This window comes from Micromonospora sp. CPCC 206060 (assembly GCF_036906895.1).
Classification (GTDB): domain Bacteria; phylum Actinomycetota; class Actinomycetes; order Mycobacteriales; family Micromonosporaceae; genus Micromonospora.
Genome location: NZ_JBAKHU010000042.1, coordinates 1 through 57,303, shown reverse-complemented (window position 1 = coordinate 57,303; position 57,303 = coordinate 1). Strand labels below are relative to the sequence as shown.

General features: G+C 71.5%; 54 protein-coding genes and 3 pseudogenes (1 of these 57 only partly in view). 23 read left to right on the top strand and 34 right to left on the bottom strand.

Annotation, left to right across the window (positions count from 1 at the left end):
• From V6U90_RS22940 to V6U90_RS22930, 3 genes are all read left to right on the top strand, one after another.
• Positions 1-1,351: the 3' portion of an asparagine synthase-related protein gene (locus V6U90_RS22940; RefSeq protein WP_334440249.1), read on the top strand. The gene continues 482 nt to the left of window position 1, outside the view; 1,351 of the gene's 1,833 nt are visible here — the last part of the coding sequence; the start codon falls outside the window, past its left edge; its stop codon occupies positions 1,349-1,351.
• A complete protein-coding gene (locus tag V6U90_RS22935; RefSeq protein ID WP_334440246.1) occupies positions 1,348-2,403 on the top strand; it encodes an NAD-dependent epimerase/dehydratase family protein in 1,056 nt (351 codons plus the stop codon). Before V6U90_RS22940 ends, V6U90_RS22935 begins: the two co-directional genes overlap by 4 nt.
• Positions 2,404-2,582: 179 nt before the next feature.
• Positions 2,583-2,966 carry a hypothetical protein gene (locus tag V6U90_RS22930; RefSeq protein ID WP_334440244.1) on the top strand — a complete coding sequence of 128 codons (384 nt, stop codon included), beginning with the start codon at positions 2,583-2,585 and terminating at the stop codon, positions 2,964-2,966.
• Between the two features lie 47 nt (positions 2,967-3,013).
• Here the strand turns inward: V6U90_RS22930 and V6U90_RS22925 are convergent, their stop codons facing one another.
• From V6U90_RS22925 to V6U90_RS22895, 7 genes are all read right to left on the bottom strand, one after another.
• A complete protein-coding gene (locus tag V6U90_RS22925; RefSeq protein ID WP_334440241.1) occupies positions 3,014-4,372 on the bottom strand; it encodes a helix-turn-helix domain-containing protein in 1,359 nt (452 codons plus the stop codon).
• A gap of 209 nt (positions 4,373-4,581) precedes the next feature.
• Positions 4,582-4,764 carry a hypothetical protein gene (locus V6U90_RS22920; protein WP_334440238.1) on the bottom strand — a complete coding sequence of 61 codons (183 nt, stop codon included), beginning with the start codon at positions 4,762-4,764 and terminating at the stop codon, positions 4,582-4,584.
• On the bottom strand, positions 4,752-5,771 hold the full coding sequence (locus V6U90_RS22915) for a hypothetical protein (RefSeq protein ID WP_334440235.1): 1,020 nt from the start codon (positions 5,769-5,771) through the stop codon (positions 4,752-4,754). Before V6U90_RS22915 ends, V6U90_RS22920 begins: the two co-directional genes overlap by 13 nt.
• Positions 5,752-7,506, bottom strand: a complete 1,755-nt coding sequence (locus V6U90_RS22910; RefSeq protein ID WP_334440233.1) for a carbamoyltransferase family protein — start codon at positions 7,504-7,506, stop codon at positions 5,752-5,754. Before V6U90_RS22910 ends, V6U90_RS22915 begins: the two co-directional genes overlap by 20 nt.
• Before the next feature lie 52 nt (positions 7,507-7,558).
• Entirely contained in the window at positions 7,559-7,735 is a 177-nt protein-coding gene (locus tag V6U90_RS22905; RefSeq protein WP_208816037.1) for a hypothetical protein, read from the bottom strand.
• Between the two features lie 45 nt (positions 7,736-7,780).
• On the bottom strand, positions 7,781-9,370 hold the full coding sequence (locus V6U90_RS22900; protein WP_334440231.1) for a peptide ABC transporter substrate-binding protein: 1,590 nt from the start codon (positions 9,368-9,370) through the stop codon (positions 7,781-7,783).
• Positions 9,371-9,384: 14 nt separating this feature from the next.
• Complete coding sequence (locus tag V6U90_RS22895; protein ID WP_334440229.1) at positions 9,385-10,257, bottom strand: alpha/beta hydrolase; 873 nt, start codon at positions 10,255-10,257, stop codon at positions 9,385-9,387.
• Between the two features lie 98 nt (positions 10,258-10,355).
• Between V6U90_RS22895 and V6U90_RS22890 the strand changes: the two genes are divergently transcribed.
• Positions 10,356-11,066, top strand: a complete 711-nt coding sequence (locus V6U90_RS22890; RefSeq protein ID WP_334440226.1) for a class I SAM-dependent methyltransferase — start codon at positions 10,356-10,358, stop codon at positions 11,064-11,066.
• Between the two features lie 36 nt (positions 11,067-11,102).
• Here the strand turns inward: V6U90_RS22890 and V6U90_RS22885 are convergent, their stop codons facing one another.
• Genes V6U90_RS22885 through V6U90_RS22845 form a run of 9 tightly spaced genes read right to left on the bottom strand, consistent with a single transcriptional unit; the run spans position 11,103 to position 22,829 of the window.
• Positions 11,103-12,521 (bottom strand): FAD-binding oxidoreductase, encoded by a 1,419-nt coding sequence (locus V6U90_RS22885; RefSeq protein ID WP_334440223.1) that lies wholly within the window; start codon positions 12,519-12,521, stop codon positions 11,103-11,105.
• Between the two features lie 21 nt (positions 12,522-12,542).
• Positions 12,543-13,463 (bottom strand): hypothetical protein, encoded by a 921-nt coding sequence (locus V6U90_RS22880; protein ID WP_334440220.1) that lies wholly within the window; start codon positions 13,461-13,463, stop codon positions 12,543-12,545.
• A 51-nt stretch (positions 13,464-13,514) separates the two neighbouring features.
• Positions 13,515-14,012, bottom strand: a complete 498-nt coding sequence (locus V6U90_RS22875) for a hypothetical protein (RefSeq protein WP_334440217.1) — start codon at positions 14,010-14,012, stop codon at positions 13,515-13,517.
• Positions 14,003-16,570 (bottom strand): amino acid--tRNA ligase-related protein, encoded by a 2,568-nt coding sequence (locus V6U90_RS22870; RefSeq protein WP_334440214.1) that lies wholly within the window; start codon positions 16,568-16,570, stop codon positions 14,003-14,005. The genes V6U90_RS22875 and V6U90_RS22870 overlap by 10 nt, the downstream gene beginning before the upstream one ends.
• Before the next feature lie 11 nt (positions 16,571-16,581).
• Positions 16,582-17,766 (bottom strand): hypothetical protein, encoded by a 1,185-nt coding sequence (locus tag V6U90_RS22865; protein WP_334440211.1) that lies wholly within the window; start codon positions 17,764-17,766, stop codon positions 16,582-16,584.
• A complete protein-coding gene (locus V6U90_RS22860; RefSeq protein WP_334440209.1) occupies positions 17,763-19,115 on the bottom strand; it encodes an alkaline phosphatase family protein in 1,353 nt (450 codons plus the stop codon). Before V6U90_RS22860 ends, V6U90_RS22865 begins: the two co-directional genes overlap by 4 nt.
• Before the next feature lie 29 nt (positions 19,116-19,144).
• The gene (locus tag V6U90_RS22855; RefSeq protein ID WP_334440207.1) at positions 19,145-20,245 is read right to left on the bottom strand and encodes a class I SAM-dependent methyltransferase; all 1,101 of its coding nucleotides are present in this window, start codon (positions 20,243-20,245) and stop codon (positions 19,145-19,147) included.
• Positions 20,242-22,170 carry an alkaline phosphatase family protein gene (locus tag V6U90_RS22850; RefSeq protein WP_334440205.1) on the bottom strand — a complete coding sequence of 643 codons (1,929 nt, stop codon included), beginning with the start codon at positions 22,168-22,170 and terminating at the stop codon, positions 20,242-20,244. The genes V6U90_RS22855 and V6U90_RS22850 overlap by 4 nt, the downstream gene beginning before the upstream one ends.
• An 8-nt stretch (positions 22,171-22,178) precedes the next feature.
• Complete coding sequence (locus tag V6U90_RS22845; protein WP_334440203.1) at positions 22,179-22,829, bottom strand: gamma carbonic anhydrase family protein; 651 nt, start codon at positions 22,827-22,829, stop codon at positions 22,179-22,181.
• A gap of 167 nt (positions 22,830-22,996) precedes the next feature.
• On the opposite strand from V6U90_RS22845, the gene V6U90_RS22840 reads away from it, so the two are divergent.
• Positions 22,997-24,190: an RNA-guided endonuclease InsQ/TnpB family protein gene (locus V6U90_RS22840; protein WP_334440201.1), complete on the top strand. Its 1,194-nt coding sequence runs from the start codon at positions 22,997-22,999 to the stop codon at positions 24,188-24,190.
• Between the two features lie 160 nt (positions 24,191-24,350).
• Here the strand turns inward: V6U90_RS22840 and V6U90_RS22835 are convergent, their stop codons facing one another.
• Together V6U90_RS22835 and V6U90_RS22830 are read right to left on the bottom strand one after the other, a co-directional pair.
• Positions 24,351-25,595, bottom strand: a complete 1,245-nt coding sequence (locus V6U90_RS22835; RefSeq protein WP_334440199.1) for an MFS transporter — start codon at positions 25,593-25,595, stop codon at positions 24,351-24,353.
• Positions 25,592-26,302 (bottom strand): siderophore-interacting protein, encoded by a 711-nt coding sequence (locus V6U90_RS22830; RefSeq protein WP_334440197.1) that lies wholly within the window; start codon positions 26,300-26,302, stop codon positions 25,592-25,594. The genes V6U90_RS22835 and V6U90_RS22830 overlap by 4 nt, the downstream gene beginning before the upstream one ends.
• A gap of 76 nt (positions 26,303-26,378) precedes the next feature.
• On the opposite strand from V6U90_RS22830, the pseudogene V6U90_RS22825 reads away from it, so the two are divergent.
• Together V6U90_RS22825 and V6U90_RS22820 are read left to right on the top strand one after the other, a co-directional pair.
• Positions 26,379-28,439, top strand: a pseudogene (locus tag V6U90_RS22825) (penicillin acylase family protein); the annotation flags it as partial.
• A gap of 21 nt (positions 28,440-28,460) precedes the next feature.
• A complete protein-coding gene (locus tag V6U90_RS22820) occupies positions 28,461-29,021 on the top strand; it encodes a GNAT family N-acetyltransferase (protein ID WP_334440261.1) in 561 nt (186 codons plus the stop codon).
• Positions 29,022-29,144: 123 nt separating this feature from the next.
• Here V6U90_RS22820 and V6U90_RS22815 read toward each other — a convergent pair whose 3' ends face one another.
• The 7 genes and pseudogenes from V6U90_RS22815 to V6U90_RS22785 all read right to left on the bottom strand — a co-directional run bounded on the left by V6U90_RS22815 (position 29,145) and on the right by V6U90_RS22785 (position 38,338).
• Entirely contained in the window at positions 29,145-30,377 is a 1,233-nt protein-coding gene (locus V6U90_RS22815; protein ID WP_334440195.1) for a S8 family peptidase, read from the bottom strand.
• 264 nt (positions 30,378-30,641) lie between these two features.
• Entirely contained in the window at positions 30,642-33,269 is a 2,628-nt protein-coding gene (locus V6U90_RS22810) for a DUF6493 family protein (protein WP_334440193.1), read from the bottom strand.
• A complete protein-coding gene (locus V6U90_RS22805; RefSeq protein ID WP_334440190.1) occupies positions 33,266-34,600 on the bottom strand; it encodes an SWIM zinc finger family protein in 1,335 nt (444 codons plus the stop codon). The genes V6U90_RS22810 and V6U90_RS22805 overlap by 4 nt, the downstream gene beginning before the upstream one ends.
• A pseudogene (locus V6U90_RS22800) lies at positions 34,597-34,776 on the bottom strand (bile acid:sodium symporter); the annotation flags it as partial. The gene V6U90_RS22805 and the pseudogene V6U90_RS22800, both read right to left, overlap by 4 nt.
• A gap of 33 nt (positions 34,777-34,809) precedes the next feature.
• Positions 34,810-34,998, bottom strand: a complete 189-nt coding sequence (locus V6U90_RS22795) for a hypothetical protein (protein ID WP_334440189.1) — start codon at positions 34,996-34,998, stop codon at positions 34,810-34,812.
• Between the two features lie 158 nt (positions 34,999-35,156).
• Complete coding sequence (locus tag V6U90_RS22790; protein WP_334440187.1) at positions 35,157-35,735, bottom strand: VOC family protein; 579 nt, start codon at positions 35,733-35,735, stop codon at positions 35,157-35,159.
• Positions 35,736-35,917: 182 nt separating this feature from the next.
• On the bottom strand, positions 35,918-38,338 hold the full coding sequence (locus V6U90_RS22785; protein WP_334440185.1) for a M14 family metallopeptidase: 2,421 nt from the start codon (positions 38,336-38,338) through the stop codon (positions 35,918-35,920).
• A gap of 365 nt (positions 38,339-38,703) precedes the next feature.
• On the opposite strand from V6U90_RS22785, the gene V6U90_RS22780 reads away from it, so the two are divergent.
• From V6U90_RS22780 to V6U90_RS22770, 3 genes are read left to right on the top strand one after another with little or no spacing between them, the layout of a single operon-like run.
• Positions 38,704-38,970, top strand: a complete 267-nt coding sequence (locus tag V6U90_RS22780; RefSeq protein WP_334440182.1) for a hypothetical protein — start codon at positions 38,704-38,706, stop codon at positions 38,968-38,970.
• The gene (locus V6U90_RS22775; RefSeq protein WP_334440179.1) at positions 38,937-40,532 is read left to right on the top strand and encodes an FAD-dependent monooxygenase; all 1,596 of its coding nucleotides are present in this window, start codon (positions 38,937-38,939) and stop codon (positions 40,530-40,532) included. The genes V6U90_RS22780 and V6U90_RS22775 overlap by 34 nt, the downstream gene beginning before the upstream one ends.
• A 3-nt stretch (positions 40,533-40,535) precedes the next feature.
• The gene (locus V6U90_RS22770; RefSeq protein WP_334440176.1) at positions 40,536-41,099 is read left to right on the top strand and encodes a sigma-70 family RNA polymerase sigma factor; all 564 of its coding nucleotides are present in this window, start codon (positions 40,536-40,538) and stop codon (positions 41,097-41,099) included.
• Between the two features lie 214 nt (positions 41,100-41,313).
• Here the strand turns inward: V6U90_RS22770 and V6U90_RS33975 are convergent, their stop codons facing one another.
• Positions 41,314-41,508, bottom strand: coding sequence for a DUF5954 family protein (locus V6U90_RS33975; RefSeq protein WP_442933651.1), 195 nt, complete (start codon positions 41,506-41,508; stop codon positions 41,314-41,316).
• A gap of 283 nt (positions 41,509-41,791) precedes the next feature.
• On the opposite strand from V6U90_RS33975, the gene V6U90_RS22765 reads away from it, so the two are divergent.
• The 4 genes from V6U90_RS22765 (at position 41,792) to V6U90_RS22750 (ending at position 44,619) form a co-directional block, all read left to right on the top strand.
• Complete coding sequence (locus V6U90_RS22765; RefSeq protein ID WP_334440174.1) at positions 41,792-43,174, top strand: PhoX family protein; 1,383 nt, start codon at positions 41,792-41,794, stop codon at positions 43,172-43,174.
• 110 nt (positions 43,175-43,284) lie between these two features.
• The gene (locus V6U90_RS22760) at positions 43,285-43,527 is read left to right on the top strand and encodes a hypothetical protein (RefSeq protein ID WP_334440172.1); all 243 of its coding nucleotides are present in this window, start codon (positions 43,285-43,287) and stop codon (positions 43,525-43,527) included.
• Positions 43,528-43,670: 143 nt separating this feature from the next.
• The gene (locus tag V6U90_RS22755; RefSeq protein ID WP_334440170.1) at positions 43,671-43,793 is read left to right on the top strand and encodes a hypothetical protein; all 123 of its coding nucleotides are present in this window, start codon (positions 43,671-43,673) and stop codon (positions 43,791-43,793) included.
• A 70-nt stretch (positions 43,794-43,863) separates the two neighbouring features.
• The gene (locus V6U90_RS22750) at positions 43,864-44,619 is read left to right on the top strand and encodes a zf-HC2 domain-containing protein (protein ID WP_334440168.1); all 756 of its coding nucleotides are present in this window, start codon (positions 43,864-43,866) and stop codon (positions 44,617-44,619) included.
• Between the two features lie 69 nt (positions 44,620-44,688).
• Here V6U90_RS22750 and V6U90_RS22745 read toward each other — a convergent pair whose 3' ends face one another.
• The gene (locus V6U90_RS22745) at positions 44,689-44,844 is read right to left on the bottom strand and encodes a hypothetical protein (protein WP_334440166.1); all 156 of its coding nucleotides are present in this window, start codon (positions 44,842-44,844) and stop codon (positions 44,689-44,691) included.
• Positions 44,845-44,981: 137 nt separating this feature from the next.
• On the opposite strand from V6U90_RS22745, the gene V6U90_RS22740 reads away from it, so the two are divergent.
• The gene (locus V6U90_RS22740; protein WP_334440163.1) at positions 44,982-45,473 is read left to right on the top strand and encodes a hypothetical protein; all 492 of its coding nucleotides are present in this window, start codon (positions 44,982-44,984) and stop codon (positions 45,471-45,473) included.
• Between the two features lie 27 nt (positions 45,474-45,500).
• Here V6U90_RS22740 and V6U90_RS22735 read toward each other — a convergent pair whose 3' ends face one another.
• On the bottom strand, positions 45,501-46,106 hold the full coding sequence (locus V6U90_RS22735; RefSeq protein ID WP_334440160.1) for a TetR/AcrR family transcriptional regulator: 606 nt from the start codon (positions 46,104-46,106) through the stop codon (positions 45,501-45,503).
• 97 nt (positions 46,107-46,203) lie between these two features.
• On the opposite strand from V6U90_RS22735, the gene V6U90_RS22730 reads away from it, so the two are divergent.
• Complete coding sequence (locus V6U90_RS22730; RefSeq protein WP_334440156.1) at positions 46,204-46,635, top strand: tautomerase family protein; 432 nt, start codon at positions 46,204-46,206, stop codon at positions 46,633-46,635.
• 288 nt (positions 46,636-46,923) lie between these two features.
• Here the strand turns inward: V6U90_RS22730 and V6U90_RS22725 are convergent, their stop codons facing one another.
• From V6U90_RS22725 to V6U90_RS22700, 6 genes are all read right to left on the bottom strand, one after another.
• Complete coding sequence (locus V6U90_RS22725) at positions 46,924-48,219, bottom strand: adenylosuccinate synthetase (RefSeq protein WP_334440154.1); 1,296 nt, start codon at positions 48,217-48,219, stop codon at positions 46,924-46,926.
• Positions 48,216-49,175: a hypothetical protein gene (locus V6U90_RS22720; protein WP_334440152.1), complete on the bottom strand. Its 960-nt coding sequence runs from the start codon at positions 49,173-49,175 to the stop codon at positions 48,216-48,218. The genes V6U90_RS22725 and V6U90_RS22720 overlap by 4 nt, the downstream gene beginning before the upstream one ends.
• 20 nt (positions 49,176-49,195) lie before the next feature.
• Complete coding sequence (locus tag V6U90_RS22715) at positions 49,196-50,167, bottom strand: serine/threonine protein kinase (RefSeq protein WP_334440149.1); 972 nt, start codon at positions 50,165-50,167, stop codon at positions 49,196-49,198.
• A complete protein-coding gene (locus V6U90_RS22710; RefSeq protein WP_334440147.1) occupies positions 50,164-50,916 on the bottom strand; it encodes an NUDIX hydrolase in 753 nt (250 codons plus the stop codon). The genes V6U90_RS22715 and V6U90_RS22710 overlap by 4 nt, the downstream gene beginning before the upstream one ends.
• Positions 50,917-50,946: 30 nt before the next feature.
• A complete protein-coding gene (locus tag V6U90_RS22705; protein WP_334440144.1) occupies positions 50,947-51,570 on the bottom strand; it encodes a hypothetical protein in 624 nt (207 codons plus the stop codon).
• A 197-nt stretch (positions 51,571-51,767) separates the two neighbouring features.
• Positions 51,768-52,343: a serine hydrolase gene (locus V6U90_RS22700; RefSeq protein WP_334440142.1), complete on the bottom strand. Its 576-nt coding sequence runs from the start codon at positions 52,341-52,343 to the stop codon at positions 51,768-51,770.
• A 285-nt stretch (positions 52,344-52,628) separates the two neighbouring features.
• On the opposite strand from V6U90_RS22700, the gene V6U90_RS22695 reads away from it, so the two are divergent.
• From V6U90_RS22695 to V6U90_RS22665, 7 genes and pseudogenes are all read left to right on the top strand, one after another.
• Complete coding sequence (locus V6U90_RS22695) at positions 52,629-53,756, top strand: AI-2E family transporter (protein WP_334440140.1); 1,128 nt, start codon at positions 52,629-52,631, stop codon at positions 53,754-53,756.
• A 105-nt stretch (positions 53,757-53,861) separates the two neighbouring features.
• Positions 53,862-54,161 carry a hypothetical protein gene (locus V6U90_RS22690; protein ID WP_334440138.1) on the top strand — a complete coding sequence of 100 codons (300 nt, stop codon included), beginning with the start codon at positions 53,862-53,864 and terminating at the stop codon, positions 54,159-54,161.
• Positions 54,162-54,402: 241 nt separating this feature from the next.
• The gene (locus V6U90_RS22685; protein WP_334440136.1) at positions 54,403-54,558 is read left to right on the top strand and encodes a hypothetical protein; all 156 of its coding nucleotides are present in this window, start codon (positions 54,403-54,405) and stop codon (positions 54,556-54,558) included.
• Positions 54,558-55,523 (top strand): golvesin C-terminal-like domain-containing protein, encoded by a 966-nt coding sequence (locus V6U90_RS22680; RefSeq protein WP_334440133.1) that lies wholly within the window; start codon positions 54,558-54,560, stop codon positions 55,521-55,523. The genes V6U90_RS22685 and V6U90_RS22680 overlap by 1 nt, the downstream gene beginning before the upstream one ends.
• A 244-nt stretch (positions 55,524-55,767) precedes the next feature.
• Positions 55,768-55,950: pseudogene (locus V6U90_RS22675) on the top strand (hypothetical protein); the annotation flags it as partial.
• Between the two features lie 145 nt (positions 55,951-56,095).
• Positions 56,096-56,248, top strand: a complete 153-nt coding sequence (locus V6U90_RS22670; protein WP_334440130.1) for a hypothetical protein — start codon at positions 56,096-56,098, stop codon at positions 56,246-56,248.
• Positions 56,249-56,258: 10 nt separating this feature from the next.
• Positions 56,259-57,206 carry a tetratricopeptide repeat protein gene (locus V6U90_RS22665; RefSeq protein WP_334440128.1) on the top strand — a complete coding sequence of 316 codons (948 nt, stop codon included), beginning with the start codon at positions 56,259-56,261 and terminating at the stop codon, positions 57,204-57,206.
• Positions 57,207-57,303 lie beyond the last annotated feature (97 nt).

Genomic DNA, 57,303 nt, shown 5'->3' with positions numbered 1-57,303 from the left:
CGGCTCGTTCCTCACCCAGGGGCCCTGCCCGACCACCCGTACCGCCTTCCAGGGCGTGTCCCAGCTGCCCCCGGGCACGATCCTGACCCGACGGGGAGCGCAGCAGGGCCTGCGTCCGTTGTGGAGCGCCGCGCGGGTGGCCGTCACCGCAGACGGTGGCCTGCCGTCGGACGAGGAACTGCGGTACACCCTGCGGGCCTGCACCCAGGCATGGATCGCCGACGCACCCCGGGCCACGCTCGACCTTTCCGGCGGCCTGGACTCCTCGGCGGTGTGCTGGGCCGCCCGCCCCGACCGCGACTCACCACAGGGGTTCACCCCACGGTTCGTCCGCTTCGGCACCGGACCGTCGGTCGATGAGCAGCCCCTCGCCGCGCTGGTCGCCGACCGGCTCGGCACCGGCCTGGACGTGATCGAGGCTGACACCCTGCTGCCGCTCACCCCGCCGCACGGGCCGCTGCCCCGCGCCGACGCACCCCAGTTACAGTTCACCGAGGCGCGGCTCAACGAGTTCCTCGCCGGGCAGGCCGGCCAGGAGACCGAGGCGCTCAGCGGCGGCGGCGGCGACCAGGTGTTCCTGATGAAGAACGCCCCCGGCTACCTCGCCGACCACGTCCGGGGGCGCAACCTGCTGCCCGCCCTGGCGCAGGCGTGGCGGGAGAGCCGCCACGGACTGGAGTCGCTGCCGTCGATGCTGACCGGCGCCCGCCGGGAACTGCGCCGCCGGCAGCACCACGAACCGGCCCTCACCGGCGCCGACTTCGACTTTCCGCAACCCGCCTGGCTCCACCTGGACGCCAAGACCCCGGTGGACCTGCCGCCCGACGCCACCACCCTGCCGGCGGCCCGGGCCAACCAGATCCTCGGCATCACCTACTGGGGCGACGCGGTCGACCGGCAGCACCGCAACCCGCACCGGCCCAGCATCTACCCGCTGCTGTCCCAACCGCTGGTGGAGATCGCCCTGCGGGCTCCCGTGCGCCGGTTGCTCGACCACACCGGGGACCGGCTGCCGTTGCGCCGGGCCATGCGCGGCCGGCTGCCCGCCGAGGCCGCCGACGCGCCGATCAAGGGCTCCTACGCGGGCATGTACCAGCGGGCCCTGCGGCACAACGTGGCGGTGGCCCGGGAGCTGATCACCGACGGGCGGTGCGCCGCGCAGGGCCTGATCGACCCGACCCGTGCCCTGGACGACCTGCGGGCCACCGCCCGTGGCCTCGTCCGGGGTCCGAACTGGCCGCTGTACAGCCTGCTCGCGGTGGAGCTGTGGTGCCGGGCCTGGCAGGCGCCGGCCACGCCGGCCACCGGATGGTCCCCGCTCGCGGTGGCCGAGGGGGAGGAGACCCGATGACGGTACGGTTGCTCGTGCTCGGCGGCACGGCCTTCGTGGGCCGGGCGGTGGCCGAGGAGGCCCAGCGGCGCGGCTGGGCGGTGACCACCTTCAGCCGTGGTCACAGCGGGAAGCCACCGGCCGGCGTGGAGGGCCTGTACGGCGACCGTACCGACCCCGACGACCTGCGGCAGCTCGCCGGCCGCCGGTTCGACCTGGTCGTCGACACCTGGCGTGACGACCCGGCGGCGGTACAGGCCAGCACCGCCCTGCTGGCCGACACGGTGGACCGCTACCTGTACGTGTCGAGCCTGTCGGTTTACCGCTGGCCAGCAGAGCCGGGCTTCGACGAGGACGCTCCCCGGGTGACGTACCGGCCGCCGACCGGCGACGACCCGTTCGACGCGTACGCCATGGCCAAGACCGGGGGTGAACAGGCGGTCCGGGAGGCGTTCGGCGACCGGGCGCTGCTGGCCCGTACCGGGGTGATCCTCGGCCCCTACGAGTACGTCGGCCGGCTGCCCTGGTGGCTGCTGCGCATCGCCCGCGGCGGCACCGTGCTCGCCCCCGGCCCCGCCAGCGCATCCCTGCAGTACATCGACTGCCGGGACCTGGCCGACTGGCTGCTCACCGCCGGACTGCGGGGACTGCACGGGCCGTACAACGTACTCTCCGAACCGGGCCACACCACCATGGCCGGGCTGCTCGACGCCTGCCGGACGGTGACCGGCAGCACCGCAGAGCTGGTGTGGGTACCCGAGGATTTTCTGCTCGACCAGGGGGTGCGGGCCTGGAGCGAGCTACCGATCTGGTTGCCGGCCACCGACCGGCTGGCCGCCACCTACCAGGTGGGGGTGTCCCGGGTCGCCGGCACCGGGCTGCGCTGCCGGGACGTGCACGACACGGTCGCGGACACCTGGCGGTGGCTGGGCAGCCTCGACGAGGCGGGCCTGGCCAGGGAGGCCGGCCAGCACAAGCCGTGGTTCACCGCCGAACGGGAGGCCGCCGTGCTGGCCGCCTGGCGGCAGGCCAACCTGGGTACGGCCACCGCCGATCTCACCGCCGTGGACTGACCGCCCCTGCCAGACCGCGACCGAGCGAGATTCCGGCCCGAGATTCGACCCGGTGGTGCGCAGGTGGGCTCGGGCGGAACCGCCGCTGAGCCGCCGGTCAACCGCCGGTCAACTACCTGGATCCATGGCCGGACGACGGTCATTCTTGGCAGGAAGTCAAACGGGGAATGGAGAAACAGATGCGCAACACGCTACGCCGGATTGCCGTGGGCGGTGCCGCGATGATGGCCGTCACCGCATTGACGGCCACGCCTGCGTCCGCAGCGTCAACCGGCTGCAAGATTCCGCAGGGCGACTATCTGACCACGTGCTGGACCGGTAACCTGTCCGCCACGTCCACCCACAAGATGCAGGTGCAGGCCCTGGCAGGTTGGCTCCAGGACACCACGTGCCGGATGTTCGACGCGGCCAACGGAGTGCAGGTCGGCAGCGTCACCGCAGGGGCACCGGGGACCTCGAACTCCACGACGATCTCGGGGCTCTACGGCACGTACTACGTCCGGTGCTCCGTCTTCGACACCTACGGCTCGACCGGCGCCGGCGGCTACCTCCGTCACGGGTGATCGGGTAGAGGTCGCCTTCTGCTCGGCCTGGGCCTGCTGGTGCGTGTCTACACCGCACCAGCAGGCCCAGCGCCTTCACCCGTACGGTCAACAGCGTTGGCGAGTTCCGCAGCGTACACGCGCATCAGGTCGTGGAACGTGTACCGGCCGGAGGCGTGCTCCACGAGCAGATGCGACCTCGTCAACTCGGCCAGCCACCGGCGTGCGCGTTCCAGCGGTGCGCCGACGAGGCGGGCCGCCGCCGACACCGTGATGTCCGGCCCGGCGTGCCGACCCAGCAGTCGGAACAACCGCGCGGTGTCGACGTCCAGCATGCGGTAGGACCGGGAGAATGCCGTCCGTACGTCGACGGCGGGATCCATGTCGGAACACACGTCGAGGGCTCCTGCCCCATTGGCGAGCTGGCCGGCCAGCACGTGGAGCGGGAGGTCGGGGCGAGTGGCCGCCCGGGCGGCGACGACCGCCAGCGCCAGCGGCAGCCGGGCGCACCGATCGATGATCTGGCCGACCGCGCGTGGCTCCCCGGCAACCCGTTCCTGGCCGAGGCGACGGGCCAGCAGGTGTCGCGCATCCCCCGTGGAGGGCACGTCGAGCGTGATCGGATGGGCGCCTTCCGCGGCGACGAGGCTGGCGAGCTCGTTGCGGCTGGTCACGACCGCGACACAGCCGGCCGATGCCGGTAGTAGCGGTCGCACCTGCTCCGCGTGGGCTGCGTTGTCCAGTACCACGAGCACCCGGCGGCCGGAGAGCATGCTGCGGTAGAGGCCCACCTGTGCCTCCACCGTCGTCGGGATCCGGTCTGCGGACACTCCCAACGCGTCGAGGAGAGTACGGATCCCTGCGGTCGACGCCGCCATCGATCCGCCTGGGTCGAAACCGCGCAGGTTGAGATACAACCGCCCGTCCGGGAAATCAGCGGCGACCCGGTGGGCCCAGTGCACGACCAGTGCGGTCTTGCCCACGCCGGCCATGCCCCACACTGCCGAGATGAGAACCTTGACGGGTTGGCGTCTGCTGGTCGCCAGTAGCTGATCGAGGCGTTCCAGCTCCCGATCGCGGCCGACGAACGCGGGGATGTCCATCGGTAGCGTGGCCGGCGCGGCACCGGTTGGTGCGAGACCGCTGGCTGCGGGTGTACCCGCCCCAGGCGGCATGAGTGTCCGTGCCCCGGGCTGACTGCCGTCGGCGCCGACCAGGGCCATGGCGGACTCGCAGAAGCGTTCACGGGCGGCACCCGACAGCCCGAATGCGTCGGCGAGCGACCGTACGGTGCCCTGTCGCGGCCGGACGATGCGACGCCGTTCGATGTCGCGAATGCTCCGTACGCCGACGCCAGCCCGCGCGGCCAGCTCCTCCTGGGTGAAGCCCAGTCGTCGTCGATGAGAACTCACCAGCTGGCCGAACATCCTGCCTCCCCCGAAGCGGCGGGCCGGAGTTCCGGCAGCAGTACTGATCGGCAGCGGCTCTCAACCCCCTCGGTCCACCCGAAGGGGTTACCGCCAATGGGTCCCCGTACCCGCCCGGTCACGGTACCGAATGTTCGGCGATCTCAGTGCCCCTCCAGGCGGCGGCCCCTGAGCGCTCGGCAGCCGTGGCACTCGCGTGCCCTGCCTGATCACCACAGCGGGTACGTGTTCTCCCGCTCCTCCGGCGGTGGCGGCGGGGTCGACGGGGTACCGGCACCGTCGACGACCCCACCCGCCGGGGCTGGCGGCGGCGCGGTGTCGTCGCTGTCCCGCCGGCTCCGCCGCGACAGGGCCAGCACCGCACCGGTGACGACCCGGATCAGTGTGCGCACAGCTTCTCCCAGATGGTCTCGGCGACCTGGCGGTAGCCGTGGTCGGTCATGTGCACCCGGTCGTAGAACGACCAGCCGGTGAACTGGCGGGCCGGTAGTTCGAGGAAGTCCACCCCGAGGTGTTTGCACCCCTCGGCCAACTGCCCGGCGTACCCGTCCCAGTTGGCGGCGACGTGGTTGCGGGCGGTCAGCCACGGCCCCTGCCGCTCCTGGTGCAGGCTCAGCAGCTCCCGTTCCGGTTCGGTCGGCTCCCGCAGCACCGGATCGGCGAAGGGCTGGAGGCAGAACAGCACCCGCGCGTCGTCGCGTACCGCGTTGGCCAGGATGCGCAGGTCGCGGAGCTGGCGGTCCCGGGCGGCGGCCATCCGGGCGGCCAGGTCGTCGTGGTCGACCGCGCTGGGCAGCACCTGCCCGGCGGCGTGCGCGGCCCGGTCGTCCACCCCGGCCGGCCCGGCCCCGTCGACCGCGGCGGTCAGGTCGACGATCGGCGTCCGCCCGAGGGTGGCCAGCGCCCCCTCGAAGAACAGCGGCCCGTACAGCTCGTTGTAGCCCAGCGACTGCAACGAGGCGAACACGTTGTTGATGCCGGAGGCCACCACCACGGTGGACGCCTGCGCCAGGAACGGTACCGCCGCGATCAACTCCTGCAACGAGTTGCCCGCGTAGATGCCCAGGTTGAGCTGCGGCATCCCGGACAGGTGGGCCAGCTGCGACGGCAGGGTCGTCGCGTCGCTGCTGGCGCCGACCCCGAACACGAACGATCCGCCCAGCACCAGCCCACCGCCGCCGAGTTCCTGCCAGCGGGCGGTGTCGACCGTCCCGGCGGGGGAGTCCGACAGCCGGAAGCCGACCGCGTCGGTGTGGAACACCGGGTTGTCGATCCCCGGCCGGCTGAGGAACGTCACGTACGGCCGCAGGAACAGTTCGTTCGCGTCGTACTGCGCGAACTGCGGGACCAGGCGGTAGCGGCGGTCCCGGTGCGACTTCTCAAGATCTCGAAATGACACAGTTCTCCATCACCAGTGCGTCGAGTTCACTGCGGTCGAAGGTGGACAGCGCCTCCTGCGGGGTCGCCACGATCGGTTCACCACGCAGGTTGAACGAGGTGTTGAGTACGCAGCCCAGACCGGTGCGGTCCTGGAACCGGTCGATCACCGCGTGGAACAGCGGATTCGATGTGGCGGTGACCGTCTGCACCCGGCCGGTACCGAAGTGGTTGACCGCCGGTGCGGTGGCCCCGAACTGCTCGGCCAGCGGCATCACCATCAGCATGAACCGGGTCGGCCACTGCTCGGTGCCGCCACCGTCGACGTACTCCGGTGCCCGGTCGGCCAGCATCGCCGGGGCGAACGGGCGGAATGGCTCCCGGAACTTCACCTTCTTGTTGATCAGATCCTTCACGCCGGGCCCGCGCGGGTCGGCCAGGATGCTGCGGTTGCCCAGCGCCCGGGGGCCCCACTCGAACCGGTCCTGGAACCAGCCGACCACCGCCCCGTCGGCGAGCAGGCCGGCCACCAGCTGCGACAGTTCCGCCGGATCGTCGTGGCGGGTGTGCGCGATCCCGGCCCGTTCCAGGGTGTCGACCACCTGACCGGGCGTGGATCGGGCACCCCAGTAGGCGTGCTCCATCACCCAGGTACGCGGCCGGCCGAGCAGCACATGGTGGGCGTACAGGGCGGCACCGAGCGCCCCACCGGAGTCGCCGGGGGCCGGTGGGATGTACAGCTCCTCCACCCCGGCACGTCGCAGCACCTGGTAGTTGGCCACCCCGTTGAGCGCCACCCCGCCGGCCAGGCACAGCCGGCGCTGCCCGGTCACCGCCACCGCCCGGCGGGCCATCGCCACCACCGCGTCCTCGGTGAACTGCTGGAGGCTGGCGGCGATGTCGGCGTACCGGCGGGCCAGCTCACCGGCCGAACCGGCGGCGGTCGGGTCGAGTTCCACCCCCGGTCGGCAGGGCGGCACCCCGAGCAGGTCGGCCAGTCGGGGATGGAACCCGTGCCGGGTCGAGCGGTGGTAGCGGAAGTAGCGCATGTCCAGCCACAGGCTGCCGTCGTCGTAGCAGCGGGCCACCCGGTCGATCTCGGCCCGGTAGCGGGGGCTGCCGTACGCGGCCAGCCCCATCACCTTGTACTCGCCCTCGTTGACCTGGAAGCCGAGGAACTCGGTGAACGCCGAGTACAGCATGCCCAGCGAGTGTGGGAAGTGCAGGGTCTCCCGCAACTGGAGCCGGTTGGTGCCGCCGCCGTGCCAGTCGGCGTACCCCGCACCGACACTGGTGGTGGCCCACTCGCCGACCCCGTCGATGGTCAGCGTCGCCGCCGACTCGAACGGGGAGGCGAAGAACGACGACGCCGCGTGCGACAGGTGGTGCTCGACGAAGAGCACCTGGTGCGGTCGCACCCCGACGGTGGCGCAGATCAGGTCGCGGACCGCCTGCCGCTGGCCGCCGTGGGCCAGGAACCGGCGGAACGGCCCGTACGTCGACGGCGCCCCGGCGAGGATCGTGGTGATCGCCCGTTCGGCCTTGATCCGTGGTTTCTCGTAGAACACGACGTGGTCCACGTCGCCCGGGTGCACCCCGGCGGACTCCAGGCAGAACCGCACCGCGTTGACCGGGAACCGGCTGTCGTGCTTGTACCGGCTGAACCGTTCCTCCTCCGCCGCCGCCACGAGCTGGCCGTCGACGAGCAGCGCGGCGGCCGAGTCGTGGAAGAAGGCCGAGACACCAAGGATGATCATTTTTCGGGCCTCCGGTGGGGCGGGGGAGGGGGAGCGGAGCCGGAATACGGAATCAGTCGAGCCGGCGGGCCCGGTCCAGGTCGGCCGGCTGGTCCGGCACCGGCCGCCAGTTGCTGTCCCGGGGCGGCCGGCGTACCCCGAGCGGGTCGCCGAACAGCCGCACGGCCAGCCCGACCGGTACCAGCAGCGCATAGGCCACCAGCGTCAGTCCGCGCCGCAGAGGCACCATGGTCGCCATCCTAAGTCGATCACCGCCGGGTCGGAATGCCGAACTCTATTGTCGCTGGTCAATTGTGTGTCCGTGATCGTCGACCGTCACCTCGTGCATCCACGGCCGCGCCCCGAACTGGTTGTAGGTGGCCACCCGGTAGCCGTGCACCCGCCGGTGGATGCCGTACACACCCTTGAGGAAGAACAGCATCGGCGCCGGCACCAGCTCGGCCATCAGCGCCTGGTAACGGTGGTACAGCCGGACCCGCTCGGCCCGGTCCAGCGTCGCGGTCGCCGCCGCCAGCAGCGAGTCCACCTCGGCCTCGGCGAAACCGAAGCAGTTCAGGTCGGCCGCCGAGGAGAACAGTTCCGACTGGTCCGGCTCCTGACCCCAGGTGTAGGCCAGCATGAACACCCCGAAGTCCCGCCGTTGCAGCACCTTGCCCATCAGCTCGGCGAAGTCCAGCAGGGTCAGCTCCACGTCCACGCCCAGCCGCCGCCAACCGTCGGCCAGCGCGTGTGCGGTGTCCACCCACACCTTCGTGTTGGTGCCGGCGACCACCTCGATCCGCAGCGGCTCACCGTCGCGTTCCCGTACCCCGTCCGGCCCGATCCGCCAGCCCGCCTCGTCCAGCAGCGCTGCCGCGCGCTGCGGGTCGTACGGGTAGGTCGGGGCGACCTGCGGGTCGTGTGCCCACGACGTCGGCGGGACGACCGAGTCGGCGATGCTGGCCTGACCCAGGTACGCCTCCTTGACCAGGGTCTCCCGGTCCAGCCCGAGCAGCAGCGCCCGCCGTACCCGCACGTCGGCGAAGATCCGCCCCGCCGGGGTGTCCGGGTCGAGCTGGTAGGCGTAGAAGTTGCCGGTCGGCAGGTCGATGATCTCGGTGCGCAGGTGCGCCACCTCGGCCAGCTCGGCCAGCCGCGACGGGTCGATCAGCCCGACGTCCACCGTGCCGGCCCGCAGCGCCTCGGCCACGGCCAGCCCGTTGGGGAAGATCCGGTACCCGAACCCGTCCAGTCGGCTCGGCCCCCGGTGGTAGTGCGGGTTACGGGCGAAGCGGATCTCCTCACCCGGGGTGCGGGCGGCGACCGTGAACACCCCGTTGACCACCGTGGGCAGCGCGTTGAACTCCGCCGAGGCCAGCGCCCCCGCGTCCAGGTCACCGAGTACGTGCACCGGCAGGATCCCGTGCTGGCCGTGCGCCACCAGGAACGGCGCGTGTTCGGTGCGGGTCCGGAACACCACCGTGCGCGCGTCGGGGGCGGTCACCTCCGCCAGGTGCCGGGTCAGCTCACCCCGGTGCGGGCAGCCCAGCTCCTCGTACGCCGGGTCGGTCATCAGCCCGTAGGTGAACACCACGTCGGCGGCGGTCAACGGGTGTCCGTCGGACCAGCGCAACCCGTCGCGCAGGGTGAACCGGTAGGTGCAGCCGTCGCCGTCCACCACTGGCACCGACTCGGCCAGCGCGGGCAGCAGTTCCCCGGCACCGTCGGAGGTCAGCAGGCCCTCGAAGCACAACCCCGAGACCAGGGCGCTGAACGTGTCCTGCACCAGGACCGGGTTGAGGGTGGCGACGTCCTCGGCCCAGCCCTCCACCAGCACCTGTCCGGTACCGGCCGGCGTGGTCGACGCCGCTCGCTCGTCGCTCATCGTTCCTCCGTGGTTCAGAAGCTGGCGAGCAGCCAGGCGTGGACATCGGGGACACGGTGGGCCAGCACCGCCAGGTGACCGTCTGAGGCCGACAGGGCCACGTGGTCGGCCTTGACGGTGTCGGCCAACCACCGGCCGTGCTCCACCGGCACCATCGCGTCGCGTAGGCCGTGCCACACCCCGACCGGCTGCCCGACCGTGGACAGCGCGAACCCCCACGGGCGGGCCAGCGCCAGATCGTCGTCGACCCAGCCGTCCACCCCCGAGCGCAGACCGTCGCGGATCCCGTCGACCAGGGCGCCACCGAACCCGGCCCGGGCCACCTGCGCGTCGGACGGGTCGAGGAAGTCGTCGAGCCCGGCGATCAGCTCCGCCCGGTCCACGGTGGCCATCGCGGTCGCCGTCGGCTCCAGCATCGGCCGCAGTACCTGCTCACCCTGGCCGGCCGCGGTCAGCTCGGCGACGTTGTCCTCCCGCATCCCGTCGGTCGCCACCAGGTCCGGGGCGTCGACCGGGCCGAGGCCACCGAGTACGGCCACCGCCGTCACCCGGTCACCGAGCCCGGCCGCGCAGGCCAGCGCGTGCGGCCCACCCCCGGACACCCCCCAGGTGGCGAACCGGTCGATGCCGAGGGCGTCGGCCACCGCCGTGCAGTCGCCGACGGTGTCGACCACCGACCGTCCCGGCTGCCGGGTCGACCCGGCGTACCCGGGCCGGGCGAAGCCCACCAGCCGGATGCCCCGGGACCGGGCGTCGGCCACCCAGGCCGGCCACAGCAGCGGGGCACCCGGGGTGCCGTGCTGCACCAGGACCGCCCGGCCGGCCGGGTCGCCGTCCTCCACGACCCGCAGGTGCCGGCCGTCGGTGTCGACAGTGTGCTCGCGCATGGGTTCCTTTCCAGGGTGGACGGGCTCTGGCCGGAGCCACCGCTCAAGATCCGTACGTGTTAATGTGTACTTTTCTGGCATAGCGGGAGGATGGTGGCGTGACGCACACCCGACCGGCGGACCCCGACCCGACCACGGCGAGTGGACCGACCACGCAGCGCTTCCCGGCCGAGGCGGTCCGCGCGACCTACGACACCGTGGCCGAGCCGTACGCCGACCAGTTCGCCGACGAACTGGACCGCAAGCCCTTCGACCGCGCCCTCGTCGACGGCTTCGCCGCCCTGGTCCGGGCCGGCGGCGACCCGGCGCCGGTGGCCGACCTGGGCTGCGGTCCCGCCCACACCACCCGCTACCTGGCCGATCTCGGACTGCCCGTGGTCGGGGTGGACCTGTCCCCGCAGATGGTCCGCACCGCCCGCCGCCGGTACCCCGGACTCGACATCCGCGAGGGCTCGATTCTCGACCTCGACGCCCCGTCGGGCAGCTTCGCCGGGGTGTTGGCGCTGTACTCGGTCATCCACCTGCCCCGCCCGGTCCTGCCCACCGCGCTGCGCGAGTTCCACCGGGTCCTGCGCCCCGGCGGCACCCTGCTGCTGTCGTTCCACGTCGGCACCGGCACGCTGCACCAGGACACCTGGTTCGACCGCCCGGTGTCCATCGACGGGCACCTGTTCGACCCGGACGATGTCGCCGCCGCCCTGGCCGACGTCGGCCTCGGCGTGCAGGCACAGGTCCGCCGCCGCCCCTGGCCGGACATCGAGGTACCCACCGAACGCGCCTACCTGCTCGCCCGGCGCCCGGCGCCCTGAGGTCGACATCGGTGCTCCCGTCGTCCGGCCCGGCACTCAGCCGAGCGGAATGGACTGCTCGAACCGGAACACGTTCTCCGGGTCGTACTGCGACTTGATCCGCTTCAGCCGGGCGAAGTTCTCCCCGTAGTACGCGGTACCCCAGTCGGCGAGATCCGGGTCCGGGAAGTTCGGGTACACCCGGTTACTGCCCCACGGGTGCACCACGCCCCACGACTGCGACACCCACCGGTACGCGGCCTCCTTCTGCGCCTGCGACGCCTCCGGCGCCACCATCACCGCGTGCTTCAGGCTGAACGAGGTGTCCCGGTGTACGAAAGCGGTGGCGTGCCGGTCGGTGCGGGCGTAGCCCCCGCCCCACGGCGCCAGCTCCAGCCCGCGCACCTCACCGGCGGTCCGCCCGGCGATGAAGATCTCCGCCAACCGGTCGACCGCCTCGTCCGGGATCGGCCCGTCGAAGAACTCGCCCTTGGTGAACCGGCAACCCTGCCGCTCGATGTGCCCCTGCGGGGTCTCGATCACCTGGTTGTTCACCGCGCTGAGCAGACCCGCCTGGTACAGGCCGGTCTCCCGGTAGTCCATCTCCCGGCAGTTCACCGAGGCCGGCTCCCGGCCGCACCGCTCCACCAGCTCACCGATCAGTTTCATCGCGTCGGACTCGGTACCCACCATGGCCCCGAACACCTCGGCCACCGCCGGGTCGTTGATGTCGTCCATCGCGGTGAAGCCGAGCCCGGCGGTCATCTCCTCCGGTACCTCCACCGACCACCGCTGCCACGCCTTGAGCAGCTCGGCCGCATCCTGGAAGTCCCACACCACGTAGAAGTTCGTCATCCGGGGCGCCGGCCGGGCCTCGAACGTCAGCGAGGTCACCACCCCGAAGTTGCCCGCCCCGGCGCCGCGCAGCGCCCAGAACAGGTCCGGGTGCCGCTCGGCGTCGGCCGTGACGACCTGCCCGTCGGCCAGCACCACCTCGGCGGCGGCCACATGGTCCAGGGTCAGCCCGTACAGCCGGCCCAGCACCCCGATCCCACCGCCCAGCGTCGTACCGCCGATACCCACCGACGGGCACGACCCGCCCGGCACGACCAGGCCGTGCTCGATCAGCTCGTTGGTCAACGCGCCGATGCGGGCACCGGCACCCACCACCGCCCGGGAGCCGTCCACCTGGACCTGCGCCATCGGCGTGACGTTGATGACCATGCCCCGGCTGGAGGAGTACCCGGCGAAGCAGTGACCGCCGCTGCGCAGCGCGAACTCGATGCCGTGCCGGCGGGCGAAGGACAACGCCTCCACCACGTCCTGCGGGTCGGCGGCCATCACCACCGCCTGCGGCAGGATCTCGTCGAACCGGGCGATGAACGGTTTGCGGGTCCACTCGTAGTCGGGATCGCTGTCCAGCAGCAGGTGCCCCTGAAGCGATCCGCGCAGGGCGGACCAGTCGATGGCGGCCATGGAATGCTCCTCGTGTCTGTGCTAGTCGATCCGGTGCATCCGTACCGGCGCGGGCCGGCAGGTGGTGTACAGCCGGATGTCGGGATCGTCGGTGCGGCTGAAGAAGTCGAAGGTCAGGTCCCGGCTGCGGCCGGTGTCCGGGTAGCCGAGCAGGAAGGCCGGATCGGACAACGCCTTCGTCGACAGCAGAAGATCGGCCACGTCGAACCCGTCGGTCGGGTCCACCATGGTCGACGGCACCGCGACGAAGCCCAGCCGGGCCTTGAAGGCGAACAACCCGGGCATCACCAGATGCCCGTACAGGTTCGGGTCGTTGCCGAGCGTCACCTGCGCGTACCCGGCCTCCCGGGCGGCCCGCACCGCCTCCAGGTACAGCACCCGCGACAGGCTGGCGTCGCGCTGCTCCCCGCTGACCGCGGAGAACCGCAACCGGGCCACCGGCACCTGCGGACACCACTGCCCGACCGCGGCCCCCCGCAGGGCACCGGCGTCGTCGTAGCCGCCCAGCAGGAAGTAGTCGGCCAGCTGCGGGACGATGGCCTCCCAGTGCCGCCCGGCCACCGCCAGCCCGTTGCGCATCCGCGCCACCGCCGGCTCGTACAGGTCCAGGAACGCCCGCCAGCCGGCCTCGTCCAGCGGCGCCTGCCGCCACGTCAACCCGGCCCGCTGCACCGCCCGGCGGGCCTTGGCCACCCCCTCACGTTCCTTGCGGGAGATCCGGGACAGGAAGTCCCGCTCGTCGTCGCCGGTCTCCGCCAGCCAGGTCACCCGGTCCGGTTTGACCACGAAACCCGCCGCGACGAGCCGCCCCCACAGCGCCGGATCCGGCCGGTCGACCCGGACCAGGTCGGCGCGGTCACCCCACACCGACCAGTCCGTGTCCAGCGCCTCACCGACGTCCACGGTCGCGATCCGCAGACCCACCAGTTCGTCGATCCTCACCCGAGGCCCCTCCCCGCCATCGGACACCACACGCGACCGGACCCCACCCGGTCACTCGCCGTACAACTGCCGCAGTCGCTCACTGAGCCGGCGTTCCTCCTCGGCGTCGGCGTCGAAGTGCGGCTCGGTGAACAGGCTCACGTCCTGGGCGTCACCCAGCGCGGTCAGCAGACTCGCCCGCAGCAGCGCCGGATCGCACGGCGGCAGCATCCCCATCGACGGCAGGTCCGGACCGCACGCGACCACCAGCGCATCCGTGGCGGCCAGCAGCACCACCACGAACACCGGGGCCTTGCCGCTGCCGGTCTCCAACTCCTCCCGCAGCGCCGGCGGCAGGAAACCGGTCACCTCGACCAGTTCCACCGCCGCACCCAGTTCCGCGCAGCAGTCGGTGACCTCCCGCCGCACGGTTGTCGATTCGGGCACCACCAGCGGCGCGGCGGTACCCAGATCGATCAGCCCACCGAAGACCGGATGCGCCGCACCGGCCCGCCAGACATCGACCGCCTCAGGCGAGTCGACCAGATAGACGGTGACGCTCAATGACATCCCCCAGTACTGCAGCTACCGCACCCACCGTCGTCGGTACCGCACATCGAACCGGCCTTCAGCTCCGCGAAGCCCTCCCGCGCGAACAGCAGACCCTGGCCCGCATTGCGGTGCCCCAACGCCACCATCAGCAACCGGTCGATCCCGATCGCCCCACCGGACATCGGCGGCATACCCGCCTCCGCACTGGTCATCAACGCCTCGTTCGTCGCCACGTGCGACATCCCCGCCGCCACCCGGTGACTACGCCGCGCGTTGTACTGCGTCCGCAGCTCGGCACCGTCGACCAGGTTGTCGTAGACGTTGGCCAGCTCCAGCCCGCCCGGCAGGTACAGCTCGGCGCGCAGCGCGTAGCGCGGGTCGGCCGGATCCAACCGGGCCTGCACCGCCAGCTCCGCCGGGAAGTGCGTGATCCACAACGGCTGTCGGAGCTTCGGCAGCACATGCCCGTCGAAGAGCCCTTCCAGCCACGCCCGCCGCCAACCGGTCAACCCCTCGGGCACCTGCACGTCGTACCCGGCCGCCTGGATCGCCGAGGCCAGCCCGGCCGCCGTCGCGTGCTCCGGCGCCGACAGGTCCAGCCCGCTGATCGAGGCGACCACCTCGGCGTACCGCATCCGGGCGAACGGCCGCTGCGGGTGCAGCTCCATCCCGTTCCACTGCAACCGTCCGGTGGCGAACCGGGACAGCGCCGCCCGGACCAGACCGTCGGCCACCTCGATCGACCCGTCGAGGGTCATCAGCCGCCGGTAGTACTCCACCGACTGGAACTCCACCAGGTGCGTGTCGTCCGGCTCGTCGGCGCGTACGTTCGTCGACACCTCGAACACCGCCGGCAACCCGGCCGTCAGGTACCGCTTGAGGTACTCCTCCGGATCGGTACGCAGGTGGAACCGCCGGCCCAGCACCGGCTCGGTCTGCGCCTGGTTGACGTGCCCCATGTCCCCGTTGACCGTGAGCATCGGCGTGCTCACCTCCAGGTAGCCCTGCCCGGACAGGGACTCCCGCAGCATCGACACCAGCGCCGACCGGGTCCGCACCGCCTGCAGCAGCGCCGGCTCCCGCACCATCGTCAGCTCCGGGGCGATCCGGCTGATCGGCGGTCGTACCGACTGCTTGATCACGGTGCTGTCGGTGGCCCGCACCACCCCGACCAGGGCGTCCCAGGTGCCCTGCACGCCCACCCAGGAGTACGCGGCCACGTCGACCCCGGCGACCTGCACGGTGTCCGTGGCGTCGGCCAGCTGGATCAGGCCCGGCCCGACCGGCAGCGCCCGACCCAGCACCGCCACCGGCCGGCCGTGCGCGACCTCCCCGGCAGCCAGCTCCGCCACCGTGGTGGTCGCCTCGAACCCGTCCGTCGACCCGGTGGTGGCCACCGGCGTGGCGCTGATCAGGTCGGCCAGCTGCGGCGGCACCACGCTGCTCGGGCCGAGCAGCGCCGGGGTGTTCGCCCCAGCCAGCGACACCGGCTCGCTCTCGCACAGGCAGCCCTGCTCGTAGCGGCGCTGCACCAGGTAGTCGGTGGTGTGCAGCAGCTCCCACAGGGAGCCGTCGTCGATGTGCCGGGCCGGCTTCGGTAGCTGGTTCTCCAGGATCGCGATCCGCGGCGACAGGTAGCCCCGGGAGGTCACCACCGCCTTGCAGGTCGCCACGGTGCAGCTGGTCGGGCTGAGCAGCGGGGTGGCCCGCTGCGCCTGCTCCGGCGTCGGGTCGTAGGTCGGGTCACCCAGCGTCCGGCCGTTGTGCTGGATGATCTCCACGATCCGGGACAGGTCGTGCCGCTCGGCGAACGGCACGATCGTGTCGACGACCTCGTCGGCGTTGCGGCCCTCGACGACCACCTCGATACCGAGGCGCTCCCGGGGGTACTTCTCCAGCAGCTGCGCCATGCCGAAGGGCACCCGCACCCCGTCGTAGTCGGTCCACCGGTACTTGTCGGCGTTGATGCCCATCATCGTGCCGACCAGGTCCGGCTGCGTGCTCCACATCTTCACGTACATCGACAGCGGGTAGCCGGCGAGCCGCTCCACGGCCTCCTCCGGCTCGCAGTCCCAGTACTTCCGGCTGGTGGCCGCGTCGGAGAAGATCAGCCCGTTGGTGAAGACGATCGCCTCCAGCCCGGCGTCGCGGCAGGTGTCCAGGAACTGCCACCAGCCCCGGTCGATGGTGGGTTCACCCTCACCCGGCACGTACACGTACCCGGCACCCAGTGCCGCCGCCTCCCGCAGCAGCCGGTCCCGCTGCTCGACGGTGCTCTCGCCGCGCTTACGCCGCCGGTCGGTGAAACAGATCGGACAGTCGGCGTTACACGCCCCGGTCATCATCATGACCAGGAACGCCAGACTCTCCCCACGCGTCTTCTCCACCAGGTCGGACAGCTCGTCCCGGGACGCCCCGAGCAGGAAGTCCCGGGTCTCCTCCCACTCCGGCTTGCCCTCCATGAACGCCATCGTCCACAGGTCGTACCCGTTGAGGTGGTCGGCCGCGAGGTTCGCTGCGGTCGCCTGCCGCCAGCGCTCGTAGGGCACCTGCTGCACGGCGAAGCGTGCATCCACGCTGCTGCAACTCATTGGTCGCCTCCCGATGAGGATCCTTGAAGCCCGACGCCCGCGAACGCGGGATGCACCGGCAGCGAGTCGACCTGCCAGGTGCGCACGAGATCGGCGAAGTACGCCAGTTTGCGGAGCGAGACCCGACGGGCCAGCGACTCCAGACCGTCACGCAACGCCCGGTCCAGGACGAACAACACCCCCCAGCAGGGCCGCAGCCGCGCCCCGCGCATCAACTTGGCCTGATGCGACCCACCGCCGTACTCGATGTGCCGGAACCCGCCCGAGATCGCGTACGAGATCAGCCGCGGGTACGCCAGCGGCAGGTAGTCGGCACGGGCCTCCCGGCTGCCGAAGAACTTCGCGTACAGCGTGTCCGTCCGGCGCAGTACCACCGCCGCGCTGCGCGCCGGCCGGCCCGGCTCCGCCACCGACAGCAGCGTGCGCGGCAGCACGTACCCGTCGGTGACCTCCCGCAGCAGCGTCGCCGGCGCCGGCGACGCTGCATCGAAGCGGGTCACCTGGTGGTGCAGCAGGTCGGCGACGTCCCGCTGGGCCGGTGAGCGCCCCGGCTCCTCCCGCACCTCCCAGACCAGCCGGCGATCGTCCGGCACGTTGCGACCCCGCCGCAGCGACCGGCGCGACGAACCCAGCCACCGCCAGTAGTCGGCCAGGCCGTCCCAGGTCACGTCCAGCAGGGCGTCGGCGCCCATCAGCACCCGCACCCCACCGGCGGCGGTCAGCGCCGCCATCCACGGGTCGTCGTCGGAGTCGAACAGGTAGTGGCTGACCACCATCGACGCGCCCACCCCGGCCGCGTGCTCCCGCATCCGGGCCACCAGCTCCGCCAGGTCGCCCCGGCCGGCGTCCCCGGCCAGCGCGCCCCCTCGGTAGCCGTACGGGCTCATCGTCAGCAGCACCCGGGCTGCGGCGGTGCGTTCCCGTAGCGTCGCCGCCAACCCGGCGTCCCCGCCGAGGAACTGCTCCTCCCGGACCCCGGTGAGCAGCTCCACCGGGTCGTGGAAGTAGTGCGGGCCGGTGCTGCGGTCCAGCAGCCACACCGGTACCGCCGCCCGTCCGGCGGTCAGCAGCCGGGTACGCGGCAGCCAGCCGGCGGCGGCGTACCACTGCGGCCACTGGAAGGGCGAACGGCTGCCGGACAGGTCCGCCCAGCAGTCCAGGTCCGCGGTCGCTGCGGTCACGGTGCCGCCCCGAGCTGACCGAGCAGGCTCTCCCCGGGCAGCGTCGGGTCCGCGGCCAACCCGAGCAGCTCCAGCACGGTGGGGGTGACGTCCATGATGGACGCGGTGGTCGGCGCACCCGGTGCCTGCCCCGGTACCCGCAACGCGAACATCCCGTTGCGGGAGTGGTTGGCCTCGTCGACCCCGGTGTCGTTGGTCTTCACCCAGTTCTGCCCGAAGCCCACGCTGCCGATCGCCCGCCACTTCTCCGCACCGAAGAAGGCCAGCAGGTCCGGTGGGATACCCCGTACCCGCCGGTACAGCTCGCCCGGGGTGTACACCTGGTTGTGCAGCACCCCCGGCTCACCGAGGTCGGTGCGCGACAGCAGGGCCCGCACCTGCTCGGTGAGCGCCGACACCTGGTCGCGGGGCACGATGCCCTGCGGCTCCCGGTCGGCGACGTTGAAGAAGATCCGCGCGTAGTAGCCGCCCTCGCCCCACACCCGGGTGCGCGACCAGTCGATCATGTCCCGGGACAGCGGCATCGGCCCTGGCGGCTCGCTGTGCAGGGTCAGCAGCCCCGCCGCACGCAGGATCTCGTTGACGCACACCCCGCCGTGCATCGCCGTCGCGCCGTGGTCGGAGGCGACCAGCACGGCCGTGTCCGGTCCCACCGCCTCGATCAGTTCGGCCACCCGCTCGTCCAGGAACCGGTAGTAGTCGCTGATCGCGGTGCGGTACGGCGAGTCCGGCTGGTGCCCGGGATGCAGCGGATCGTGGTAGCGCCAGAAACAGTGGTGCATCCGGTCCGGGCCGATCTCGTGGATCATGGCCAGATCCCAGTCGCGGGTGGTCACCAGGTGCCGCATCAGCGTGAACCGCCGCTCCGTCATCCGGTACGCGGTGGCCAGCACGTCGTCCAGGCCGGCCGAGCGGAACTCCGGCACGTCGAACAGGTACTCGCCGACGACGTTCGCCACCTCGTCGGCGAACTCCGGCGGATGGGTGAACGTCCCACCGCCGGCCACCGGCCCCTCGAACCCGCACACCAGCACCCCGTCGACGGCCGGCGGCGGTGACGTCTGCGGCACCCCCACCACCACGCTCGGCCGCCCGGCCCGGGTCAACCGGTCCCACAGCCGGGGGAACCGCACCCCCTCCGAGGTGGCCATGACCAGGTCGTCGTAGCCGTAGCTGCGCCGGTTGCGGAAGCCGTACACGCCCAGCTCGCCCGGGTCCCGGCCGGTCAGCATGCTGGTCCAGGCGGGCACGGTGATCGGCGGCAGGGTGCTACGCAGGACCCCGCCCACACCGTCGCGGGCCACCGCCGCCACCGTCGGCATGAGGGCATCCATGGGAGGCTGGAGCACGTCAGGAACCATGCAGTCCAGCCCCACGATCAGGACCCGTCGCACGCCTTGCCACCGAGAACCTTCACCTGACCGGTCAGGTCGGTGAACTCCGTCTGCGTGCTGGCCTCGACGGCACCGATCGGCCGCTCGGCGATCAGGTAGCTGTGACTGCCCCGGTGCAGCTCCTTGAAGATGACGAAGCCGACCTCGGTCACCAGGTCGTTCAGCGTCGCCCAGGGCAGCACGTACGCCTTGTCCTCCAGTAGCGAGAAGTAGAAGTCGTGCATCGCCTCGTCGGCGAAGCCGCTGTAGCTGAAGCAGTGCCCCAGCACGAACGCCCCGCCGGGGCGCAACGCCCGCCAGATCTCCCGCAGCCGGGCCGGCTGGTCCTTCATGAAGTGGAACGCGCCGTTGAACAGCACCCCGTCGAACGATCCCGGTGCCACCGGCGGCAGACCCGTGTTCAGGTCCCGCTCGATGAACGTCACCGACGCCTGCGGGTACATGTTGGTCCGGGCGATCGCCAGGAAGTCGGTCGACTTGTCGACACACACGATCGTCGCCGGATGCTCGGAGAACTCGGCCAGCCGCTGCGCGCCGAAACCCGGCCCGCAGGCCAGGTCGAGGAAGCGGTGACCCCGCGAGGCCAGCTCCCGCACCGCGACCATCCGACCGAACTCGTACAACGGGTTCTGCAGGTTGGTCCGCCACGCCAGTTCGTACTCCCGGTTGAACTGGATCGCGGCGCTGGACGAACGCAGGAACGACAGGTCGTCACCGAGCATGCTCTTGTTGCCGTTGCGGATCAGCTCCGCGTGCCCCTCGCCGTACCAGGACGACAGGTGGTCGTACTTCGGCTGGTACCGCTCCGGCATCGACGCGGCCGGCTGCTTCACCGCCCGGTAGACCTTACGGCCGTTGACCTCACGTTCCTCCGCCGCACCGGTGGCCACCAGCACCTTGAGCAGGTGCAGCACCTGTGCGGTGCGCTCGGGACGGAACGCCAACCTGCGGACCACGTCCTCCACGGTCTGGAAGTGGGTCAGCGCCGACAGCAGGCCGGAGGTCTGGGACACCTCCCGTACCGCGTTGTCGAAGATGTGGGCGGACTCGATGGCTGCGGTGAACAGGCTCTCGTGGGACTTCATTGCGCGTCTTCCTTCTTGGTCAGGCCCGAGTTGCGCAAGTCGACCGGCCGGCCGTCGCAGGTCTGCGGCGGATCGACCCCCATCAGCGCGGCGAACGTGGGCGCCAGATCCACCATCGCCACCGGGTGGCGAGCGACCGCACCCCCGCGCAGGTCGGGGTTACGGATCAGCGCCAACGTGGCCGCCGACGGGGACGCCGGATGGAACGAGCCGTGGCCGCTGGTCAGTTCGACACCCGGAACGGTCAGCTCGAACAGCCCGGCAGCGTCGTGGCGGAGCCGGGTGGCCGGCTCGTACCCCTTGTCCATCGTGAAGAACACGTCCGGGGCGACCTCACCGTGCTGGCCGTGGGCACGCATCTCGGCCGGACCGAGCACCGCGCTGACCACCGGCCGGCCGGTACGCGGATCGACCAGGGCACGCAGCGCGGCGGTGATCTCCTGCCGGAGCGGCTCCACCTCCTCCTCGGTGACGATGCCGCCCGACCACCGGCTGGTCGTGTTGAGCAGCACCAGCCCCGGGAACAGCCCGTACGCCCGGGTACGCGACCAGTCGATGTTCTCGCCGTCACCGGTGACGATCCAGCCCCGCTCCCGCAGGAAGTCGTTGATGAAGAACAGGCTGTGCACCGTGTCGTGCCCGTGGTCGCTGACCAGCGCCAGCGTGTCGTCCTCCCCGGCCAGCTCGCTGACCGTGCCGACCAGCCGGTCCAGCAGCCGGTACGTGTCCCGCAGGAACGACAGGTACTGCTCCTGGTCGCGGTGGTGCTCCGGGTGGTCCGGGTCCAGCGCCGCCCCGGCGATGTGGTGGGCGTACTCCACCACGTGCCAGTGCACGAAGAACCCGCGCCACGGATGGTTGCGGGCCAGGTGCCGCAGCGCCCCCTCCAGCCATGCCGTGTGCCGGTCGTAGATCTCCAACTGGGTGTCCAGGTCGATCAGACCGTTCATGAAGTCGAACGTGCCGGTCCACTCGGCCACCGGACCGACCGCCGCGCACAGCTCCTCGGCCACCGCCGCCGGCCGGGTGAAACCGGTGGTCCGGTGCCCCTCACTGCGGTACAGCCGAAGCACCCGCCGCGCGACGTCGAGTTCGAGCAACTTGAGCCGGTAGGCGAAGGCCCCCCGCGCGGACTCGTCGTGGATCCAGTCCGACCACTGGCCGACCTGTAGCGTCGTCACCGCCTCCGGGCGGTCCTTGCCGGTGCGCACCAGCAGCCGGGCCTGTCCCGCGTCGTCGGTGTAGGCCAGCGCGTGCAGCAGCCGACGGGTGCGCTGACCGGCCGGGGTGAGCACCAGCACCGTCTCGAAACCGGGTACCGCCCCGGCCGGCAGGTGGGCCCAGTTCAACGGGTCGCGGGCGGTCACCGGCGTCCAACCCGACGCGGTGGCGCTGTCCACCCGCCAGTGGTCGTCGTAACCGTGTGGCACCGAGCAGCAGCCCTGCGCCTGCGACTGCGGCAGCTCGAAGCCGCACGCGTAACAGGTCGAGGAGACCTCCTCGAACGAGCAGGTGATATCGGCGTACCCGCCGGCCCCGTCGACCTGGATCAGATGCTCACTGTCCACCTGCACCGGCCAGCTGCCGGGGTACTTCACCACGATCGCCGGGTGACCGTCGGCGGCGAGCCGCTCCCACAGGTACTCCCCGTGCGACAACGACCGGTCGAAACCGTTGCGGATGTGGTCCGGCGCCCGCCCCGGGGTGGGCAGCAGGATGTTGCTGATCCCCAGGGTCGCCGGATGGGCCCCGGACGCGATCGTCTGCCAACCCGGCGAGGTCAACGCGGGCAGGGTGGGTACGACATCGAGCCGGGCCGCGTCGCCGAGCAGCTTCGCGCAGTTCGGGAGCACTCCCTCCTCGACGAAGCGGAACAGTGTCGCGGGTGGGAGTCCGTCGACTCCGAGCAGGAACAGATTGGACACGGCAGTCCTCACGATTCGGCATGGGTACGACGCAGGGCACGGGAGTAGGTGCCGCACAGCCAGGACATGCAGGCACGCAGGTCCAGGCCGGACGTGTCGTGGTCGAAGACCATGGCGGTGAACCCGATCCGGTCGACGAGCTCGTGCGCCTCCGGGGCCCGCTCCGGGGGAAGGATTTGGCACGGGTCACCGACCGCGATGTGCTGCATCGGTACGGTCGTCCCCGCCGGCAGGACCGTCCCGACGTGCACGATCGCGCCGATGGCGACCAGTACCCCGTCGGCGACGCGCGCGCCGTTGAAGATGCTGGCCCGGGTGGCCACCATGCACTCGGCGCCGATCCGCGCGCCGCTGACGTGTGCGCCGGGCCCGATCAGGGTCCGCGCGCCCACGTCCGTCGGATGCCGGCCCGCTCCGCGCACCACCGCGTTCTCCATCACGATGGACTCCTCGCCGAGGCTCACCGGCGCGGACTCGGCGGTGACCACCGCCCCGTCGAGCACGACCGCTCCCGGGCCCACCCGCACCTGTCCGGCCAGCACGGCGGTGGGCGCGACGTACGCGGTCGGGTCGACCTGCGGCGCCCGGCCGCGCAGTGTCCGCCGGAACGGGTCCGGCGGGCCGTGCCCGGTGGCTGGCCGGGCCTCGGCGAAGGTCATCGCATTCCTTCCGTGGATACTCCGGCCTTCAGGCCGGAGAGGAAACGGAACCCCTGCGGAGCAGGGCAGAAAAAGCCGATCCGCCGCCAAGGCGGATCGGCGTCCGCCCGCGTGTCACCGCGAGGCTCACCGGCCAGCTTGTTAGCTTGTGAGCTATTACCAGGACCGTGAAGCGGGCGTTCAAGTTCCGCTTCTACCCGACCGACGCGCAGGCTGCCGAGCTTGCTCGTACGTTCGGCTGCGTCCGGAAGGTCTACAACATGGCGTTGCAGGCGCGCACGGAGGCGTGGACGCTGCGCCAGGAACGGGTCAACTACAACGCCACCTCGGCGATGCTGACCGCCTGGAAGAAGACCGACGAGCTGGCCTACCTCAACGACGTCTCCTCCGTGCCGTTGCAGCAGACGCTGCGGCACCTGCAAGCCGCGTTCACCAACTTCTTCGCCAAACGCGCCCGCTACCCCAGCTTCAAGAGCAGGAAGAAGTCGCGCCGATCGGCGGAGTACACCACCAGCGCGTTCCGCTGGTGTGACGGCCGGCTGACCCTGGCGAAGATGACCGAACCCCTGGACATCGTGTGGTCCCGGCCGCTGCCCGACGGGACGACACCGTCCACGGTGACCGTGTCGCAGGACGCGGCCGGGCGCTGGCACGTGTCCCTGCTCTGCGACGACGTGATCGAGCAGACCCCGGCCACCGGAGCGGTCGGGATCGACGCCGGGATCGACAGCCTGCTCACCCTCTCGACCGGGGAGAAGATCACCAATCCCCGACACGAGCGGGCTGACCGCCATCGGCTCGCCCGCGCCCAGCGGGAACTGGCGCGCAAGGAAAAGGGCTCGAACAACCGGGCCAAGGCCCGGCTCAAGGTCGCCCGTGTGCACGCCCGGATCACCGACCGCAGGCGTGATCACCTGCACAAACTGACCACTCGGCTCGTTCGTGAGAACCAAACGATCGTGATCGAGGACCTGACCGTGCGCAACATGCTCGGCAACCACAGCCTGGCCCGCGCCATCAGCGACGCGGCCTGGCGCAAGTTCCGCACCATGCTGGAGTACAAGGCCGACTGGTACGGCCGGAACCTGATCGCGGTTGACCGCTGGTTCCCGTCGTCCAAGCTGTGCTCCGCGTGTGGCGCGCTCGCGCAACGGATGCCGCTGAACGTCCGGACGTGGACCTGCCGATGCGGCACCGTCCACGACCGTGACGTCAACGCGGCCCGCACCATTCTCGCGGAGGGGCTCTCCGTGATTGCCTGTGGAGGCGGTGTAAGACCTCAACGAGAGTCCTCTCGGACGGGGCGGTCGTCGGCGAAGCAGGAAAACCCGAGGGTGACCACGGGAACCCCCGTCCCTTAGGACGGGGAGGATGTCAAGGCGGTCCTCGACGGTCGGGGTGGACAGGGTGGACGGTGGGCGGCGGTCCCCGCCCGGGTGATCAACTCAAGACTGAAGTTAGGGTAGCCTAACCTAAGTGACTGTCAACGCCGCTGGTCGCCGTCACGGCGTGACCATCCCCTCAACCCGGCACCGACACCGGCTCCCCCGCGCCGACCGGTACCGGCCGCAGCGGGCCCCGGAACCGCCGCTGGTGCCCGAGACCCACCAGAACGCCGAGGGCCACCAGCACGACCGATCCAATCGCGACTGCCGGGTAGCCGAACCGGTCCGCCGCCGCCAGCCCGACGGAGGCGGCCAGGAACGAGCAGATGAGCCCGAACGACGACAGCACGGTGAAGTCGGTGCCGCCGGTCTCCGGCCGGGAGTAGTCCATGTTGACCGTGTAGAGCACCACGTTGGCGGCCGTGTAGGCGGCCATGAACAGGCCCAGCGCCACGACCGTGCCGGTCAGCGGGGCCCGGCCGGTCAGCAGCGGCAGCAGCAGCACCGTCGCCACCGCCAGGGCCACTCCCCCGGCGACGAGCACCGCGCTGCGCCCGAAGCGGCGGATCGCCACCCCGGCGAGCAGGCCGGCCACGATGGCCGGCACGCTGGTGACCACGCCGGTGACCACGCCGATGCGCCCCAGCGACCAGCCGGCGTCCACCAGGGCCGGGGTGACCAGGGCGTACGCCGATCCGGCGCCGACGTAGACCAGCGGCACCACCCCGAAGGTCCACCACCGGCAGCCGGGCTGGCCGAACACCGACAGCAGGGCCCGGTACGCCGCACCGGTACCCGCCACGCGGTCGGTGCGGGCGGGTTCCCGGAACCGCCACACCACCAGCAGACCGAGGGCGGTCAGTACGGCGAGCATCAGGATCGCCGGTACCCAGCCGAACCGGTCGTAGACGACCACGCAGGCACCACCACCGAGCAGGTTGCCCAGGTAGCTGGCGGCGACCTGGATGCCGTTGCCGACGCCCCGGGCCGGGTCGGCCAGCAGCCGGACGGCGATGGCGTCCACGGCGATGTCCTGGGTGGCGGAGAAGAAGACGTACCCGGCGCAGATCGCCACGATCACGCCGAGCTGCTCGGCGGGTCGGGTGAACGGCAGCAGGGCCAGCAGGGCGAGCACCAGCCCGCTCTGCAGCACCAGCAACCAGGAGCGGTAGTGGCCGTGGCGGCGGGAGCCGTACCGGTCGAGCAGGGGCGCCCAGAGGAACTTGACCGGCCAGATCAGACCGATGACCTGTATCAGGGCGAGGGTGTCCAGTGAGGTGCCGCCGTCGCGCAGGATGGCGGTCAGCCCGACGGTGATGAACCCGATGCCGAGGTACTGGGTGACGTAGAGCGCGGTGAGCGTACCGAGGCGGCCCTTCACCGGGCGCTCCAGTAGCCGAGCGAGGTGACCTGGTGCCGGCCAACGCCCAGGGTACGCCGCAGGTGCCGGGTGATGCCGCGCGTGCTCGCCGCCTCGCCGGCCACCCAGTAGTGGGCCCCGTCGGTGGCGGGTAGGGCCGCGCAGACGGTGTCGACCAGGTGCCGTCCGTCGTCGCGGCGCGGTACCCAGGTCACCTCGTGGTGCGCCCGGGCGCGCGGGGTGAGCGCCTGTTCGCCCTCGTGGGCGTACTCCAGCCAGACCGTGGCCGGGATGTCGGCGGCGGCGTCAAGGAGGCTGTTGACCGCCGGTAGTGACGCGGCGTCGCCCACCAGGTAGAGGTGCCGGGGGGCGGGGTCCGGCAGGGTGAACGCGCTGCCCTGCACGGTGGCGTCGATGGTGTCGCCGATGCCGGCGGCCGTGGCCCAGCGGGCCGCGCATCCGTCGTGCAGGGCGAACTCCAGGTGGAACCGTCCGGTGGTCGGGTCGGGGTCCACGAGGGTGTAGGCGCGCTGGTGCGGGCGACCGTCGTTGTCGAACCACATCCGGATCCACATGGTGGGGTGCACTCCGCACGCTTCCAGCAGGCCACCACCGTCGACGTGCAGGCGCTGGTAGTGCGTACCGACCGACTCGGTGCCGAGCACGGTCAGCCGGAAGTCCCGTCCGCCCATCGCCTTGAGCACCAGGGCTTCCCAGTTTCGTTTCACGCGCCCTCCAGGTAAGGTTTGCCTTAGTTAGGGGAGGGTAACCTAAGTTGGAAGTTCTGTGCAGAGCGGACCCACCATGCGCCCGGCCGGTGAGCCGGTGACCGGCATCCATCGGGACCGGTGGGGGGTTCCGCACCTGTGGGCCGACACCGTCGACGACCTGGCCCGGCTGCAGGGCCGGGCCGCCGCCACCGACCGGGCCTGGCAGATCGAGGTCGAACGGTGGCGCTCGGAGGGCCGGCTGGCGGCCCACGTCGGCCCCGGCGAGCGGGGCTGGGACCGGTTCGCCCGGCGGGCCCGCCTCGACGACACCGCCCGCCGCTGCTTCGACCGGCTCACCCCGGAGACCCGACGCTGGGTCACCGCCTACGCCGACGGGGTCAACGAGGGGCTCGCCGACGGTGCCGCCACGGCACCCGAGTTCGCGGCGGCCGGCTGCACACCCGGCCGGTGGCAGCCCTGGTCACCGCTGGGGGTCTTCCTCGTCCAGCACATCCTCTTCGCCACCTTCCCCAACAAGTTGTGGCACGCCCACGTCGCCGCCACCCTCGGCCCGGCGGCCCGGGACCTGTTCGCCGTCGAGGGCCCCGGCGGCTCCGGCAGCAACGCCTGGGTGGTCCCCGGTGACCCCGCCACCGGCCGGGCACCGGTCATCGCCGGCGACCCGCACCGCATCCTCGAACTACCCGGCGTCTACCAACAGGTACGCCTGGCCTGCCCCGAGTTCGACGTGGTCGGCTTCGCCTTCCCCGGCGTACCCGGCCTGCCCCACTTCGGTCACGCCGGCGGGGTCGCGTGGGCCGTCACCAACGCGATGGCCGACTACCAGGACCTCTACCGTGAACACCTGCGCCGCGACGGTGACCGGGTCCTGGTCCGCGACGCCGACGGCTGGGTGCCGGCCCGGCACCACGTCGAACACATCGAGGTACGCGACAGCGAGCCGGAATCCGTCGAGGTGATCGAGACACCCCGAGGCCCGGTCATCGACCACGACCGGCACACCGGCGAGGCGATCAGCCTGCGCATCCCCAGCCGGGTCGAGGAGAGTCTCGGCTTCGACGCACTGCTGCCGCTGCTGCGCGCCCGCACCGCCGACGACGTCTCCGACGCGCTGCGCACCTGGGTCGAGCCGGTCAACAGCGTCCTCGTCGCCGACCGGCGCGGGGCGGTCCGGCACCTGGTCGCCGGGCTCGTGCCGGTCCGCGACGACCGGTGCCGGCGCGAACCCGTGCCCGGCTGGGACCCCCGGTACCGGTGGCACGGCGAGTACCTGCCGATGAGGGTCACCCCGGTCGACGGGATCGCGGTGTGCGCCAACGACCGGCGCGACGACGTGGCTGACGTGGGCGGCGACTTCGCCCCGCCGCACCGCGCCCGCCGGATCCGTGACCTGCTCGACGAGGGGACCCCGGCGCAGGTCGTACACCGGGACACCCGGCTGGCCGCCGCGACCCTGCGCAAGCTGCTCGACCGGCTCGACCCCGACGCTCTCGGCGCACCGGCCCGGGCGCTGCGGGACCGGTTGACCGCCTGGGACGGCCGGATGTCGGCCGACAGCACCGATGCCGGCGCCTTCGCCGCCTGGCGGGCCGCCCTGGCCCGGCGCCTGCACGACCACCCGAGCCTGCGTCCACTGCGCATCCCCGGCCGGTACGACGAGCTGTTCGCGCCGTGGACCGACCCGCTGGCCCGCATCGGCCACGCGCTCGACGGGGTGGTCGCCGGGCTGCACCGGCTCGGCGGGGACGTCGTACCGGCGGCGGTCGGGGCGCTGGAGGACGTCGCGGCCGGTGGGCCGCCACCGGCGTGGGGGCGGCGGCACCTGCTGCATCCGGTCCACCTCGGGGTGGCACCGGCGGTCGACGCGGCGGTGGCGGCCATGCGCGACCGGGTCGCGTTGTCCGGCGACACCGACTGCGTGCTGTCCACCTCCAGCGTCCCCGGGGTGTCCGACGCCTGTTGGCGCGGCCCGGTGGCCCGCTACGTGTGGGACCTGACCGACCGCGCGGCCAGCCGCTGGGTGGTCCCCTTCGGCACGTCCGGACGGCCGGACGACCCGCACTTCGACGACCAGCTATCCCTGTGGGCCGGTGGTGACCTGATCCCCGTGGTCACCGACTGGCGACAGCTCACCCCACCCGGAGACGAGGAACCCATGGTGTATCAGGAGACCATCCCCGGCTTCGGCGAGCTGACGCTCGTCGTGGTCGACCCGACCGCCCACGCCGAACTGCTGCACGGCTGGGTGACCGAACCCCGGGCGGCGTTCTGGGGCATGGGGTCGCACACCGTCGACGAGGTGCGCGAGATCTACGAGTTCATCGACGGACTGTCCACCCACCACGCCTATCTGATCATGCTCGACGGCCAACCGATCGGACTGTTCCAGACCTACCAGCCGGAGGCCGACCCGGTGGGCGAGCGCTACCGGGTGCAACCCGGTGACGTCGGGATGCACCTGCTGCTCGCCCCGGGGAAACGCCCACCACGCGGTCTCACCACCGTGGTCGGTCCCGCCCTCGCGCGTTTCCTGTTCCGCGACCCCACCCGGACGCGGATCGTGGTGGAGCCGGACGTGCGCAACCACCACGCGCTGCGCCGGCTGGAGTTGGAGGGCTTCACCTTCGACGAGGAGATCGACATGCCCGACAAGCGAGCCCAGTTGGCGTTCCTCACCCGGGCCCGCTTCGAGTCGGACCACCCCGCACCCGTCTGAGGCGACCGCCGCACCCCCGACACGCCAAGTGTTGACCATGATCGTCTGCAGCTCAGCGGAAACTTCCCCGGCGTGTCCTAACGCTGAGCTACAGAGGATCATCGGAAGCCGATACGCCACCGATCAGAACGACGGTGACAGGTGCAGCATCCGGTTCGGCGAGCCGGTACCCGGATTGATCACAACCGGGTTGGCGACGCTGAACAGGTAGCTGGCCACCTGGGCCGGGGTCCAGGTCGGGTAGTTGTCGAGCACCCTGGCGGCTGCTCCGGCGACGTGTGGTGCGGCCTGCGACGTGCCACTCATCACCTGTGTCGCGTTGAATGCGGTCCACCAGGCCGACGTGACGGACACCCCGGCGGCGAAGAGGTCCAGGCAGGGACCGTAGTTGGAGAAGCTGGCCCGACTGTCGGTCATGGTGGTCGCGCCGACGGTCAACACCGTCGGCACCGAGGCGGGCGAGTAGTTGCAGGCGTTGGCGTTGGCGTTGCCGGCCGGGACAGTCACCGTGATGCCGCTGGCGACGGCGTTGGCCACGGCGCTGTTCAGCGCGGCGTTGTACGTGGCGATCACCCCGATGTTCGCCACCCCGGGCTGGCCGGTGGGATGGTTGGCGACCATCCAGTTGATGCCGCTGATCAAAATGGAGATCGTGCTGGGTTGGACGCAGTCGAAGACCTTGACCGCGACCAGGAGGACGTTCTTGGCCACGCCGTAGGTCGTCCCGCCGACGACGCCCGCGGCATGCGTGCCGTGCCCGACACAGTCGTTCGCCGGGGGCAGACCGTCGATCGCGTCGTAGCCGTAGACCGCCTGACCGCCGAAGTCCTGATGCCCGATCTGGACCCCGGAGTCGATGATGTACGCCCGGACCCCGGTCCCGTCGCTGACCCAACTGTAGGTGGTGTCGAGACCCAGCGGCGCGTCGATCCGGGACAGTCCCCACGGGGCGTTGAGCTGCGTACTGGCCAACCAGGTGGTGCTGTCCTGCTCGACGTGGGCCACCGCCGGATCGGCCGCCAACCGGCGGGCCACCGACTCGGGCATCCGCGCCGCGAAGCCGTTGATCGCGTCGCTCCACACCTGGTCCGGCGTGACACCGTGGCGACCGGTGAGCTTCGCGACCGCCTCGGACACCCGGCTCCGGCGGGCCCCCGACGGGCCGGCGACTGCACCGTCGGCCAACGTCACGATGTAACTGCCGGGGACAGTGGTCGCACCACCGGCCCCGAGGATCGCGCCGGTCGTATCCGACCCGCTGGCAGTGGCAGTGGCAGTGGCAGTGGCAGTGGCCGGGCCGGCCAGCGCCGTGGCAACCACGGTCGCGGTGGTGAACACCGCCAGCACGGCCCGCACCCGTCGACCTCGGTACGCAGGCGTCATCATCCAGGGAAACCTCATACCAGCCCCTCCCTTGGTCCCAGCACCACATCCCGTCCACCACTGCGGGAATGCATGGGAATTTGTTTCCGGATCCTATCGCCGAATTGACGGACGATCGGCAGGGAAAGAGGCTCAACACATCGTCATCCGTCATTTTCTCGTGGATGACAAATCGCGGCTGGGAGGTATCAGGCAGGAACGCCCGACCCGGCTTGGGCGGCCGGGCGTTCCTGCCGGTCAGCCGGCGGTGAGCGCCCGGTGCAGGCGGCGCGCCTCGGTCACCATCCGGCTCGTCCCGCCCCGCCCCGCCAGCTCAGCCAGCCCTGCGATGTCGATCCGCACACCGGTGGTGGTGGCCGTCTCCGTGGCCAGGGTCAGCAGGTCCGGCAGGCCCCGTGGCGCGGCGGCGAGGATCGGCGGCAACGCCGCAGCCAGCAGCCGCCACACGGTCAACGGCGCGCCGGCCGCGGCGGCGTCGCGCAGCGGCTCGATCGCCCGAGTCAGCTTCACCGCCTGTCCGGCGACCAGTGTGCCGAACTGTGCGCCCACCCCGGCGGCGTCGAGCCGGCCGGTGGCGGCCAGGCCGAGCAGAGCGTCCAGCGCGGCGACCCGGTCGGCACCGTGACGGGCGCCGAGGCCGTAGGCCAGGGCGAGGTCGACGGCCACCCCGCCGGGGCCGTCGCACTCGGCGAGCAGTGGTAGCACCGCGACGCCATCGCGCTGGTCCATGTCGGCCGTGGCGGCCACCTCCGCCAGGGCGTACGCGGCGACCACCCCCGGGTGGTGGGGCAGGACCGACGGCCAGTGTCTCGTCCAGCCAAAGTACTGCGTGCCCATCGGTGCCGGGTCGGCGGTCAGCAGGCCGTACCGGTCGTCGTACCCGACCGGCGGGCGCAGCTCGACCATGACCCGCTGGGCCGGGAGTTGGTCGTACTCCCAGTCGTAGCCGTTCTTGCGGGCCCGCCGTTGCAGTGCCGTGACCCGCATGACCGGCTGGGGCAGCCCACCGGAGCGCAGCCAGGCCGCGAGGCGGTCACCTCCCGGGGTGCGCAACGCCTCGGCCTTGCCGGCGAGCGCGTCGTCGGTGCCGGGAGGCAGCCGCAGCAGGGCCTGGGTGAGGTCCCAGTGCCACGGGGTACGGTCGGCACGTTCGGTGAGCCGTTCCAGCAGCACAAGCGGGTCGAGGGCACCGTTGGCCGAGGTGGGCGCCGCAAGCAGCCCGGGGTGGCCCGGCTCGCCGAGGCGGTGGCCGATCTCGGCGAGCCGGACCCGCAGCAGGGCATGCGGCGGCGGCACCCGGGGGTCGGTGGTGACCAGCTCGCTCTGCGACGCCGACCGGTTGGTACGACGCACGGCGGCGAGCAGTGCGCTCCACCGACCACGCCGCCCGGCTTCCGGGCGGGGCGCACCGGCGGCTTCCAGGAGGTCACTGACGAGGCCGCACAGGCAGCACGGGTCCCAGCGGTGCTCGCTCGCCCAGGACCAGTGCCGGCGGGCGAGGACCGGGGCGAGCGCGGCCCGGACCCGGTCGCCGTCGGTGGCGGTGAGCCGGACCAGACCGTCGAGGATGCGGTCCAGCGGCTCGCCCCGGCTCTCCGTGCCGAGCAGCGCGGCGACCTCCTCGGCGAGTTCGTCGATGTCGGTGATCGGCGCGGGGGCGGCCGGTGACGGGCCCGGATGCAGCAGTTCGTCGCCGCGTGGCGCGGTGACCACCGGTCCGGTATCGGCTGCGGTGGGGTCGAACCCGTGCCGTCCGGCGAGGGCGGCCGCGCGTTCGCGGAGGTCGACGGCGGGGTGCTCGCCGGCGATGGCGATCACCTCGGCAATCTCCACTGCCCGGTCCCGGTGCCGTCGGGCGAGCCGGTCGAGCCAGGTGAGCTGGCCGCGCACCAACGCCTTGTCGGGGCGGACGAGCACCTCACGGGAGGTGTCGAGCACCGCGTCCAGTTCCAGGTCGGGCAGTTCACGCAGGGCCTTCTGGGCCATGGTCGCCACGGTGGCCGGCGCGTCGGCGAGCAGCCGCAGGTAGTCGGTGGCCCGGGCGGCGACCTCGTCGGCGGTCGGCTGGAGCTGGTCGAGCAGGGTGGCGAAGGCGCGCAGCGCCGACTGGCGGTCGCCACGCAGCAGCCGGCCGACCGCGCCGTCGATCAGCGTCGCGCGTTCGATCACACCCTCGGCGGCGAGCTGCGCCAGCGCGGTCGGCAGCACGTGCCGGTGCCGGTTCTCCCAGTCGGTGACGACCTCGTCGAACATCATCGGCACGCCAAGGCCGTCGATCTCGAAGAGCCGGGGCAGCAGGGCCGGCAGGAGCGGGTCGACCCGCAGCCGGTCGATCAGCGGTACCGGCACGCCGCGCCGCTGCTGGTCGGGCCGCGACAGCGACTGCACCCACAGCTCAACGAACCGGTCCCCCGTCGGTGGCTCGGCCTCGGCGGGCAGCAGGGCCGCGACGAACCGCCACTGCTCGACCCAGGTGTCGCGGTGCAGCTTGGCGGCCATCCGGTGGGCGAGATCGGGAAGCCAGGTGATGCCGCGTTCCTCGGCGACCCTGGTCACGAGCGTCGCCGCCCGCGCGCCGTCCACGGTGACGGAGCGGCGGGTGAGGATCGCGGCGGCCTGCGCGGCGGTGGGCAGGCAGCCGACCACGGCGACGGCCAGGGCGGTGCCCTTGCCGACGCCCCACCAAATGGACCCCTGGGCCTTGAACCAGTCGGTCAGCTCGACGCCGACGGCGCGCCGCCGCTCTTCGGGCAGCCCGGCCAACGCATCGGCGATCGGCTCGGCCGACCCGCCGGTGACCAGGTCGAACAGGTCGCTGGTGCCGCCGGCCGCCAGCTCCCACCGGCGCCGGACCGTGGTCTTCACACCAGCTCCCGGACGTCGGCGGTGGCCATCCGGGTGGCGAGCGCGTGTTTGCACGGCCCGCGCTGCCCCCGGTGTTTGGCCCACCAGGGGCAGGTGCAGGTGAGGCCGCCGTCGGGCAGGCTACGGACCCGGTACACCTCGCCGCCGCTGCGTACCGTGGCCCCGGCGTCGTCCCGTTCGACGGCCCCGGCCTCCAGCAGCGCCCGCGCGCCGACCAGACGGGGGTTGTCCCGCTCGGCCCGACCCGCGTCGTACGGCATGACGCGGTGGAAGTAGGCGGCCTCGGACACGTCGTAGCCGACCCGTCCGGCGGTGCCGAGCTGGGCCAGCGCGCCCCGGACCCGGCCGGCGTCGATGCCGGCGGAGGAGGCCAGGGCGTCGACGTCGATGGTCGGATCCCAGGCGAGCAGGGCGGAGATCAGGTCCGCGTCGTCGGCCACGTCGTCGCCGGCCAGAGCGGTCAGCGCCGCGCCCTCGCCGGAGAAACCCCGGTAGGGCTCGGGTGAGAGGGTGAGCGACAGCCGCAGCGCCCCCGTGTCCAGCTCCCAGGTGCTGGGCACCGGGGCGGAACCAGCCGCGACGGTCGGCCCGTAGACCCGCAGGGTCCGGGCGAAGCGCAGCATCCCGCGCAGGGCGGCCAGTCGGCCGGGGCCGGCCAGGCACACCGCGCCGGGGACGGGCCGGGAGGTCAGCCGCAGCGAGCGCCCGGCCGGAACCGCCCAGAGCACCGACCGGTCGTTCGTGGCCGGCAGCCGGCGCAGGAACGCCGCGGCCTCGGTCGCCGGGATCTCCGCCCGGGGTTCGAACGCGGCGGCCAGCACCTGCACCTCGGCGAAGCCGCGCAGCCACCGTACGGGCAGCGGCACCTTCTTCTCCACGACCGCGCCATCCATGGTGGATACGGTCAGGTCGTCGGGGCCGACCGACAGGTGCAGCGGGTCGAGGCCGCCGACCCGGGCGAGTGACTGGCGCAGCGGGTTGTTGACGTCGACGTTGGTGGTGCCGTGCTCCACCACGTCGCCGTCGAGCCCGTCGGGCAGCGCGTCGAGGCGGGCGTAGACGCCGCAGCAGCCGGAGAACGACTCGAACCGGAGCCGGTCCCGGCTGCCGGTGACCACCGGGTCGAGGCTGGCCGGGCTGACCGGCCGGAAGTAGCGGGTGCGGGCAACCTCGGCCACGGCGAGCAACCCGACGGCTGCTGCCTGCGGCGTGGTGAGGAATCCGGTGAAGAACCGGGGGTTCGGCGCGGGGCCGCCGCTGGTCTGCAGGGCGAGGCCGTCCGGTCGCAGGGCGGAGGATCCGAGGTATCGGTACGTCTGTTGGGCGCTCACGGGTCGGGACAGTACAAGAATCCTCCGACAGCTACGTCTGGCGCGCGGACCCCGCCGCGCACTCCGGCGCCGAACGCGGTGTACACGACGAGCAGGATCGAGCCCCGGTCGACCAGGCCGAGCACGCGCCTGCGCCGCTGCATCCACTCCCCGATCCAGGGGCGCCGTGCCTGCCCGGCCGCGAACGGTTCCCTGGTAGAGCTCGGGCGTCAGCACGGTGGGCCGGAGGAGCTGGGCTGCGAACGCCAGCAGCGCACCGCGGCCGCCACCGTGGTCGCCGCCGACGCGACGGTGGCGCCGACGCCCCGGGCCGGCAGCACCGTGGCGACGAGCACGGTCGCCAGCAACGCGACGATGTACGGATCCACAGTCAGCCAACTCGGCCAGCGCAGGGTCACGGTGCCCTCCATCGGCAGGGTTGAGATGCGGGGTACGGCCGGAGAGCGGTTACGGCAACGCCGACGCCCTCGTCGCGTACACGACGAGGGCGTCGACCCGGAGGGAGCGTCGATGGTCCGTCCCCGGAGCACCACGTGTGCCGACGGCGGTCACCGCCTCAGAAGCGACCCCAGTCGTCGGCGGCGGCCCGCCACACGTCGATGTTGCGCGGGTCGAGGACCATCCGGCGGGGGCGGTGGGTTTCGTGCTCCTCGGGGGTGAAGACGCGGTGACCGTCGCAGAGTTCGTAGCGCGGGCCGTGCTTCGGGTCGTACAGGTAGAAGACGATCGACGTCGACGCGGAGTGGTTGACCATGTCCGAGGCGATCGGCACCTGCTTGTACAGGGCCCGTGCCCGGCCCCGCATCACGTGGTCGAAGCTCTTCATCATGAAGCAGAGGTGCGCGACGTAGTGCTCCTCGTTGCGCTGCAGGGCGAGGCTGTGGTGGTAGCGGTCCTCGCCCCGCAGGAAGACGGTGACGTCACCGACGTAGTCCGACGGCAGGAAGCCGAGCACCTTGGTGTAGAACTCGACGGTCTCGTCGTACTTGTTCGTCGCCAGGAACGGGTGGACGAGGTCGAGCGGGCGAAGCTCGATCAGCGGCGGTTCGGCGTACTCGACGAACTCGGTGAACAGCTCGACGATGAGGCCGTTGGGGTCACGGACACCGAATCCCCGCTCGCACAGCCCCTTCATCCGGTCGTGCAGCGGGATGATCTCGTGGCCGGCCGCGGTGATCCGCTCGCGCAGGTCGTCGAGGACGGCGTCGGACTCGACGCTGAAGCCGACCGCCTCGGTGCGGGACTCGGTCAGGCTGGGGTCGCTGACCAGTGGGGTGGTGGTGCCGCCGGCACCACCACCCTCCGTCGGTACGACGGTCAGCCGGCCGGTACGACCGCCGGCGCCTTGCGGAAGTTCCGGCCACTGCCGTCGGGGATGTAGTTGTTCTCCACGTTGCCCGCCGAGTCCACTGAGAACCAGTGCACCGTGGTCCCCGCCGGAACGGTCAGCGTCTCCCCGCCCTCGCGGATGCCGGCGGAACCGTAGAGGGTCGACGAGTAGGTGGGCGTACCGCCGTCAAGGGTGTAGAAGACCGCGGCCGGCTCGGTGGTCGCAATGGTCACGTCGACCATGCCCGGTGCCGCAGCCGGGGTGACGGTGAGGCCGCTCTCCGGTCGGGTCCGGTCCTTGGCGAAGTCGCGGGCCACCCGCATCATCTCCACCAGGCCGTTGGCGAACTCCATGGTCTCCTCGTGGGCCTCCTCCCACTCCGGTTGGAAGGAGGTGCCGACCTCGAAGTTCCAGGCGTAGATGCCGTACCGGTACCAGAGCATGTCCCCGGAGTTGCCGGCCGCGGAGTAGAGCACGTCGGAGATCGGGCCGGTACGCGCCGGGGTGACCGCCATGTTGCGGTGCCGCTTGATGGCGGTCAGGATCCGGGAGGAGGCACCCCAGAACGCCGACTCCTCGGCGAGCGTGGGGCGCGGCGCGGAGAGCCGGCCGGGCAGGGCGTACGCGCCGGGCGACCACATGAAGTAGTTGCCGGACGAGTGCAGGTTCATCGAGAACCTGACGTTGGGGCGTGCGGCCAGCCAGTCGAGGTTGCGGTTCTCCGGCTCGGACAGTTCACTCGGTCCGGCGTAGGTGCCGCTGGTGCAGCTGGTGGAGGCGCCGGAGTAGCCGTCGAAGAGGCTGTACTCGGTGTAGTTGCGGTTGTTGTCCACACCCCACGAGTTGCGGCCGAGGAAGTCGGCGGAACCGGTGAGCGGGCAGTGGTTGGTCATGTTCTTGCGCTGGGAGTTGAAGTCGTAGAACGAGTAGTGCCCGCCGTCGGGGTTGATCGACGGTGCGATCCAGATGTCGAGGTTGTTCAGCAGTTGCTTGGTCTGCCCGTCGTGGGCGTAGTTGCGCAGCAGACGCTCGGCGGTCTCGATGGTGACCAGTGGGGGCACCCATTCGCGGGCGTGTTCCTGGGCGTAGGCGAGAACACCGAGCTTGGAGCCGTCGCGGTGTTTGCCGATCCGGATGGCGTACACCGGGTGCGGGTCGCGGGACACGCCGGCCGGTGCGCTCAGTCCGTCGCTCAGGGCGGTCGGTGCCGCCGGGGCGACCACCCCGGTGCCGGCGCTGCCCCGGTAGGTGTACGCGCGGACCAGTGACCCGGCCCCGGCGTTGAGTGCCGCGACGACCTGCGCCGCGGTGCTGGTGACCGCACCGGTACCGTCGGTGGCGAGGCCCACCCGGACGGCCTTGCCGGTCACGGTCACCGACAGGGCGGCGTCCGCGGTGCCGGGGTCGGCGAGTTCCACGGTGAGGTCGTTGCCGCCCTGGTGTCCCCAGGCCAGGGAGTCCAGCGCGACCCGGCTGGCGGTCGCGGTACCGAGGACGGCCTGGGCGTGGCGCCGGTACCCGTTCGTCCGGTACGGCAGCTCGACGATCTCAGCCAGGTCGGGGAACTCGGCGGCGAGTTGGTGGATGCGCCCGTACAGCTCGGTCGGGGTCAGGTAGCTGGTGACGAAGTCCTTCTGGTAGCCGGGCACCTCCGGGTCGGTGCCGGGGGTGGGCAGCCACTCCTGGACCTTCGCGACGGCGACGTCGCCGCTGGGGCTGGTGATCCGGATGTGGTCGGGGCGGGTGGTGACCGTGGCGGCACCCCGGTGGTAGAGGTACACGCCGGCGTCGACGAACCGGCTGATGGTCTGCGTGCCGCCGGAGCCGATCGCGGTACCCGGGCCGCTGTCCCGTTCGACGGTGAGCGCGGTGGTGGCGTTCTGGCCCTGTGCCCACTTCGCCTCGACGGAAAGCACCTGGCTGGTACCGGAGGTGTAGTAGTCGGCGCGGATGATCCTGATGTCGGAGGCGGTCGCCACCGACGCGGTGAACTGCTGGTTGTCGGCGGCGTGGGCGGCGATGGTGGCCTCGCGTTCGGCGACGCGGGCCTGCGCGTCGTCGGGGCGGTGCAGCACCCGGCCGAGGCGGAAGCCGGCCGCGGTCAGGGCGGCGGCCTCGCCGGGGGTGACCACGGCGTGCGCCACCACGCCGGTCTCCGAGCGCGAGACGTGGTGGTCGAGGTCGACGCCGGTGGCGACCAGCGCGTCCAGTTGCGCGGTGCCGGCGAGCAGTACCTCGACGACGCTGGCCTGCTCGCCGGTGTCCCGGACGAGGTCGGCGGTGGGTACCACCGCTTCCGGCACGGTGGCCGAGGCCGGGCTGATCAGCAGCGCGACGGCGGTTGCGGCGGCCAGGACGGTGGGAACGGGGAGCCGGCGTCGCCACCGGGGAGCTGAGGAGTCGGTCATCGCGATGGTCGCCCTTCTGCTGTCCGGCGCGCCGCATTGGACGGTGGCACTGGTGCCGGTGTGGCGGGTTTCGTCGGCCGCCAATGGGCGCCCGGACCGGCCCGTGCCCCATCCTCAACGTGGCCATAGTCCAAAGTCAATTCCCTGGTAGAGCCCGGAAAGGACAGGGCCCGACCCCGGGTCACCGATCCGGCGGTGGCCGCCGACGACGGTCCCGGCCGCCGACGTGCCGGCCCCACCCGAATCGGCGATGCCGAGAACTTCTCAGGTAGCCGGGAACCAGAACGGGCTGAACCCCGACTACTGGGCATGCGGGCAATCGACGTAGCGCACGCCGGTGATGTCGGTGCGTGACAATCCGAGGGATGCTCGACCGGCTGGACAGCCGCCTGTTGCGGCTACCGGATCCGGCGACGATCCGACGCTGGACGGCCGGGGCGATGGCTGCGCGGGGCCACCCGCAGCCGGGCGACCCGGCCGGGGACCGGGCCGGGACCGGCCACGTGACCGGCGGCTGCCGCTGCGGCCACCGGGCGGCCGGTGGGGTACGGGTGCCGCACGCCGCACCGCCACCGCCAGCGGGGAACCGACCGTCCCGGTGCTGGTCGTCGGCGGCGGACCGGTCGGACTGAGTCTGGCCATCCGGCTCGCCCAGCTCGGCGTACCGGCCACCCTGGTCGAACGGCACCCGGACACCGCAGCGTTCCCCAAGGGCCGGGCGCTGAGCATCCGCACCATGGAGATCTACCGCTCCTGGGGCCTGGAGGCCGAGATCACCGCCGCCGGCCTGCCCCGGGAGCACCTGGCCTTCTTCACCGGCCGTACCCTCATCGACCCCGACGGCACGCGGATCGCGACCGACCCCGCGTCCCGGCCCCCGGTGCCCAGTCCCACCTACACGCTGCTGTGCTCCCAGGACCGTCTGGAACCCCTGCTCCGCGCCCACGCCGAACGGCTCAATCCCGGACGGATCCGGTTCGGTACCGCCCTGGCCGACCTCGCCATCGACGCCGAGGGCGTCACCGCTGCCGTGGCCTGCGGCGGGCAACGGGAGCGGATCCGAGCCCGGTACCTGGTCGCGGCCGACGGCGCGACCAGCGGAATCCGCGCCCGGCTGGGTATCCCCATGACCGGCCCCCGGGATGTCTCCCACAACCTGAACGTCCTCTTTGCTGCCGACCTCGACGCCCGGGTTGCCGACCGGCCGTGTGCCGTCTACACCGTCAGCCGCCCTGACCTGCACGGGACGTTCCTCGCCGTGGACAACCAGCGGCGCTGGCTGTTCAACCTGGTCGCCGACGGCGACGACCCCGGCCTCGACCGGCTCGACAACGCCGCCTGCATCCGGCTGATCCGCTCCGCCGCCGGGCTGCCGGACCTGCCGGTCACGCTCGTCGACCGGCAGGTGTGGCGCGCTGCGGCCCGGGTCGCCGACCGGTTCCGGCACGGACCGGTGTTGCTGGCCGGCGACGCGGCGCACATCACCACCCCCTACGGCGGGTTCGGCATGAACTGCGGCATCGCCGACGTCGACAACCTGGCCTGGAAACTCGCCGCCGTCCACCACGGTTGGGCTGCTCCCGGCCTGCTCGACACCTACCAACCGGAACGTCGCCCGGTCGCGCAGGCCAGCGCGCAGGAGAGCCACCGCCGGCTGCGTGACGCGATGGAGGCGCATCGCCGTGGTACTCCCCCACACGGCCGGCCCAGCGAGGGCCTGGTTCTCGGCTACCACTACGCCTCCACCGCCGTCGTGGCCGACGGCACCCCACCACCGGGGGGTGACCGGGTGGCCGACTACACCCCCACCGCCCGACCCGGACACCGGCTCCCGCACACCTGGCTCGACCCGGAACGCACCCGCTCCACACTGGACCTGGTCAGCGGTACCGGGTACACGATGCTGGCCGCACCGGGGGCCGACGTCTGGGCCCACTCGGCAGCCAGCGTCGCCCGGGTGACGGGTCTCCCGTTGACCTGTCACGCCCTCGACGCGGTACTGCCGCCGCCGGAGCTGACGTCCTACCTGGATCAGTGCGGCCTGCACGACGACGGAGTGCTGCTGGTACGCCCCGACGGCCACGTCGCCTGGCGCGGCCAGTCGACGGTGACCGTCGACCCGGTGGAGGTGCTGCGGCAGCTGAGTGGTCCGCGCCGACCCGTGTCGGGGCGTGGTAACGGACCAGGGAGGTGACAGGTGAGCGACGACGCGGAAATCACCACGTGGGCGCTGGCCGCCGGGCGGGGTGACCGTGACGCGGCCTCCCGGTTCATCCGGGCGACCCAGTCCCAGGTGTGGCGTTTCGTCGGTGCCCTGATCGGCCCGGCCGACGCCGACGACCTGACGCAGGAGACGTACCTGCGGGCGATGCGGTCGCTGCCGTCGTTCGCCGCCCGTTCGTCGGCGCTGACCTGGCTGCTCGGCATCGCCCGGCACGTCGCGGTCGACCACATCCGGGCCACCGCGGCCCGCCCACGGACCGTGCCGCTGTCCGACCGGCACGACCTGCCGGACGTCCAGCACAGCGGCTTCGACGGTACGGTCGCACTCGAACAGCTCCTGCGCGACATCGAACCGGACCGGCGGGTGGCCTTCGTCGCCACCCAGGTTGTCGGACTGTCCTATGCCGAAGCCGCTGAGGTGTGCGGCTGCCCGGTCGGCACGATCCGGTCCCGGGTCGCCCGGGCCCGGGAGGACCTCGTCGCCGCCGTCAACGGTCACACCCGGCCCGCGCCACGGCGGGGCCGCTTCGCCGGGTGACCGATCGGCCATCAGCGATTTCCCGGCCGACGTCAACGGACGTGACCCGACCGGTGCCGGCCGCCGACCACGACCGTACGGCGCCGGCTCACCCTCTACATTCGAGCAGTGGCCGAGTTGCTCTACTTCGCGAACCCACCCAACCAGGGCCAGCGGCGGGCCCAAACTCAATTCCGCAAACCCGGGCCCGCCGCCTCGACCTGCCGGGCCATGTTCAGTCCCCGACCCGGCGGAATGAGCCACCGGAAATCGGAGATAATCGACTCACGGCCTCGTGCGGAGTGGCGACCGTCCGGCTGAACGGCTGCCATGCCCCGCCCACATACTCAGCCACCGCGTAACAGGTCGGCACCCCCGTTCGGAAAAAGTGGACGGTGGCGACGCTGTCGACGTACATGTCGGCGGGCACCCCGGATCACCGCACCCGGCAGCCACTCACCGTCACCAACAACACGGAATTCTGTTATGAAACAATCCGAAGCGCCAGGCTTGCATGCCGGGTTTATTTCCCGAAGTCAAGGCGGGCAATCAGACGTCCCGGATCCCGATGACCGTTGCCGAGCAGTCGAACGACAAGCTGCGGCGCCGGCATTCTTACCACTATTCACGCATGGTTCTCGACTCGTTAGGAGTGGGCGTAACCCGCCGGGGATAGCGTGCTCGTGCGTTGCCGAAATAGTGGAAGGAAATCCATGACAGAGCACATCGATCCAGGTCTGGCCCGACGCGGCTTCCTCACGCGTGGTCTCGTGACCGCAGCCGCACTCACCGCGCTCGGCCCCCTGGAAGCCCTCGGTGCGCGTACCGCTGGTGCGGCACCGATGAGCAAGCGCCCGTCCAGCCCTGACTACGGTCCGCTCTACCCAACCAAGGACCACACCACCGGGCTGGAGTTGCTGGCCCTGCCCAAGGGCTTCGAGTACATCAGCTACGGCTGGACCGGCGACCTGATGTCGGACGGCGTGGCGACCCCGGGTGCGCACGACGGGATGGCCGCGTTCTCCCGCCCGGACGGCAAGATCGCGCTGGTCCGCAACCACGAGCGCGGCGGCTACACCGGTGCGTTCACCACACCGGCGTACAACCCGGCGGCCAGTGGTGGCACCTCCAACCTGGTGTTCGACCCCAAGGAAGGCAGGTTCCTCGAGTCCTGGGGCAGCCTGTCCGGCACGATCCGCAACTGCGCTGGCGGACCGACGCCCTGGGGCACCTGGCTGACCTGCGAGGAAACCACCGAGATCGCCCCGGACGGCACCCGCCACGGGTACGTCTTCGAGGTCCCCTACGACCGCAAGGGTGACCCCCGCCCCATCAAGGCGATGGGACGGTTCAGCCACGAAGCGGTCGCGGTTGACCCGCGTACCGGAATCGTCTACCTGACCGAGGACGCCACCCCGTCCGGGTTCTACCGCTACCTGCCCAACAAGGTGGGCGAGTTGTCCGCAGGCGGCGAACTGCAGATGCTCGTCGTGCAGACCCCGGACGGATCGTCGTACTCGACCTACGCCGACGGCACCGGCGTGGAGTACCGGACCTCCTGGGTCACGGTGCCCAACCCCGACTACTCCCCGGGCGAAACCCGTCCAGCAGTGCAGGGCGCCGCACTCGGCGCCGCCGTGTTCAAGCGGCTCGAGGGCGCCTGGTACGGCAACGACCGGGTCTACATCGTGTCCACCAGCGGTGGGCCGAAGGGCCAGGGCCAGGTCTTCGATTACGACCCGCAGACCGAGACGATGCGGGTACTCTTCGCGTCGCCGGATGCCACCGTGCTGAACAACCCCGACAACATCTGTGTCAGCCCACGCGGTGGCATCGTCCTCTGCGAGGACGGCAGCGAGGGCGAGTACCTGCACGGCCTGACCACCGACGGCGAGATCTTCCCGTTCGCGCTGAATCAGGTCGTGATCCCGGCCGGCGGGGTCCCTGGCAAGTCGGTCGCCCCCGGCGACTACGCCGGCTCCGAGTGGGCCGGGTCGACCTTCGACCCGAAGAACGGAAACTGGATGTTCGCCAACGTGCAGAGCCCCGGTATCACGTTCGCCATCACCGGCCCCTGGCGGACCGGTTCGCTCTGATGCGCTGCTCCAGGCGCAGCGCCCGCAGGGGGCCGGCCTGCGGTTGTTGCCCGCAGGCGCGGGAACGGACACACACGATGTACCGCCCCGACCGGCGGTAGCCTGGGTCGATGTTCGAGGTCCTGGCGTTCCTCGCGGTTGCCGGATGCGTGGCCGCCATCGCTGGCGGGCCGGCGTGGCTGGGCTCCCGCGCTCGTCGCCGCGGCGTGGGAGGCGAGGTCATGGGGCCCTTCGAGGAAATCTGGCATCCCGCCGCGCCCCGGTACCGCGCCGAGATCCGGGTGCAGGAGCAACGCATGGCGCCAAGGCCATCGGCTGACGATCAGGAAGATCCGAGCCGGCGGGGCCACTGATCGTCCGGCCAGAAGCGTCAGGATCGACTCCCCGATCCTGACGCTTCTGCCGAACGCTTCTGCCGATCCGTGAGCCTTCGGACGTTGCCGCGGGGAGTCGGGCCATCGAGACCGGCGAGGATGTCCGCAAGCTTCTCTGCGGCGTGCAGCGTGCGGCGTCCGTCGCCGGCCGCACCGACCGGGCCGCCGGAGGCCGGTACCTCGCCGTGCTGCTGGCCGGTCTCGGCCTGCCATCCGAGGACGCGGACCAACAGACCAGCGGTTGATCTGGCACGCTGCGGACGGACACTCCGAACCGGCGGGAACCGGGAGCGGCGCCCGGCCGACTACCGGTACATGGGGTGTGAGCAGTGGCGGGAGATCCTGTCGGCGCAACTCGACGGTGAGGAGACCCGTGCCGAGCGGGCAGCCGCCGACACCCACCTGGCCGGGTGTACGGCCTGCCGGCAGTGGTTCGACCGGGCGGCAGCGGTCACCCGCCGGGTACGCCTGTCCCCGGCCTCGCCGGGCGTCGACCTCACCGACAGCATCCTGGCCACCATGCCGCGACCGACGGCCAGCCGGGTACGGGACCGGCTGATCGTCGGCCTGCGCGGCGCCCTGGGACTCGTCGGTGCGCTGCAACTGGTCCTGGGCCTGGCCCAGATCGGCCGGGGTCCGGCTGCGGCCCACGTCCACGCCGGCAGCGGAGTGCTCGCCAGCGGTCATCTGTGGCACGAGGCCGCCGCCTGGAACGTCGCGGTCGGCGCGGGTTTCCTGTTCGTCGCCGCCCGCCGTACCGCCCCGACCGGGCTGCTACCCACCCTGAGCACCTTCGTCGGCACGCTCGTACTGCTGTCGGTCAACGACCTGGTCACGGGCCGCGTGGCACCGGACCGTCTGGTCAGCCACGGTTTCCTGCTCGCCGGCTATGCGGTCGTCGTCGCCCTGTCCCGGCTGCGCTCCCCCCGGCTCGACGGGCCGTCGGGCCGCAGCCGCCCGAAGACGCCTGGCTGGCGGCTGCCCGACGATGCGGAGGTCGAGGCGCCGACGCTGCGGCTGCTGCCGCCGCACCCCGGTTCCGCCCGCGTCCATGACCGGTGGGCGGCCTGACCGCCGGCCGGGATGAAGAAGGGACCAACTACGGCGCCGAGCGCGGGAGGGAGGCAACCACTGCCGGCTTCAGTCGTCGTCCCCGGTGTCGCTGCGCCGACCGGTACGGCTCCGACGGGCAGCGACGACGGCCGCGAAACTGAGCACCGCAGCGGCCAACTGCAACATGCCGCCGGCCAGATCGGCCACGGTGGAGATGAGGGTGGTGTCAGGGACGGGATCCATCGGACCTCCAGGGTCAGCCCCCGCCGTCCGCCCGGTGCGGATGGCCTCCCCCAGGCCGACGGGTGTTGTCCCATGGGCACCACCGTGAGTATGGCATGTGTGGGGCCACCGTCGCACCGGCTGGTTCAATAGTGATCATGACCGACGTCGCGCAAATGTGGATCACCGCAGTCCCCCCGTTCGGGGAGGACGACGTCGGTGTTCTGGTCGGGATCGACATCCGGTCCGATGATCCCGGCCAACGCCTGGTCGCCGTACTGATGAACCGGGGTCACGAGGGTGAGGAGGGGGTCTTCTACCTCCTGCCGGACGACCTGTCCGCCCGCTACGAGCGGACCGGCGACCGGCTCGCCGTCCGCCTGCTGGCCCGGCCCGAGGTGGTCGACCAGGATCTGGCCGGCCGGGACGACGCTCTGCGCGGGGCCGTGGCCGGCCTGCCCCGCGAGGCCGACGGCTGGATCAGCCTGCTGCGCCGCGAGATCGAGACGGACTTCGTACCCGACGCAGGACCCGACGGGAGGCAACCCGTACTTCTCATCGACCATGCGGGGCCGGCGCCGCTGGCGGAGTTGTTCGCCGCCTTCGCGCAGGGCGAGGCCAGTTTCGCGGTCGTCAACGCCTTTGCATGAGGACCGCCCGATCGGACCCGGTCGCGATCAGGGGTTCGGGTCGGCGCCGGCCGGACCGGTCGTCGCGTTCCGTACCAGTTCCTCAAGCTGGGCGGCGACGTCGTCGAACGGCCGGATGTCGCGTTGGGCGCGGCACATCGCGACCGCGCCCTCCACGCCGGCCACCACCAGCGTGGCCACCTGGCCGGCCTGTTCCGGCGTTGCGCCGTGCTCGCGTAGTGCGGTGGCGAGTTTCCGGTGCCAGGTGGTGAAGACCTGCGCGGCGGCGGCGGTCGCCTCGTCGCTGTCGTCGGATGGTTCCTCGATGGCGACGGCCAGGACGACGCAGCCGGCGCGGAAGTCGTTGTCGATCACGGTCTGCCGCCACAGGGCCAGGAACGCGCGAAGTGCGGCGGCCGGACCAGCGTGGAGTTCCCGGTCGATGATCTCGGAGACCCGGTGGCCGGCATGGTGGATCGCTTCGGCGGCCAGTTGCTGTTTGCCCCGGGGGAAGTAGTGGTAGGTCGATCCGAGTGGGGCGCCGGAGTGCCCGGCGAGGTCTCGGATGGTGCTGCCGGCCAGTCCCCGGCGTCGGATCAGGTCGGCGGCGCCGGCCACGATCCGCTGCCGGGATGCTGCGCTGTCTCGGGCCACTCCCGCTCTCCCTCTTGTTCATGGCGCTCGCCATAACCTAACCTGACCACGTTCTATAACGCACGTTATAACGATGGTCGCGTCGAGGAGAGGGCCCATGCCGAAGATCCAGCTCACCGTCCCCCAGGGGGCACTGACCCCCGAGGGCCGGGCCGGCATCCAGAACGAACTCGCCATGATCCTGCTGCGCTGGGAAGGAGCGCCCGACACCGAGTTCGTCCGGTCCATCGCCTGGAGCTACCTGCACGAACTGCCACCCGGTGCGCAGATCACCGCGCAGGACGACCAGCCCCGCTTCCTGGTCGAGGCCACCGTCCCCGCAGGCGCCCTGTCCGAGCGGCGCAAGGCCGGGCTGGTCGCCGACGCCACGGCGGCGGTGCTCGGCGCGGCCGGCCTCACCGAGGCCGAGGCGATACGGGTGTGGGTGCTGATCCACGAGCAGCCCGAGGGCACCTGGGGCGCGGCCGGGCGGATCTTCCGCCGGGAGGACATCGTCGCTCTCGCCCGGCAGTCGGTCACCGGAGGCTGATCCCGGCGGCGGCCGGCCGCCTGACCGGTGCGGGCGGTCCGCAACGCCGGCTGGGGCCGGTGCTGCCCGGGCCGCGCTGACCAGCGCCGACCGGGGTTCTGGTCACCGGCACTGGCCGGGTCGAGGTCTGGAACGCCATCGGTGGTACCGCCACCAGGCCCGGCGCCGGCGCCGACTACTACCGTGACTGACCACCCTGTCCCGCCCGCCGGTCCACGCCCGCACCCGCCAGCGAGGACCGCCACGACTTCCCCATGCCTCCGGCCGGTCTCGTCCGGGGCAGGGTAGTCAGACGGACATCAGACCGTGCAGCACCCCGGGGGCGTGCGGGGTGAGCGACTTGTCGTCGGACGTCGGCCCGTACGACGTCACCGCCACCGGTACCCCGAGCGCGTCGGTCACCGCCCCCACCCGGTCCCGTGGCGGTGGACCGTCGTAACGGGGAACGGTGGTGGCCAGCCGGTGGGTGAGCGCCGCCTGCCGGTCGAGGTCACCGGCGGGACCGGGTTCCAGCCGGTCGGTCCAGTCGTACGCGTGGCAGAGCCGCAGACCCGGCGGCACCGCGTCGAGGTGGGTCAGCGCGATCCCGTCGACGCCACCGGCCACCTCCAACGCGTAGCGGTGCGCGACGGCGTCGAAGTGTCCGAAGCGCATCGCGCCCTGCCACCGGTTCGCCGGGTTGTGCGGGTCGGTCAGCGGCAACGTCGGATCCTCGGTCACCAGCGGTCCCGCGCCGTGCCGGGTGGTGAAGGCGCGGAGCACACCGAGCCGGACGGCCGAACCGGCGTGACCGGCCTCCGCCAGCAGCGTCTCCGCGTTGGCGAAGGTGGTGGTGCTCCAGGTCGTGTACGGGTGGAAGCCGTGCCATTCGTCGAGCAGTACGCCCTGCGCGCCCTCGAACACCACCGGTCCGGCGCACAGCAGCCCGTGCAGGTGCCCACCGTCCACGATGGGCACCCGGGCGGCGAAGGCGGTGAAGGCGTCCAGACACGCCTGCACCGGCGGTACCCCGGCCGTACCGGGGGCGTCGAGCGGTCCCAGCTCGGCGGTGAGCCGGTCCCGTAGCAGCGCGAGCTTCTCGGCCAGCACCGCCGGGACGAGGCAGTCGGCCACCCGGGGTGCGTCGTCCGGATGGGCCAGGGCGTAGGCCATGGTCTCGCCCACCCCCCGTCCACACGAACCGTGCCGGTCCGCGCCGCGTGCGGTCTCCCGGGCCTGGTTGGCCGCCCGGTGCCACGGCGTGGACAGCAGCGCGGCCGCGTCGACGGTCAACCGGTCGAACGCGTCGGTGACACCCACCGACGCCAGGTGGTCGGCCTCGACCACCAGCGCCAGCGGGTCGACCACCATGAACCGGGACAGGTGGGTGCGCACACCCGGCCGGAAGGTACCGGCCCCGAACTGGGCGAAGGTGTGCCGGCGGCCGTCGGGCAGGACGACGGTGTGCGCGGCCTGGGCTCCCCCGTTGTACCGCACCACCGCCGTCATCGCCCGTCCGTCGATGCCCCGGGCGCAGAGCCAGTCGACGATCGTGCCCTTACCCGCGTCGCCGTACCCGAGGTCGGCCACGATCACGTGGGTCACAGTCGGGTGATCCGATCGGTGCCGCGGGGCTCGGGCAGGCGACCACCGGTGACGAGCCGGCCGGCGGCGTCGACCTTGGCCAGGGCCTTCGAGACGGTACGGGCTGCGGCCGAACCGACGTCGGCGAGGTCACGCAGACCGGTGTCGAGGTCGACGGCGTCCTCGCCGAGCCCCACGGTCAGGGCGATCGTCTCGCAGACCGCGTCGAGGTCGTCGATCTCGACGGTGTTCTGGCCGAGCAGGTCGCGCCAGAAGTCGAGCACCTTCTGACTGCCGGCGTAGCTCGATCCGGCGGGCAGCAGGTAGTAGACGTCGTACATCCGTTGTGCCTGCGCGACGACCTGCCGCAGCGGCAGGTCGTCGGCGAGCCCGTCGCCGATCACCTGGTTGACCTCGCGGGCCTTGACCCGGTTGTAGGCCAGTTCGTCGCCGATGATGAACAGGTAGCCGCGCCGGCCCCGCTTCTCGTAGCAGTCGATGGAGGTGTGGTGGGCCATGAAGTAGAGCGCCAGCTCGTAGGACTCGGTCTGTTGTCCGCCGCCGCCACCCTCCAGCACGATGCGGCCGAGGTCGTCGTCCATCCGGTTGTCCGACTCGAACTGGCCGACCTGCAACGGCACCCGGTCGCAGGTGGCGTCGCCGATCGCGCCGAACATGATCTGCGGGTCCCGGGCGTAGCCCTTGCGCTGCAGCAGCCCGAGCAGCTTCGGCAGCTTCTGTTGCAGCACCTTCGGTACGTTACGCATGGAACCGGTGACGTCGAAGAGCACCGCGATGGCCAGCGACTCGGGGTGTTCGGCCGAGTCGCGGCTCTCCCGGTGGGCGTCACGCGGATCGAGGGCCGGGTGCACGGTGCGGGCGCCGCTGTCGCTGTAGGCGAAGGCGCTGGTGCCGGTGGACCGCCGGTAGCGGTCGGCGGCGTCGTAGACGTCGGTGGACCAGATTCCGCTTCCCATGGTTTACCTCCAAGGTGGGATCACAGGTGAAAGGGTCGGAAGGTTCGAGGGCCGTAGAGCCGTTCGAGTACGTCGTCGAGTTCGCCGAGCAGGCGCCAGGCGTCGTCGGGCCGGGATTTGAGCCGGGGCGTACGGCAGCCGGCGGCGAAGGCCTGTAGCGCCCTCGGAGCCCGGTCGCCCATGAGGGCCGCCATGCAGCTCGCGGCCATCGCGATGTCCGTACCCGGGCCGGGTGGACGCCGGTCGCGCACCTCGCTGGGGTACCAGTCGGCGTAGGCGGGGACGATGGCCGGCACGGTGTCACCGGTGTCGACGACCGAGTAGCACCAGTCGACCAGCACCACGCCGTGCGCGTCGGGTTCGATCAGCACGTGGTCGGGCAGCACCGCGCCGTGCACCACCCCGGCCCGGTGTGCGAGGCCGAGCGCGACCAGCAGCCGCCGCCACATCCAGGCGGCGTCGCGCGGGTCCAGGCCGTCGGGACGCCGGCGCATCACCTCCGTGAGGCTGTGCAGTCCGGGTACGGCGGCGAGCACACTCACCCGGTGCTCCGCGCCGGTCAGTTCGTCGCGGTGGCGGAACGACTCGACCAGTCGGGGCACGTAGGGCAGGTAGCGGGGATCGCCGTCGCGTGCGATGCGGCGCAGGGCGACCTGTTCACGCAGCATCAGGTCGTTGTTCGTCGGGTCTCGTGGCAGTTTGAGCAGCCTGTCGTCGTCCAGCCGGTACAGGTCGGCGAGGTCACCGGTGTAGGCGGGTTGACCGATGGTGTACCCGTTGACGGTCGCGGTCCCGTACGCCTGCCAGCGGGTGGTGAGGGTGACGAAGGCGGCGGTGGCCGCTTCGCGCTGCGTCTCGTCGGCGTGGGCGGTGCGGTCGGGGTGCAGCACGGCGGCGAGCTGCCGGTACCTGCGGTGGGGGTCGTCGCGGCCGAAGAGTTCGTCGTCGCTGCCGGCCCGGGTGACGAGGCGGATCGCGTCGGCGAGTCTCATCGTACGGTCTCCTCCCGGCTGGGGCGCAGCAGCGCCGGGTGCAGGAGCCGGGCGTCGCCGGCGCGGTAGAGCCGGGCCCGGGGACCGCCCTTGGCGCCGCCGTGCGCGGTGGTCTGCCCGGTGCATTCCACCAGGCCGGGTACGGAGAGCACCTTGCGGTGGAAGTTGCCGGGGTGCAGCGGGTGGCCCCAGACCGTCTCGTAGACGCCGCGCAGCTCGGCGATGGTGAATTCCTCGCCGACGAAGCGGGTGGCCAGCGGCGTGTACTCCAGTTTGGAGCGGGCGCGTTCGAGGCCGTCGGCGACGATCCGTTCGTGGTCGAAGGCGAGCTGCCGGCTCGCGAGCGCGGATACCGGGAGCCACTGCGCGTCGCTGGCGTCGCTGCCGGCCTGCGGTTCGGGCAGGTCGGGCGCGAATGCCAGGTGGGCGATGGAGACGATCCGCATCCGTGGGTCGCGGTCCGGGGTGCCGTAGCTGGCGAGCTGCTCGAGGTGCACCCGGCGCAGCTGTTCGCCGCCGAGGCCGGTCTCCTCGGCGAACTCGCGGCGGGCGGCGGCGGCGAGGTCCTCGTCGGGGCGGACGAAGCCGCCGGGCAGCGCCCAGAAGCCTTCGAAGGGTGGCTCGGCGCGCTGGATGAGCAGCAGGTGCAGGGAGCCGTCGCGAATGGTCAGTGCCACGACGTCGACGGTCACGGCGACCGCCGGGTAGTCACGCGGGTCGTACGCCCGCAGAAACTGCTCCTCCAACACCCGAGTCCTCCTCAACTTGAGTACAACTCATTATGAGAACAACCCTGGGGATCTGTCAACGGGGAGCGCGACCCGTGGTGCCGCGACAGGCACCGCGGCGGGTGCCGCCGCCGAGTAGCCGGATCGAGCCGGATCACCAGTGCCGCAGGCTTCGCCCTCGCGGGCCCGCCGCCTGGTCATCACGGGCCGCTGACCATCCGGTCGATCAGGCCGATCCGTCCGCGGTCTCCCACGGCACCGGCCGCAGGTGGCTGGCGCCGAGCAACCGGCAGAAGTTCCAGTAGTCATCGTCGGTGGCGTCGAGGTCGTCGAGCAGCAGCCGGGCCGGCGGAAACGCCGCTCGGCACGAAGTTGGGCCAGCCAGACCAGCCGGTCCCGGTCCGCCACCGCGTCGGTCGGCTCATCAAGGCTGCCCAGCGCCACCCGCAGCTGCTCGTAGTAGTTTTCCTCCTCGCCCTCCAGGACCGCGATCTCCTCCAGTTCGACCGTGACGTACTCGCCGGCACCGGCACGCACGCCATCGACAAGAAGCGCCGCGTGGTCGGCGAGTCGCCGGCCGAACAGTCGTTCGAGGGCCGGTACGGCGGCGCCGAGTTTGCGCCAGGGCGCGCTCGACCGGGGCGACCAGGGCGGTGGCGACGACCGTCTCGGCATGCCTGCCGGTACCCACCTCGAACGACCTGGTGTGCAGGTCGGCGGGACGGAACATCGCCAGCCAGAGCAGTGGTACGCAGTTGACGTCGGCGGCGAGGGTGTGCACCTTCGGCTCGTAGGCCGGATAGGCGAAGGCGGGGTAGATCCCGTCATACGGGCTGGCGCACAGATACGACGTGTTCGACATTCCACACAAGCTAGTGGCGGGGACTGACAGCGGACTGCGGCAGCAGGATCCGGGTGCGCGGCGCTGCCTTGCGTACCGCGGCGAGGAGCCTGTCGAGCCGGTCCTGATCGTTCCCCGTGACCGGGGGCGCGTTCTTCAGCTCCGTTTCGACGTTGTCCCAGTGCACCGGTACCACGGTGGCCGGCCGGTCGAGCGCGGCCAGCAGGCGCGGCACGTACTCGTGGGTGGCATCGGTGCTTGGCACCGCGAGCATCGCGACGTCGGGGGCCGGGCCGGCCTCGTCCCGCCAGATCAGGGCCAGCAGCCGGGTGATCTCCCGCGCGGTACTGGAGGTGGTGTGCTCGGGGTCGAAGACCCGCAGCGCCCGTATCCGCTCTTCGGGCAGGGTGGCGAAGATTCGGGCGAACTCGGCGGCGTCCCGCGCACCCACGTCGGCGAACATCGACTCCCGCACCTGCCGCGGCCCGCCGATCATCCGGGTACGGGTGAGCCCCAACTCTGCGGCGAGCAGCGGTACCACGTCCGGGCCGACGCGCATCAGCAGATCGGCGGCGGTGTTGTCGCCGGCACCGGCCGGTGAACCCACGGCCGGGCCGACGTGCTGGTTGTGTTCGTGGGTGACAGCGGCAGCTGACTACTCACCGCTGGCGAAGACGGAGGCCGGAGGAGGCCCGCAGGACCTCGCCACCCTCACCTGTCTGAAGATCAAGCCAGACGGGGGGCGGGAGGTACGGATTCAGCAAGCGTGCATACTGGCTCCGCGCCCGGGCGACGAACAGGGTGTGGGGCTCGTGAGGGTGCCCGCCCGAACAGCATTCGCCCCCGTTATCGGAGCGGGGCGCCGTTCCCAACGAAGCCTAGGGTGATCTCAGTGCCTGCCACAGTGAATGCCACGAAGACCCGAGCCGCACTGCGCACGTCGGCGCGCATCTCCCTGGAGATGCTACTGGTCCTGCTGATGACCGCAGTGGCGCTGTGGATCGTGGGCAAGATGTGGTCGGTTGTCTGGCCGCTCGTGATCGCCCTGCTCCTCACGACGCTGACCTGGCCTTTGGCGCGTTTCCTGCGCCGACACGGGTGGTGGCCCGCGCTGGCCGCGTCGACCGTGACCGTACTGTTCCTCCTCGTTGCCGCCGGAATCGTGGTGCTGATCGCGGTGCCGGTGGCGTCGCAGTCCGGCGAGCTGGCCGAAGGCGTGGTCGGCGGCATCCAGCAACTTCGCGAGTGGGCTTCCGGGCCGCCGCTGAACATCGGTGACGACGAAGTCACCCGTGCGCTCGACACTGCGGTGGCCCGCATCCAGGACAGCGTCGGCAGCATTGTCACCGCTGCGGTGACGGGGGTCGGGACCGTCGTCAACGGCTTGGTCACCGCCGTACTCGCGGTCTTCCTCATGTTCTTCTTCCTCAAGGACGGTCCGCGGTTCCTGCCCTGGCTGAGCCGCCAGCTACCCGGCCGCCTGTCCGCGGACGTTCCGGCCGTGGCCGCGCGTGCCTGGGACACCCTGGGCGCATTCGTACGGTCCCAGGCATTCGTCGGTCTGTTGGACGCTGTCCTCATCGGCATCGGCCTGTGGTTCGTGGGCGTGCCGCTGGTACTCCCCCTGGCGGTGCTGACCTTCGTGTCGGCGTTCGTGCCCATTGTGGGTGCGCTGTTCGCCGGTTTCGTCGCGGTGCTCATCGCGCTGGTGTCGAACGGCCCGACGGACGCGTTGATCGTGCTCGCCATCATCGTCGCGGTGCAGCAGCTCGAGGGCAACGTGTTCCAGCCCATGGTGCAGAGCCGCGGCCTCGGCCTGCACGCGGCGGTGATTCTGCTGGCGGTGACGCTCGGTGGCAGCCTGGCGGGCATCGTGGGTAGCCTGCTCGCCGTACCGGCCGCCGCCCTGGTCGCCGTGGTGTGGAACTACCTGCGCGAGCAGCTCAGCGACCCGCCTGAGCAGCCAAACACCGCCGAGCCGGACACCGGTGCAGCCGTCTCTGCGGAGGAGTCGGCCTGATCGCTGGCCGTCGCACCGCTCCCCCGTGCCAGGGAACACGTGCCGGCACGCCGTCACCTGCCGCGCTGGCTGCCGAGCGACGGGTGACCCTGCGATGATGATCGGGTGCCGCAGTCTGCCTCCCAACTTCTGACCAAGGCGCTTCACCTGCTCGACCGGGGCGAAACCGCGCGGGGGGAGGCCGTCCTGCGCGCGGCCGTGGTCTCGGCCGCTGAGGCGGCCGACGGTGTGACGATCGTGGCGGCCCTGTGCTGTCTGGGTGAGCTGCTGGCCGAGCAGGACCGGCGGGTGGAGGCTGTCGATGCGTTACGGTCGTGTCTCGCCGTACCGGTGTCGGAAGACCTGCAGGATGTCTGTGCCGCCGAACAGGCGCGGGCACGGCACCTCCTCGCCGGTATGACCTGACCGGCCCTCGGGTCGTCGGCGACTGGACCGATCATCGCCGTAGCCGCCGGCCCGTGGGGGCCGAGGGGTCCGGTGACCCGGCCCGCTCTCCGTCGTCGACCCGACCGACAACCGACGGCCCGTAAAAATCCTTCAGCAAGACAAGGCGAGATAAAGGGTATCGACATCCACGGTCACCTCGATATAGCCTGCCGCCATCGGAATGCATCGATCTCGCTGCCCTGTCTGCTGAAGGAGCGCCATGGCAACGCCACGTCCCATCCGCCTGCGTCGCCGACGGGTGCTCGTCATCCCGGCGCTGCTGACCGCCGCCACGCTGACCGCCACCGTCAAGCCCGACGCGGCGGCCGCCGCGCCGAAGGTCGAGTGCCTCGCCGATCTGCTTGGAGCGTCGTGATGGCAACGATCCCCTGGCTGGTGGACGTGCTACGGGGCGCAGGCGTCCAGGTCGTCGTCGAGGGTGACTGGCTCAACCGGATGCGTCCGGGCTCGTTCGACCCGATCGGCGTGCTGTGGCACCACACCGCAGCAACCTCCAGCGCCACCAACCCGCACCCCGCCCTGAACATCTGCATCAACGGCCGTTCCGACCTGCCCGGCCCGCTCTGCCAGGCCCTCGTCGACTACCACGGCGTCTTCCACGTCATCTCCGCCGGCCGGTGCAACCACGCCGGCACCAGCGGCGGCAGCGGACCGATCCCGGCCGGTGACGGCAACACCCTGATGATCGGCTGGGAGATCGACTACAACGGCGTCAGCCAGGAGATGACCACCGCCCAGTACAACGCGTCGATCGCTGCCACCGCCGCGGTGCTCGCCCGCCTGGGCCGCGACGCCAGCTACGCCCGTGGGCACCGGGAGACAAGCACCACCGGCAAGATCGACCCGTCGTTCATCGACCTGAACGTGATGCGCGCCGACGTGGCCGCCAAGATGTCCGGCGGAGGCACCCCGTGGAGCGCGGTGGTGGACAATGCCACCGCCGGCCGGTTCACCGCCAGCGCCAACTGGGGCGTCTCGTCGTACTCCGGGCAGCGGTACGGGGGCGACTACCGCTACGCCAACCCGGTCGCCGCCAGCGACGCCGCCTGGTACAAGTTCAACGTTCCGGCAACCGCCGACTACCGGGTGGAGGCCTGGTGGCCCGCGAACTCCGGCTACAACAGCGCCACTCCGTACGTCATCGCCACCACCACCGGCAACCGCACGGTCTACGCCGATCAACGCACCAACGGCGGACAGTGGCGCACCCTCGGCACGTTCACGCTGCCGGCAGGCGGCGCCAACCGCGTGGCGGTCAGTCGGTGGAGTTCGGGCAGCGGTCTGATCATCGCCGACGCCATCCGCCTCACCCGGGTCTGAACCGACGAAGATCCGCTGCGGACTTTTCAACCACAGTGGACGTGACGGCCGCAGTCCAAACGGTTGGCCCACACACGTCGATCAGGCCCCGGTGCCGCCAGCCTGCGCCGGGGAAGGCTGGCGGTGTGCACCTGCCCGCGTCGTTTTCGTGCCACAGGACCGTTCTCTCACACCTCACACGGATATGGGGTTCCATCGGCGAAGCGTCCCATCGATGGTTCCTTCGGGCAGAGGGGGTGAGGACGTCGCCGACGCGTTCGGTCTCACCGCCGGTGAGCGGCGGATCCGGCTGACCGCTCGGCGCGGCCACGGTCTGCTTCTCGGCGGCCCGAACCGGACCGTGTTCGAGGTGGTGTCCTCCCCCACCGAGCATGGACTGGGTACGACGGATCCCGGGTCGCGGGGCGACGACGGCGGGCCGGCCTGAGCCACCATCGGGTTTCCACCCCGGTGCCCGGGTCCTCGACCCCAGGCACCGGTCGGTCGAGGGGCAACGGGACGGGCAGCGGGTGGCTACGATCCGTGCCGGCGGTGGCGGGCAGACCACCGACCGGTGAAGGAAGTGGTGACCGGTGTGCACGCTTGCGGTGCCGCCGCTGTTCGCAGCCCTGCGGGATGCCCGGACGGTGTTGATCGCAGGAGCGGGCGGCGGTTTCGACGTGTACGCGGGGCTGCCGTTGGCGCTGGCGTTGCAGGAGACAATTCATGTCACCCCGCAGGTCTAGAGTGCCTGCTGTGACTCGCTCTTCCGCCTCCCCACCGACCGACGCCGCCGCCCTGCTCGACGAGACCCGCCGGGCGACGGCCGCCGACCCACTCGACGCCGGGTACCTCGACGACCTCTGCCAGGAGATTGACAACCGGATCACCCGCGGTGACATGATCATCGGGATCCTGCCGATTCGGGCCTACGAGGTGCTGGTCCAGGGCCTGGCAACCGTCGCAGCGTCCGGCCGGCCGGACGCGTGGGTACGCCTGGGGCGGCGGCTGCTCGATCTCCCGGCCGGTCAGCCGGTGGTCCGGCCGACCCCGCAACCCTTTCCCACCGGTGACGACGAGATCCTCGACGCCGCCCTGAGCTGCTTCGCCGAGGCTGCCCGCCACGGCGTCCGTCAGGGCGCGTACTCGTTCGCCGCGACCAGCCGGCAGGCGGTGCACCGGGCCGGGCCGTACGCCCTGTCACTGCTGGCACCGTTGTGTGCCGACGACCCCACCGGGGAGGCCCGGTACTGGTCCGGCATCGTCCGGTACCTGCTGGGCGAGACCGATGCCGCCGTCGCCGCCCACCACCAGTCCGCTGCGGCCGGCAACGCCGACGCGATGTTCGAGTTGTCCGTTCTCTACGGCACCGGAGACGGCGTGCCGCGCGACGACGCGATGGCCCAGGAATGGCTGATCCGCGCGGCCGACCGGGACCACCCCCGTGCCCTCTACAACGTCGCCGCCGCACACGCCACCGGGCGCGGTTTCGCCAAGGACGAGGCCGCAGCCGCCGGCTACTACGAACGCGCGGCAAATGCCGGCAACCCACGGGCCGCAGCCACCCTGGGAGTCATGCATGTACTCGGCAGCGGCGTGCCCCGTGATCCGGCACAGGCCGCCCGGTGGTTCGACTGGGCCGAGGCGGGCGGGTTCGACGTCAACGGGTGGCTCGACCAGATCGGCCTGCAACGGCCGTCCTGATCGGAGGATGTCCGGGGGCCCTGGCTTGTGGCGTTAGGCCGCGTTTCGTAAGGCTCGGAGCCACTGGTCGATGATGGCGATGGTGACGGTGGCTTCG

Bases quoted from the DNA above. Each gene is read 5' to 3' on its own strand.
- V6U90_RS22855 (WP_334440207.1), bottom strand. From the start codon at position 20,245: ATGAAGTCCCACGAGAGCCTGTTCACCGCAGCCATCGAGTCCGCCCAC.
- V6U90_RS22900 (WP_334440231.1), bottom strand. From the start codon at position 9,370: ATGAGCGACGAGCGAGCGGCGTCGACCACGCCGGCCGGTACCGGACAG.
- V6U90_RS22765 (WP_334440174.1), top strand. From the start codon at position 41,792: ATGACAGAGCACATCGATCCAGGTCTGGCCCGACGCGGCTTCCTCACG.
- V6U90_RS22935 (WP_334440246.1), top strand. From the start codon at position 1,348: ATGACGGTACGGTTGCTCGTGCTCGGCGGCACGGCCTTCGTGGGCCGG.
- V6U90_RS22790 (WP_334440187.1), bottom strand. From the start codon at position 35,735: ATGAAGGGGCTGTGCGAGCGGGGATTCGGTGTCCGTGACCCCAACGGC.
- V6U90_RS22740 (WP_334440163.1), top strand. From the start codon at position 44,982: ATGACCGACGTCGCGCAAATGTGGATCACCGCAGTCCCCCCGTTCGGG.
- V6U90_RS22905 (WP_208816037.1), bottom strand. From the start codon at position 7,735: ATGGTGCCTCTGCGGCGCGGACTGACGCTGGTGGCCTATGCGCTGCTG.
- V6U90_RS22680 (WP_334440133.1), top strand. From the start codon at position 54,558: ATGGCAACGATCCCCTGGCTGGTGGACGTGCTACGGGGCGCAGGCGTC.
- V6U90_RS22685 (WP_334440136.1), top strand. From the start codon at position 54,403: ATGGCAACGCCACGTCCCATCCGCCTGCGTCGCCGACGGGTGCTCGTC.
- V6U90_RS22785 (WP_334440185.1), bottom strand. From the start codon at position 38,338: ATGACCGACTCCTCAGCTCCCCGGTGGCGACGCCGGCTCCCCGTTCCC.
- V6U90_RS22925 (WP_334440241.1), bottom strand. From the start codon at position 4,372: ATGTTCGGCCAGCTGGTGAGTTCTCATCGACGACGACTGGGCTTCACC.
- V6U90_RS22745 (WP_334440166.1), bottom strand. From the start codon at position 44,844: ATGGATCCCGTCCCTGACACCACCCTCATCTCCACCGTGGCCGATCTG.
- V6U90_RS22715 (WP_334440149.1), bottom strand. From the start codon at position 50,167: ATGAGACTCGCCGACGCGATCCGCCTCGTCACCCGGGCCGGCAGCGAC.
- V6U90_RS22730 (WP_334440156.1), top strand. From the start codon at position 46,204: ATGCCGAAGATCCAGCTCACCGTCCCCCAGGGGGCACTGACCCCCGAG.
- V6U90_RS22845 (WP_334440203.1), bottom strand. From the start codon at position 22,829: ATGACCTTCGCCGAGGCCCGGCCAGCCACCGGGCACGGCCCGCCGGAC.
- V6U90_RS22820 (WP_334440261.1), top strand. From the start codon at position 28,461: ATGGTGTATCAGGAGACCATCCCCGGCTTCGGCGAGCTGACGCTCGTC.
- V6U90_RS22885 (WP_334440223.1), bottom strand. From the start codon at position 12,521: ATGGCCGCCATCGACTGGTCCGCCCTGCGCGGATCGCTTCAGGGGCAC.
- V6U90_RS22705 (WP_334440144.1), bottom strand. From the start codon at position 51,570: ATGCCGAGACGGTCGTCGCCACCGCCCTGGTCGCCCCGGTCGAGCGCG.
- V6U90_RS22895 (WP_334440229.1), bottom strand. From the start codon at position 10,257: ATGCGCGAGCACACTGTCGACACCGACGGCCGGCACCTGCGGGTCGTG.
- V6U90_RS22930 (WP_334440244.1), top strand. From the start codon at position 2,583: ATGCGCAACACGCTACGCCGGATTGCCGTGGGCGGTGCCGCGATGATG.
- V6U90_RS22720 (WP_334440152.1), bottom strand. From the start codon at position 49,175: ATGGGAAGCGGAATCTGGTCCACCGACGTCTACGACGCCGCCGACCGC.
- V6U90_RS22910 (WP_334440233.1), bottom strand. From the start codon at position 7,506: ATGATCATCCTTGGTGTCTCGGCCTTCTTCCACGACTCGGCCGCCGCG.
- V6U90_RS22760 (WP_334440172.1), top strand. From the start codon at position 43,285: ATGTTCGAGGTCCTGGCGTTCCTCGCGGTTGCCGGATGCGTGGCCGCC.
- V6U90_RS22750 (WP_334440168.1), top strand. From the start codon at position 43,864: ATGGGGTGTGAGCAGTGGCGGGAGATCCTGTCGGCGCAACTCGACGGT.
- V6U90_RS22875 (WP_334440217.1), bottom strand. From the start codon at position 14,012: ATGTCATTGAGCGTCACCGTCTATCTGGTCGACTCGCCTGAGGCGGTC.
- V6U90_RS22780 (WP_334440182.1), top strand. From the start codon at position 38,704: ATGCTCGACCGGCTGGACAGCCGCCTGTTGCGGCTACCGGATCCGGCG.